The 46,663-nt window shown below is 39.4% G+C and carries 51 protein-coding genes and 2 riboswitches; of the genes, 43 read left to right on the top strand and 8 right to left on the bottom strand.

What is annotated here, in order from left to right; all coding sequences use genetic code 11:
* From glmS to QZR70_RS00650, 9 genes are all read left to right on the top strand, one after another.
* A partial coding sequence (gene glmS / locus QZR70_RS00690) for a glutamine--fructose-6-phosphate transaminase (isomerizing) (RefSeq protein ID WP_295792386.1) occupies positions 1–1,459 on the top strand: 1,459 nt, incomplete at its 5' end.
* Positions 1,460–1,517: 58 nt separating this feature from the next.
* Positions 1,518–2,504 carry a tryptophan--tRNA ligase gene (trpS, locus tag QZR70_RS00685; protein WP_295792383.1) on the top strand — a complete coding sequence of 329 codons (987 nt, stop codon included), beginning with the start codon at positions 1,518–1,520 and terminating at the stop codon, positions 2,502–2,504.
* 36 nt (positions 2,505–2,540) lie between these two features.
* Complete coding sequence (locus QZR70_RS00680) at positions 2,541–3,017, top strand: hypothetical protein (protein WP_119206566.1); 477 nt, start codon at positions 2,541–2,543, stop codon at positions 3,015–3,017.
* A 201-nt stretch (positions 3,018–3,218) separates the two neighbouring features.
* The gene (locus tag QZR70_RS00675) at positions 3,219–4,031 is read left to right on the top strand and encodes an amino acid ABC transporter substrate-binding protein (RefSeq protein ID WP_295792380.1); all 813 of its coding nucleotides are present in this window, start codon (positions 3,219–3,221) and stop codon (positions 4,029–4,031) included.
* 123 nt (positions 4,032–4,154) lie between these two features.
* The gene (locus QZR70_RS00670; protein WP_005387763.1) at positions 4,155–4,811 is read left to right on the top strand and encodes an amino acid ABC transporter permease; all 657 of its coding nucleotides are present in this window, start codon (positions 4,155–4,157) and stop codon (positions 4,809–4,811) included.
* Between the two features lie 106 nt (positions 4,812–4,917).
* Positions 4,918–5,676, top strand: a complete 759-nt coding sequence (locus QZR70_RS00665; RefSeq protein ID WP_005387765.1) for an amino acid ABC transporter ATP-binding protein — start codon at positions 4,918–4,920, stop codon at positions 5,674–5,676.
* Positions 5,677–5,684: 8 nt separating this feature from the next.
* Positions 5,685–6,956, top strand: a complete 1,272-nt coding sequence (locus QZR70_RS00660; protein WP_227721396.1) for a hypothetical protein — start codon at positions 5,685–5,687, stop codon at positions 6,954–6,956.
* A gap of 169 nt (positions 6,957–7,125) precedes the next feature.
* The gene (locus tag QZR70_RS00655) at positions 7,126–7,572 is read left to right on the top strand and encodes a universal stress protein (RefSeq protein ID WP_060923852.1); all 447 of its coding nucleotides are present in this window, start codon (positions 7,126–7,128) and stop codon (positions 7,570–7,572) included.
* Positions 7,573–7,753: 181 nt separating this feature from the next.
* On the top strand, positions 7,754–8,044 hold the full coding sequence (locus QZR70_RS00650; protein ID WP_024063797.1) for a metalloregulator ArsR/SmtB family transcription factor: 291 nt from the start codon (positions 7,754–7,756) through the stop codon (positions 8,042–8,044).
* Between the two features lie 151 nt (positions 8,045–8,195).
* Here the strand turns inward: QZR70_RS00650 and QZR70_RS00645 are convergent, their stop codons facing one another.
* Positions 8,196–9,185 (bottom strand): AEC family transporter, encoded by a 990-nt coding sequence (locus tag QZR70_RS00645; protein WP_363661687.1) that lies wholly within the window; start codon positions 9,183–9,185, stop codon positions 8,196–8,198.
* Between the two features lie 285 nt (positions 9,186–9,470).
* Here QZR70_RS00645 and modA point away from each other — a divergent pair, with 285 nt between their 5' ends.
* The 3 genes from modA to QZR70_RS00630 all read left to right on the top strand — a co-directional run bounded on the left by modA (position 9,471) and on the right by QZR70_RS00630 (position 11,744).
* Positions 9,471–10,259: a molybdate ABC transporter substrate-binding protein gene (modA, locus tag QZR70_RS00640; protein WP_105090145.1), complete on the top strand. Its 789-nt coding sequence runs from the start codon at positions 9,471–9,473 to the stop codon at positions 10,257–10,259.
* A gap of 178 nt (positions 10,260–10,437) precedes the next feature.
* Positions 10,438–11,106 (top strand): molybdate ABC transporter permease subunit, encoded by a 669-nt coding sequence (gene modB / locus QZR70_RS00635; protein ID WP_227721393.1) that lies wholly within the window; start codon positions 10,438–10,440, stop codon positions 11,104–11,106.
* Between the two features lie 8 nt (positions 11,107–11,114).
* Positions 11,115–11,744 (top strand): ATP-binding cassette domain-containing protein, encoded by a 630-nt coding sequence (locus QZR70_RS00630; protein ID WP_295792370.1) that lies wholly within the window; start codon positions 11,115–11,117, stop codon positions 11,742–11,744.
* Positions 11,745–11,892: 148 nt separating this feature from the next.
* Here QZR70_RS00630 and cytX read toward each other — a convergent pair whose 3' ends face one another.
* Complete coding sequence (gene cytX / locus QZR70_RS00625) at positions 11,893–13,086, bottom strand: putative hydroxymethylpyrimidine transporter CytX (protein WP_295792368.1); 1,194 nt, start codon at positions 13,084–13,086, stop codon at positions 11,893–11,895.
* Positions 13,087–13,138: 52 nt separating this feature from the next.
* Positions 13,139–13,244: riboswitch (TPP riboswitch) on the bottom strand.
* Between the two features lie 81 nt (positions 13,245–13,325).
* Positions 13,326–13,420, top strand: a riboswitch (TPP riboswitch).
* A 63-nt stretch (positions 13,421–13,483) separates the two neighbouring features.
* Between cytX and thiW the strand changes: the two genes are divergently transcribed.
* The 3 genes from thiW to thiM are packed head-to-tail and all read left to right on the top strand — an operon-like array spanning position 13,484 to position 16,327.
* A complete protein-coding gene (gene thiW / locus QZR70_RS00620; protein WP_119209090.1) occupies positions 13,484–13,963 on the top strand; it encodes an energy coupling factor transporter S component ThiW in 480 nt (159 codons plus the stop codon).
* A complete protein-coding gene (gene thiD / locus QZR70_RS00615; protein WP_227721390.1) occupies positions 13,963–14,796 on the top strand; it encodes a bifunctional hydroxymethylpyrimidine kinase/phosphomethylpyrimidine kinase in 834 nt (277 codons plus the stop codon). The genes thiW and thiD overlap by 1 nt, the downstream gene beginning before the upstream one ends.
* Before the next feature lie 13 nt (positions 14,797–14,809).
* Positions 14,810–16,327: a hydroxyethylthiazole kinase gene (gene thiM, locus QZR70_RS00610; protein ID WP_295792366.1), complete on the top strand. Its 1,518-nt coding sequence runs from the start codon at positions 14,810–14,812 to the stop codon at positions 16,325–16,327.
* Positions 16,328–16,521: 194 nt separating this feature from the next.
* On the opposite strand, the gene rbr is transcribed toward thiM, so the two are convergent.
* Positions 16,522–17,067: a rubrerythrin gene (gene rbr / locus QZR70_RS00605; protein WP_295792364.1), complete on the bottom strand. Its 546-nt coding sequence runs from the start codon at positions 17,065–17,067 to the stop codon at positions 16,522–16,524.
* Between the two features lie 616 nt (positions 17,068–17,683).
* On the opposite strand from rbr, the gene QZR70_RS00600 reads away from it, so the two are divergent.
* From QZR70_RS00600 to QZR70_RS00570, 7 genes are all read left to right on the top strand, one after another.
* Positions 17,684–17,887: a DUF951 domain-containing protein gene (locus tag QZR70_RS00600; protein ID WP_004693828.1), complete on the top strand. Its 204-nt coding sequence runs from the start codon at positions 17,684–17,686 to the stop codon at positions 17,885–17,887.
* Between the two features lie 9 nt (positions 17,888–17,896).
* A complete protein-coding gene (gene selD, locus QZR70_RS00595; protein WP_295792363.1) occupies positions 17,897–18,928 on the top strand; it encodes a selenide, water dikinase SelD in 1,032 nt (343 codons plus the stop codon).
* Positions 18,929–18,968: 40 nt separating this feature from the next.
* Complete coding sequence (yedF, locus tag QZR70_RS00590; RefSeq protein WP_295792361.1) at positions 18,969–19,568, top strand: sulfurtransferase-like selenium metabolism protein YedF; 600 nt, start codon at positions 18,969–18,971, stop codon at positions 19,566–19,568.
* 41 nt (positions 19,569–19,609) lie between these two features.
* Positions 19,610–19,867, top strand: coding sequence for a DUF3343 domain-containing protein (locus tag QZR70_RS00585; protein WP_295792359.1), 258 nt, complete (start codon positions 19,610–19,612; stop codon positions 19,865–19,867).
* A gap of 135 nt (positions 19,868–20,002) precedes the next feature.
* Complete coding sequence (locus QZR70_RS00580) at positions 20,003–20,713, top strand: NAD(P)H-dependent oxidoreductase (RefSeq protein ID WP_295792357.1); 711 nt, start codon at positions 20,003–20,005, stop codon at positions 20,711–20,713.
* A 119-nt stretch (positions 20,714–20,832) separates the two neighbouring features.
* Positions 20,833–21,069, top strand: coding sequence for a GlsB/YeaQ/YmgE family stress response membrane protein (locus QZR70_RS00575; protein WP_295792355.1), 237 nt, complete (start codon positions 20,833–20,835; stop codon positions 21,067–21,069).
* 66 nt (positions 21,070–21,135) lie between these two features.
* Positions 21,136–21,372: a CsbD family protein gene (locus tag QZR70_RS00570; protein ID WP_257847046.1), complete on the top strand. Its 237-nt coding sequence runs from the start codon at positions 21,136–21,138 to the stop codon at positions 21,370–21,372.
* Between the two features lie 82 nt (positions 21,373–21,454).
* Here QZR70_RS00570 and ychF read toward each other — a convergent pair whose 3' ends face one another.
* The 3 genes from ychF to QZR70_RS00555 all read right to left on the bottom strand — a co-directional run bounded on the left by ychF (position 21,455) and on the right by QZR70_RS00555 (position 25,312).
* Positions 21,455–22,561: a redox-regulated ATPase YchF gene (gene ychF / locus QZR70_RS00565; RefSeq protein WP_295792352.1), complete on the bottom strand. Its 1,107-nt coding sequence runs from the start codon at positions 22,559–22,561 to the stop codon at positions 21,455–21,457.
* A gap of 344 nt (positions 22,562–22,905) precedes the next feature.
* Positions 22,906–23,880, bottom strand: a complete 975-nt coding sequence (locus tag QZR70_RS00560) for a diaminopimelate dehydrogenase (RefSeq protein WP_295792350.1) — start codon at positions 23,878–23,880, stop codon at positions 22,906–22,908.
* A 202-nt stretch (positions 23,881–24,082) separates the two neighbouring features.
* Complete coding sequence (locus QZR70_RS00555; RefSeq protein ID WP_295792349.1) at positions 24,083–25,312, bottom strand: LL-diaminopimelate aminotransferase; 1,230 nt, start codon at positions 25,310–25,312, stop codon at positions 24,083–24,085.
* Between the two features lie 615 nt (positions 25,313–25,927).
* On the opposite strand from QZR70_RS00555, the gene QZR70_RS00550 reads away from it, so the two are divergent.
* The 7 genes from QZR70_RS00550 to QZR70_RS00520 all read left to right on the top strand — a co-directional run bounded on the left by QZR70_RS00550 (position 25,928) and on the right by QZR70_RS00520 (position 31,053).
* Positions 25,928–27,112 carry a multidrug effflux MFS transporter gene (locus tag QZR70_RS00550; protein WP_295792348.1) on the top strand — a complete coding sequence of 395 codons (1,185 nt, stop codon included), beginning with the start codon at positions 25,928–25,930 and terminating at the stop codon, positions 27,110–27,112.
* Positions 27,113–27,254: 142 nt separating this feature from the next.
* Positions 27,255–27,539, top strand: coding sequence for a 30S ribosomal protein S6 (gene rpsF, locus QZR70_RS00545; protein ID WP_004693799.1), 285 nt, complete (start codon positions 27,255–27,257; stop codon positions 27,537–27,539).
* 19 nt (positions 27,540–27,558) lie between these two features.
* Complete coding sequence (gene ssb / locus QZR70_RS00540; protein WP_004693797.1) at positions 27,559–27,957, top strand: single-stranded DNA-binding protein; 399 nt, start codon at positions 27,559–27,561, stop codon at positions 27,955–27,957.
* 39 nt (positions 27,958–27,996) lie between these two features.
* On the top strand, positions 27,997–28,227 hold the full coding sequence (gene rpsR / locus QZR70_RS00535; RefSeq protein WP_004693795.1) for a 30S ribosomal protein S18: 231 nt from the start codon (positions 27,997–27,999) through the stop codon (positions 28,225–28,227).
* Between the two features lie 330 nt (positions 28,228–28,557).
* The gene (locus QZR70_RS00530) at positions 28,558–29,421 is read left to right on the top strand and encodes a substrate-binding domain-containing protein (protein ID WP_105085241.1); all 864 of its coding nucleotides are present in this window, start codon (positions 28,558–28,560) and stop codon (positions 29,419–29,421) included.
* Positions 29,414–30,220 (top strand): 4Fe-4S binding protein, encoded by an 807-nt coding sequence (locus QZR70_RS00525; RefSeq protein ID WP_295792345.1) that lies wholly within the window; start codon positions 29,414–29,416, stop codon positions 30,218–30,220. The genes QZR70_RS00530 and QZR70_RS00525 overlap by 8 nt, the downstream gene beginning before the upstream one ends.
* A 2-nt stretch (positions 30,221–30,222) precedes the next feature.
* Positions 30,223–31,053: a radical SAM protein gene (locus QZR70_RS00520; RefSeq protein ID WP_295792344.1), complete on the top strand. Its 831-nt coding sequence runs from the start codon at positions 30,223–30,225 to the stop codon at positions 31,051–31,053.
* A 50-nt stretch (positions 31,054–31,103) separates the two neighbouring features.
* Here the strand turns inward: QZR70_RS00520 and QZR70_RS00515 are convergent, their stop codons facing one another.
* Positions 31,104–32,261 carry an aminotransferase class V-fold PLP-dependent enzyme gene (locus QZR70_RS00515; RefSeq protein WP_295792342.1) on the bottom strand — a complete coding sequence of 386 codons (1,158 nt, stop codon included), beginning with the start codon at positions 32,259–32,261 and terminating at the stop codon, positions 31,104–31,106.
* Between the two features lie 120 nt (positions 32,262–32,381).
* On the opposite strand from QZR70_RS00515, the gene yedE reads away from it, so the two are divergent.
* Positions 32,382–33,443 (top strand): YedE family putative selenium transporter, encoded by a 1,062-nt coding sequence (gene yedE / locus QZR70_RS00510; protein ID WP_295792340.1) that lies wholly within the window; start codon positions 32,382–32,384, stop codon positions 33,441–33,443.
* A gap of 17 nt (positions 33,444–33,460) precedes the next feature.
* Positions 33,461–33,709, top strand: coding sequence for a DUF3343 domain-containing protein (locus QZR70_RS00505; RefSeq protein WP_295792338.1), 249 nt, complete (start codon positions 33,461–33,463; stop codon positions 33,707–33,709).
* A gap of 93 nt (positions 33,710–33,802) precedes the next feature.
* Here QZR70_RS00505 and QZR70_RS00500 read toward each other — a convergent pair whose 3' ends face one another.
* The gene (locus QZR70_RS00500; RefSeq protein WP_295792337.1) at positions 33,803–34,300 is read right to left on the bottom strand and encodes a MerR family transcriptional regulator; all 498 of its coding nucleotides are present in this window, start codon (positions 34,298–34,300) and stop codon (positions 33,803–33,805) included.
* A 226-nt stretch (positions 34,301–34,526) separates the two neighbouring features.
* Between QZR70_RS00500 and QZR70_RS00495 the strand changes: the two genes are divergently transcribed.
* The 12 genes from QZR70_RS00495 to QZR70_RS00440 form a co-directional block, all read left to right on the top strand.
* Positions 34,527–36,299, top strand: coding sequence for a 1-deoxy-D-xylulose-5-phosphate synthase (locus QZR70_RS00495; protein ID WP_295792335.1), 1,773 nt, complete (start codon positions 34,527–34,529; stop codon positions 36,297–36,299).
* 278 nt (positions 36,300–36,577) lie between these two features.
* Positions 36,578–37,261, top strand: coding sequence for a carboxymuconolactone decarboxylase family protein (locus QZR70_RS00490; RefSeq protein WP_005387811.1), 684 nt, complete (start codon positions 36,578–36,580; stop codon positions 37,259–37,261).
* A 161-nt stretch (positions 37,262–37,422) separates the two neighbouring features.
* Positions 37,423–38,082 carry a tRNA (guanosine(46)-N7)-methyltransferase TrmB gene (gene trmB, locus QZR70_RS00485; protein WP_105090170.1) on the top strand — a complete coding sequence of 220 codons (660 nt, stop codon included), beginning with the start codon at positions 37,423–37,425 and terminating at the stop codon, positions 38,080–38,082.
* A gap of 1 nt (position 38,083) precedes the next feature.
* Positions 38,084–39,427 (top strand): FtsW/RodA/SpoVE family cell cycle protein, encoded by a 1,344-nt coding sequence (locus QZR70_RS00480; protein WP_295792333.1) that lies wholly within the window; start codon positions 38,084–38,086, stop codon positions 39,425–39,427.
* A gap of 110 nt (positions 39,428–39,537) precedes the next feature.
* Positions 39,538–40,821 (top strand): uracil permease, encoded by a 1,284-nt coding sequence (uraA, locus tag QZR70_RS00475; RefSeq protein ID WP_295792331.1) that lies wholly within the window; start codon positions 39,538–39,540, stop codon positions 40,819–40,821.
* Between the two features lie 298 nt (positions 40,822–41,119).
* Positions 41,120–41,584: an NfeD family protein gene (locus QZR70_RS00470; protein ID WP_005387820.1), complete on the top strand. Its 465-nt coding sequence runs from the start codon at positions 41,120–41,122 to the stop codon at positions 41,582–41,584.
* A 36-nt stretch (positions 41,585–41,620) separates the two neighbouring features.
* Positions 41,621–42,577, top strand: a complete 957-nt coding sequence (floA, locus tag QZR70_RS00465) for a flotillin-like protein FloA (RefSeq protein ID WP_059361546.1) — start codon at positions 41,621–41,623, stop codon at positions 42,575–42,577.
* Positions 42,578–42,585: 8 nt separating this feature from the next.
* Positions 42,586–43,326 carry a hypothetical protein gene (locus QZR70_RS00460; protein WP_295792329.1) on the top strand — a complete coding sequence of 247 codons (741 nt, stop codon included), beginning with the start codon at positions 42,586–42,588 and terminating at the stop codon, positions 43,324–43,326.
* 248 nt (positions 43,327–43,574) lie between these two features.
* Positions 43,575–44,306, top strand: coding sequence for a sortase (locus tag QZR70_RS00455; protein ID WP_295792327.1), 732 nt, complete (start codon positions 43,575–43,577; stop codon positions 44,304–44,306).
* Positions 44,307–44,360: 54 nt separating this feature from the next.
* A complete protein-coding gene (locus QZR70_RS00450) occupies positions 44,361–45,299 on the top strand; it encodes a hypothetical protein (protein ID WP_060923819.1) in 939 nt (312 codons plus the stop codon).
* Between the two features lie 146 nt (positions 45,300–45,445).
* Complete coding sequence (locus QZR70_RS00445; protein ID WP_295792325.1) at positions 45,446–46,039, top strand: DNA glycosylase; 594 nt, start codon at positions 45,446–45,448, stop codon at positions 46,037–46,039.
* Positions 46,040–46,321: 282 nt separating this feature from the next.
* The coding region (locus QZR70_RS00440) for an MFS transporter (protein ID WP_295792322.1) at positions 46,322–46,663 on the top strand (342 nt) is incomplete at its 3' end.

Raw genomic sequence — 46,663 nt, 5'->3', positions numbered from 1 at the left:
TGATACAGAAGTAGTAGCTCATTTGTTAGAGGATATGTACGATGGCGATTTCGTAGGCACTGTACGACGCATGCTCGCTCGTGTTGATGGGGCCTATGCACTTGAAATCATCTGCGCTGATGAGCCAGACAAAATCATTTGTACTAAAAAAGAAAACCCATTGGTTATCGGTTTTGGCAAAGGTGAAAACTTTGTAGCATCCGATATTCCAGCTATCATTAACTACACACGTGATACATACATTTTGAGCGATGGTGAATTAGCTATCGTAACTCGTGATAATGTATCCGTATTCGACCGTGAAGGCAACCCTGTTGATAAAGAAGTATTCCATGTTAACTGGAATGCGGAAGCAGCAGAAAAAGGCGGTTATGAACACTTCATGTTGAAAGAAATTCATGACCAACCTAAAGCTGTACGCGATACTTTCGGTACACATATCTCTGAAGATGGTAAAACAGCTATCTTTGATGAATTGAATTGGACTGCTGAAAATGTAGCAGCTTTCAATAAAATCCTCATCGTTGCATGTGGTACAGCATACCATGCTGGTCTTGTAACAAAACAATATATTGAAAACTTGGCGCGCATTCCTGTAAGTGTGGAAATCGCTTCTGAGTACCGTTACAGCAATCCATTGACTGATGACAAAACATTATGTATCGTTATCAGCCAATCTGGTGAAACATCTGATACATTGGCAGCGTTGAAAGAAGCTAAACGCCTTGGTGCTAAATCCTTAGCGATTACAAACGTAGTAGGTTCCAGTATCTCCCGTGAAGCAGATAACACTGTGTACACATGGGCAGGCCCTGAAATCTCTGTAGCGTCCACAAAAGCGTACACTACTCAATTAGTAGCTGGCTTGTTATTTGCTGTATACCTTGGTCAATTAAATGGCAAAATGGATCCAGTGTTAGGCGAAGAAATCCTTAGCGGCGTTAAAAACTTGCCTACATTGATTCATGAAATCTTTGAAGTAGACGAAGATATGAAAGCCTTTGCTAAACATTATGGTTTCAAATCTGATGCGTTCTTCTTGGGTCGTGCTATCGACTATGCAGTAGCGATGGAAGGTGCTTTGAAATTGAAAGAAATTTCTTACATCCATGCTGAAGCATATGCTGGTGGTGAATTGAAACATGGTACATTAGCTCTTATTGAAGAAGGCGTACCTGTTATCGCATTGGCTACACAAGAAGATGTGTATGATAAGATGATCAGCAACATCCGTGAAGTAAAAGCTCGTGAAGCTGTTGTAATTGGTATCGGCATGAAAGGTGACGAAGAATTATCTAAACACGTAGACCATACAATCTATGTTCCTCGTGCAAATAAATTCATCGCTCCAATCCTTGCAGTTGTACCATTGCAATTGTTAGCATACTATGCAGCGATTACACGCGGCGCAGATGTAGATAAACCACGTAACTTGGCTAAATCTGTAACCGTAGAATAATATATATAACCAACAGTGCTTCGGCACTGTTGGTTTATTTCAATATAGGGAGACTATTATGGCAGTTATATTTTCCGGCATCCAACCAAGTGGTGAGTTAACACTTGGTAACTATTTGGGGGCTTTACGTAATTTCTTAGACTATCAAGATACTGACGAATGTTATTATTGTATCGTTAACCAACATGCGATCACTGTACCGCAAGATCCAAAAGAGTTATTCCAAAATACTCGTAATTTGGCTGCGTTGTACCTAGCGGTTGGCCTCGATCCTAAAAAGGTAACATTGTTTGTACAATCCGAAGTACCTGAGCACGTTAAACTCGGTTGGGTTATGCAATCTATCAGCTATGTTGGCGAATTAGAGCGTATGACGCAGTATAAAGACAAGTCTCAAAAGCAAGGTGACTCCATTCCTACAGCATTGCTTACGTACCCACCATTGATGGCGGCAGATATCTTGTTATATGGTACAAACTATGTTCCTGTAGGTGAAGACCAAAAACAACATCTTGAGTTGACTCGTAATTTGGCAGAGCGTTTTAACCGTAGATTCGGTGAAACTTTCGTAGTACCTGATATCAAGGTAGGCGAAGGTGGTGCTCGCGTTATGAGCTTACAAGAGCCAACTAAGAAAATGAGTAAATCTGATGATAACCAAAATGCTACCATTCGCCTTTTGGATGCACCAGATTTGATTGTGAAAAAATTGAAACGCGCTCAAACTGACTCTGATAATGCAGTGCGTTACGATAAAGAAAATAAGCCTGGCATTTCTAACTTGATGGGCATTTACCGTGCTATCACAAAAGACAGCTATGAAGCTATCGAAGACATGTATGCAGGTAAAGGTTATGGCGTATTCAAATCCGATATTGCAGACCTATTAGTGGCAACTCTTGAGCCAATCCAACAACGTTACAATGAATTGATTACAAGCCCTGAACTTGATGTAATTCTTGATGAAGGTGCTGCTAAAGCTCATGCTAAAGCAAGTCAAATGTACCGTAAAGTTGAGCAAGCTATGGGCTTGTGCCGTAAATAAAATCATATAGTAGACTTTCAATTTGTGAGGTAAGCCATGACGAAACAAGAGGCAATGGAACGCTTTTCATCAGGTGCCGTACAACAGAGCTTAGAAATACATCGTGGAATCCAGTGGACTGGACGCATCGTCGGTCTATTGGTGTGCGTGTTAATTGTAAAATATTTGCCGTCTGATTGGGCTGAGCGTATATTGTATTATCTGTTGCTACTTCTTATATTGTGGACCCTTCATAGATTAGGTGAAAGTCAAGCTTTTATCTGTGAAAAGGGCCTCGTGTTAAAACGTAGGCCTTTTTCTTTTATAGAATACTTTCACAGCCTCTTTCATGGCGATGAGTATTTTGTCTTTGTAGATTACGAGCATATTATTGGGTTTACCGAAGGTTGGCGTGAATTGCAGGCTATGAATGGTCATGGTGGTATTTATGTCATACCCTTAGACCTCGCGCAGGTAGGGTATAAAGATAAAATGGCCATGATTGAAGCTATTAATAAGCATTCAAATCTTTAAAATATAGGTTATACAAATGCTTTATCCTTACAACAGATGATATGTAATATTAAGAAATTAAGAAAATTCAAAAATTCATCAAATTAGCTATTTACAACTTTAACGAACTAAAGTATAATACAATCATCGGGTACAGACATGAGTTCTGTACAGCATATAATAGCAAGTAGTTAAAGGTGTAATACACCGTGGAGGATAGTTATGAATTGGAAGAAAATGATGGCCGTTGGCCTTGCAGCAGTATCTATGATGGTATTTGTAACGGGTTGTGGTAGCGATACTAAAACCGCTAATAAAGAATTGCCTAAAAAAATCGTTATCGGCTTAGATGATAGCTTCCCTCCAATGGGCTTTAAAGATGATAAAGGCGAAATCGTAGGTTTAGATATCGATATGGCTAAAGAAGCGGCTAAACGTGCTGGTATGGAGGTAGAGTTCAAAGCTATTGACTGGTCCAGTAAAGAAGCTGAGTTGAAATCTAAAAAAATTGACGCTTTATGGAATGGCTTAACAGTATCTCCTGAACGTGAGAAAAATATTTTGTTCTCCAATCCATACATGAAGGATAAACAATACATCGTTGTTCGTAATGATGATGACTCCATCAAATCCAAAGCTGATTTGGCAGGTAAAGTAGTAGGTGTTCAACAAGCTAGTACTGGTGAATCTGCATTACAAAATGATCCAAGCGGTAAAACTGTGAAAGAAACAAAATCTTATGCTGATTTCGTAAGTGCTTTCATGGATCTTGGTATTGGTCGTGTTGATGCCGTTATCGCTGATGGTGTTATCGCTCGTTACCTCATGACAAAAGAACCTGGTAAATACAAAATCGTAGACGGTACTGATTACGGTGTTGACAACTTCGCTGTTGGTTTCCGTAAAGATGACACTGCATTACGTGATAAAATCAATGGTATCTTAGCGGACATGAAAAAAGATGGTACTGCTGATAAAATCGTTGAAAAATGGTTGGGCTCTAGCGCAGACCTAGATAAGAGCGATGCTAAATAGTACAATTCGTGATATACTAATAGTACTATGGTCAGTATGTACAACAGATAATTAAAGAACGAAATGTACACTAGAGAAGAGGCCAGATGCCTCTTCTCTAGTCGTGTTTTGAAGGAGTATTCCATGTTAGATTATTTATTGCAGATTATCCCAACCATCGCTGATGGTTTAAAGGTAACCGTATCGCTATTCTGTATTGTATGGATTTTATCCATCCCTGGCGGTATCTTACTTGCTTTGGTACGTCTATCAAAATTTACAGTGCTCGACAAAATTGTTGAAGCCTTCGTATATTTGATGCGCGGCACACCATTAATGTTACAAATTTTATTCGTATATTATGCATTGCCTATCATTACAGATGGAGCAGTCCAAATGGATGATGCTACAGCTGCAGTACTTACATTCGTGTTGAACTACGCAGCGTATTTATGTGAAATTTTCCGTGGTGGTATTCAATCCATTTCTCGTGGTCAGTACGAAGGGGCAAAGGTTCTTGGTTTTACTTATGCTCAAACAATGCGTAAAATCATCTTGCCACAAATGTTTAAACGCGTATTGCCTCCGCTTGCGAACGAAACAATTAACTTGTTGAAAGATACGTCTCTTGTATACGTATTGGCTATGAATGATATCTTGCGTATTACAAAATCTATCGTACAACGTGACTTTGATATCTCTGCCTTCTTAGTGGCAGCTTTGTTCTACTTGATCTTTACCTTTATTTTGACAAATATCTTCAACTACTTAGAAAGACGATTTGCTGTATATGAAGATTAATCTATTCTGTAGTAGTGTGTCGTAGATATGGACTTAGTTGTTTTTAAGGGCTATAGCCGATTTGAAATTACAGCTATTTATTTATACGACGATGTAAGAGGTACTTATGACATTTGTAAATATGGAGCGTATTGAAAAACGCTTTAACAATCAAACTGTATTGCGCGATGTATCGCTCAAAATGGATAGAGGGGAAATCGTTTCTATCATCGGCCCATCTGGGTCTGGTAAATCTACATTTTTACGCTGCTTAGGTCAATTGGAAACCATTGATGGTGGTTCTATTACTGTAGATGGTACTGTCCTTGCTAGTACAGATGCTAATGGCACTGTAAACTATGCTAGCCAAGAAACACAACATGACTTATTATTACGCATGGGCATGGTATTCCAATCTTTCAATTTATTCCCTCATATGACGGTGCTTGATAACATTATGATCGCGCCGCGCATGGTAAAAGGTATGAAAGATGATGAAATTTTACCGATTGCAGAGCGATTACTTAATAAAGTTGGCTTATGGGAAAAGCGCGATATGTATCCATCCCGTTTGTCTGGCGGTCAACAACAACGCGTGGCCATCGCTCGCGCATTGGCGATGAATCCTGAAATCATGCTCTTTGATGAGCCTACATCTGCCCTTGACCCAGAATTAACTGGTGAGGTTCTTAAGACTATTAAACAGTTGGCTGATGATCATATGACGATGATTATCGTAACTCATGAAATGAACTTTGCTCGTGAAGTATCTGATCGTGTCATCTTTATGGCGGATGGTGTTATCCAAGAGGAAGGTACACCAGAACAAATTTTCAACAATCCACAGAACGATAGAACGAAAGCGTTCTTGGAGAACATGTTATAGGAGGTCTTATGAAGTTACGTTTTATTGCTGCTACGTTAGCTGTCATGGCTATGAGCACGACCTCTATTATGGCAGAAGGCTTGCAAGGCACACCTGGAACTCCGATGGCAATCGTAGATTCCCAAAAAGACTCTGCCTCTATTTTGCCAGATCAGTATAAATCGTATGCGACTACGATGAACACAGTAGTTAAGGACTATAAAAATGGCTATACCTTTACGATTCCATGGCGTGTAGCCGATGGTGTTAAGCTAGATATGGATGTGCGTAGTGAAAGTGAGCATATTCAAGGCTATTCTTTCAACCTAGCAGGTCCAACACAAGATGATTCCTATACTGTGTCTTTCACAAAACGCAATAATACACCGCAAGACGGGGTATCTCAAAAGGAATGGAATACGACTTGGTATGGTGTGCCAATCAAGGGCATGTCTGATGAAGAGTACTTGAGCATCTGGCGTCAGCATAGTAATGTCTTTGAAAATAACGATATCGTTGGGGGCTTCTTTAACAAGAAAGGGGCTATATCAGCACGTTGGGATAAGACAACACCAAAATCGTATGCTGAAATGACATCTACAGAGCCTGTTCAATCTGTATTTGAAGCGGAATTCATCATGGATAAGGATCCAACGCATCGCTACAATTTGGCGAGCACCTATGCTCCTATTCAAGGGGAATTTATGGAACAAGGCTTGATGGAACATACAATTCCATCCTTTGAATTACTAAATAAGTCTGGTTCTAGTACAATCAAAGGTGTTAAGCAGTTTATCTCTGGCACAAGTGATATCAGCGTAGCTGAAGGTATTAAATTTGCCTATCCAAAAGGTTTTACCCGTCTAAATGAAAAGGGTAAAATTGCTTTCGCTAAGCATAATGTGCGCCTTGATATTGAATCCTTTACAATCCCCGTACAAGCGGTTAGCACAGGCATGCCTACAATGATGGGCAAACAAATGCTAGGTGATTATTACCTTAAACAATTGGTTGAGGTGAATAAGGCAACCATTACTCGTTATGAAACACATATTATCGATGGTAATGTAATGTTCTACTTGGCAGGTCATATGAAGAATCCTAATACGGCTGATACATCTGCAGCTGCACCAGTATCCTTTGCCGCTACTATTATCTTAGGTAATGAAGGCAATGTAGCCGTGGCTCGTATGATTGGCCCAGCAGGAACTAGCCTTAGCACACCGGAGCTCATCGATGTGCTGGATGGATTCAAATTGACTACTACATTGAATACTAACCAATCATCACAAGTTTTATAATATACACATAATATTCTTTTATTTGTATAAATCTGTATAATTTGTGCTATAATAAAAGAAATCCTCTAGAAAAAGAGGAGTTTTCCTTGATGGTCTAGAATATAATACTATAGGCTAAACGATCTTTGATCATATCCCCTTTGAGGGATTAGAAATAGGAGGGGTTATTATGGTTACCTACAAAACTATTGTCGTACCTACTGATGGTTCTGAAAATGCTAAACGTGCGTTGGAACATGCTCTCGCTGTAGCGGACCGCAACCATGCTGAATTGATTATTGTTCACGTTGCAAATATCGTGTCTGCTATTTCCAATTTCGATCAAACACCAATTTCCGGTGGTTACGTATCTGAACAAATTGCAGAAGATATGGAAGAAACTGGTAAAGAAATTCTTAACGATGTAGTAAAAGAAATTCCTACAGGCGTAAAAGTTAAAAGCGTATTCGAAGTTGGTTCCCCTGGTCCTGCATTATTAGCAGTAGCTAAAAAATATAATGCTGACCTTATCGTAATGGGTAGCCGTGGCCTTGGCCCATTGAAAGGCTTATTCATGGGTAGCGTAAGTAGCTATGTAACTAGTCACTCCACTTGCCCTGTATTGATCATTAAATAATTCATATCCTGTACAGATATGATACAAAAAGAGACTTTGTTGTAACAAAGTCTCTTTTTTATAGCGTAAAAATGATATAATATTTGTATGTATGCCATTTAGGTTTACAAATAAGAACGAAATTAAGTTACATGAGAACAATAAATAAACATAGATAATGGTTTATAAAATGGGGGACTATATGAGCGACAAACAAGAATCATTGCTAAAGCTAGCAGAACTGTTTAAAATCCTGGGTGACCCTACACGCCTTAAAATAGTAGAATTATTATTAGAAAACGAAATGTGTGTAAATCACATTGCAGAAACAATGGGGATGGGACAATCCGCTATTTCTCACCAATTGCGTGTACTCCGTCAAGCAAGACTTGTGACCTATCGCAAGGAAGGTAAAACTGCATACTACTCTCTAAACGATGATCACGTAGAAGGTCTCGTAAGAATGGGTATGGAACACGTATCTCATCAATAGTCATATAGCCGTATTGCATACTATTTGTCTAACTTGATTGGGGATATACAAAAGTACTCATGATATATATATATCCTCTAAAGATATATAAAGTTAAAATATAAGAAAAGGAGCCGTTTATACGGCTCCTTTTTGTATAGGTATACTAGTATTAATATAAAGGGAAGAGGTAATAGGCTATCGTAATAAATAGTGGCATAGTTACTGCTGATAGTATGGTTGTACCCATTACAATTTGCGTAGCGTATTCTGGATTGTTTTTCATCTCGATAGCAATAAGGGCCATATTGATGGCTGTTGGTACGCTATAGGTGATGACAATCGTTTGCGCTGCAATCGGGTGCATAGGACCATAGAAAATTATAAATAATATAGTAATAACTGCAGCAATGAGAGGACTTAAGACGAGACGTAAGGATGTAGCGAGCATAACATCCGCCTTAAAGAAGTTTAATGGCGTTCTGTTAATCTGCACCCCTAAAGCGATCATAGCAACGCCTACAAAGGCATTAGCAAAGATTTTAAGAGGGGCAAAGAAGAATAGACCGTGTAAATCAAATGGTAAGAGCTGGCAAAGTAATGCAAGCGGTATAGCATATACCATAGGCATATGGAAGACTACGCTTAACGCATCCTTTGTGCTCAAACGCCCAGCACCAGCTTGGTAGAAACCATAGGTATTACTTGTAATGGTCTGTATAATCATAATGGATACGACGCTGACAAGACCTAAATCAGCATAGGGGGTTGCGCCATCGATGACGTAAGGCACATTGGTAAATACAAAGATGGCAAGGGCGATGCCCATATTGCCGACATTGTTAAACATAACGCAGTTCTTTAATGTGGCGATTTTTGCTACATCATAACCTTGTATTTTGCCGACTACACCTGAAAGGATAGAGTTCAGTATGAGTACAACTAGTGCACAAAATACGATTTCTAACGTACCTGATGTAAATTTAGCTTCATACATAGCCCTAAATACAAAGGTAGGCAATAATATGTAGAAGTTTAGTTTACTCAGCGTATATAAATCTAGTTTAAATTTTCTATCCAATATAAACCCTACGCCTATCAGTATAAAAATAGGAATCATAGAGTTCATAAATATATGTCCTATTAGCTCGAATATATTCATTATCTCACCTAGAGTTTCTTATTAATTTAGTATGGATTTAATGTATAGTATTATCATACCATAGTATGTATTGTTCGGGGCTTAAAAGTTTTATCCATTATGATTTCTTATGGTATTCATCAGAAATATATATGCAAAATGTGAGTTTTTACATACATATTAATTAACAAATATATAGTATAATGTGAATATATTGTATATTTAGTTTGTTCTTTGAACGTGTCTCTACGGTGAGTAACCATAGCTTTCACAGTGTGGAGTCCAAAGGGATGCACAGGAGGAATTATGAAACGAATTCTATTAGTATTAATGAGCGTTTTCATGCTGGCCTTGTTAGTGGGGTGTGGTAGTGACACAAACAAAGCAGCAGATTCTGCTAAACCAAGCACATCTGAAAAGATTACTGTACAAGCGGCAGCGAGCTTGAAAGGTGCTCTTACTGAATTGGCAGAGTCCTACAAAAAGAGTCATAACTTATCAGACGACCAAATTGCTATTAACTTTGCTGGTTCTGGCACATTGCGCCAACAAATTGAACAAGGCGCACCAGCTAGCTTATTCATCTCTGCTGACGAAAAGAATATGAAAATGTTGCAAGACAAAGACCTTGTAACAGATGTTAAACCATTTGTAACTAATGAATTAGTTCTTGTAGTTCCAAAAGGCCAACCTAAAATTGAATTAAATCAAATTGCTTCTGTTAAACGTATCGTTTTAGGTAATCCTGAAACAGTGCCAGCTGGTAATTATGGTAAACAAGTATTAACAAAATTAGGTGTTTGGGAACAAGTTGAACCAAATGTAGTATATGCTAAAGACGTAAAAGCTGTAACAGCATCCATTAGCCAAGGTGCTGGTGATGCTGGCTTTATCTATAAAACAGATGCTATTGCTGCAGGTGATGCGGTTCAAATTTCTGCTGTAACACCGGCTGATTCCCATGATCCAGTCATCTATCCAATCGGTATCATTAAAAAATATGACAACGCATTGGCAAAAGACTTTTACCAATATGTAATGAGCCCAGAAGGCCAAAAAGTATTAGAAAAATACGGTTTCTCTCCTTCTAAATAAGAGTTAAACGCTAGCTTTCAGGGCTAGCGTTTTCTTATGATACAATATAGATATTATTATGAATATGTTAGACATACATTTTCATATGCTATATGATGCAAATAAGTAAATCATTTTAAAACTAGATGTATTTTTATTATTACTGATTTTAGTCTTATTGATAGAAAGGGGGCGTGTCATGAGTCCATTTTGGCTATCCTTATGGGTGGCGAGCATTGCTCTTATCATCGTTATTGTTATAGGCTTAGGTGCTTGTTATTGGATGAATCGTTGTAAGTGGGGCGGTATGGCTATTTTAGATGCCCTAATTACATTGCCCCTTGTGTTGCCACCAGTGGTTGTTGGTTTTGCACTTCTCATGGTGTTTACTCCAGGATATGCTTTTGGTGCGTGGCTCGAAGCTCACGGTATGAGTGTAGTTTTTGCCGCTTCTGGTGCAGTCGTTGCATCTTCAGTCATTGCATTCCCCCTATTTTATCAAACAGTGCGCTCTGCCTTGCAGTCCGTCGATCATAATATGGAGGATGTAGCGCGTACATTGGGCGCTTCAGAATTGCGTATATTCTTTACCATATCTGTGCCTCTTGCGTGGAAAGGTATTTTAACAGGTAGCATCTTGGCGTTCTGCCGTGCCATGGGGGAATTTGGTGCTACCATCTTAATCGCTGGTAATATTCCGAAGGTAACCCGTACTATGCCGTTAGCTATTTACTCCTACGTAGAGGCAGGGCAGTACATGGATGCCTTTGAGCTTGTTGTATATATTTGTGTACTTACATTGGCATTGTTGAGCGGCATTCACCTCATTACGAAGGGGTCCTTGTTCCGCCATACAGAGAATAACTAGGAGGTTCTATGATTACATTTTCCTTTACTGTAGCTAGACCTTCTGTGACTGTGAAAGCTGATGGGGTGCTTCCTTCTGGAATTACTGTTCTGACTGGTCAATCTGGTAGTGGTAAAAGTACCTTTATCAAATGTATTGCAGGGCTCGTAAAACCAACCACTGGTAGTATTCGATATGATGATACGACGTGGGTTGATCGAGGTAAAAAGATATGGGTGCCTGCTCAAAAACGGCAAGTAGGCTATATGCCGCAAGGCAATATTGTATTTCCTCATTTGTCTGTAGAACATAATATTACCTATAGCAAACGAGGCACCCCTGACATGTGTGATACATTGTTACAACGTTTGGGTTTGGAGAAATATCGTAATACCAAGGCTGGTAGCTTATCTGGTGGTGAGCAACAGCGGGTTGCACTAGGCCGTGCGCTCTACTCAAAACCGACTATTCTGCTCCTTGATGAGCCTTTATCTGCACTTGATTGGAACTTACGAAAACAAGTGCGTGAAGACCTCGTTTCCATCATTCGAGAATGGGATGTACCTTGCGTATGGGTGACACATGATGAAAGCGAAGTAGAAGCTGTAGGGGATAGACATTGGACCTGTGAAAACGGGCTCATTACGATATCTGAATAACTGTAAAATTTAAGATAATAAAAAACACCTTCATAATCCTACTAGTGGATTGTGAAGGTGTTTTCTTTTTAGATAGTTGATAGCAGTGTATTTAGCCTTATCTTTAGTATTGAATTAGTACGTTTATAATAGATGTTATTTGCTAATGTTACTTAATTTCTGTTGATGCATGCGCTGTTTTACTTATAAATCCCACAATAGCGGTAACGATAAATGCCATAGCAAAGGATGGTAGTGTAGCACCGATAGTGCTTTCACCATGTAACATATAGTGGTATAAGCCAACGGATACAGTCCAAATGAGACCTCTTACTAGATAAGCCGATAGTGTTTGTACTTGTTGATGATTGATAAAATAATCAGCTAATAGGATGGCAATCATTGGAGCAAATACAGATCCAATGAGGTATAGGAAGTCTGTAATATCATCCATTGGATATAGGATAGCCGCAATGGTGCCGACGATAGTTACGATAACGGCTACGCCTTTACTGGAGGCTCCGCTATAGATCGTCGTACTAGATACGCCTGCAGAGTAAGCGTCCATAAAGGTTGTAGTAACGGTAGAGAAGATAATAACGATAAGTCCTGCAAGGCCGAGGCCTGCGTTCATCATGATGGTAATGATGGAGTCGCCACCGCCAAAGATAGCGGCGCTAAGACCTAAGGTATACATAACAATACTTGTTACTGTGTAAACTGCAGCACTTGTTAGTGATGCGGAGAAAGGATTTTTACTTTCACGAGTATAATCGCTGATGAGAGGCAACCAAGATAATGGCATAGCAATAGATAGTTCAAGAGCTGCTATAAAACTCATATTTCCACTAGCTATAAGGCTACTTTCACTAGGCCATTGAGCTATCATGTGAGCGCCCATGTAGAGGGTGAGACCTAGTAATAGAACAGATACGATGGCTTGAATATAGCCTGTATTGTGGAGGCCGATGAAAAGCCATAGAATAACGAGAGCTCCGATGGCTGTGGTCCAAATCATAGGCGATAGGGGTGCTAGCTCTTGTAAGGCGAGCATCGCATCGTAGATCATGATGCTAGTCCATCCAATGAGTTGTAGCATATTTAAAAAGGCAAAGCCTTTAGCCCCTAGTCGGCCAAAGCTGAAAGCGGTAGTATTCATACTGCCTTGTCGCAAGCGTCCACCAATGAGGCCAGCTCCAAAGAGCAATATACCGCCGATGATATGCCCCAGTATGATGGCATATAAACCTTGGGTGAGCCCTAAGGGGGCCAGATAGGTTCCCGTCATAATCTCCGCTATGGATAGCGCGGCACCAAACCATATCATGGCGAACTGTGGTTGTGTAATGTGTGTGTCTTTCATACGTCCTCCTAGCCAGGAAGTCATAGAAAAAGCCGAGTTCACAGGAACTCGGCTATTAATCCTCTATGTTCCCTACGTTGGCATTATCCAAATCAGGTTATGGGTTAAAGCATTAGCTTACTCTCAGCCCACTCGTGTGAGCACCCCGTTATGGCTTTATTATAGGCGTCTATAAGTGAACCGTCAATTCTTTTGTTGCATGGATTGTATAATAATGTTATAACTAGAGTATAAAAATATATTGCCACTAGGGGTGCTTTTGCTGAGATTGACCATTCAAAACCCTAGACCTGATCCGGATAATACTGGCGTAGGGAAGTGGAGTGAAACATAATACTAAACTATTACGAGACCATTCCATTTGGAGTGGTCTCGTTTTTATATATTTGGAGGTATTATGAAAAAACTGATTATTGCTAGCATATGTGTAGCCTTAGGTGTCGTGTTATCCACAACATCTATTCCCGTTGGGCCGGCTCGTATTTTTCCGTTTCAACATATGATTAATGTGATCTTAGCCGTTATAGTTGGGCCGAGATTTTCCGTAGGCGCTGCTTTTAGTACATCTTGTTTACGTAATGTATTAGCACTAGGCTCTCCATTGGCCTTTCCTGGTAGCATGATTGGCGCTTGGCTATCTGCGTATTTATATAAGAAATACAATGCCATCTGGGCAGCAGCTCTAGGTGAGATCATCGGTACAGGTCTCATTGGTGCTCTTGTGAGCTATCCCATTGCTAACTTCCTATTAGGGAAACCGTTGGCGTTATTGACCTTGATTACATCCTTCTCCATGAGCTCTGTGGCAGGTGCTTGCATAGGCTTCGTAGTATTACAAATCTTATCTCGTCGTCATCTATTACACAAGGAGGCATAATGAAACTACATACTGCACTAACAATTGCTGGTACTGACCCGAGCGGTGGTGCTGGCATTATGGCTGATTTGAAATCCTTCCAAAGCCGAAATGTATACGGTATGGCTATTGTTACCTCTGTAGTAGCCCAAAATACAACGGGCGTTCACCACGTAGAACATCTATCCTTAGAAAGCATAGAGAAACAGTTACACGATGTGTATTCTGACATTCCTCCTCAAGCTGTTAAGACGGGCATGATTGCTTTACCGGAAATGATGGACCTCATTTATCCTTATGTGAGCAAGGATATTCCGTACGTAATGGATCCTGTTATGATTGCCACCAGCGGTGACCGACTTGTAGCAGATGAGGCTGTGAATTTCTTAAAATCTAAACTCATTCCTACCGCTACGGTTATCACCCCTAATCGCAGTGAGGCTGAGGTTTTAGCTGACATGGCTATTAATTGTGAAAGCGATATAACAACAGCGGCTAATCGTATCTTACAGGACTTAGGCCCTAAAGTGGTAATCATTAAGGGTGGTCACATCGGCGAAGATGCAACAGATTATGCTTTCACCAAAGATGGTAGTGTACGCACGTGGACGAGCCCTAAATACGATACGGTGCACACGCATGGTACGGGCTGTACCTTCTCTGCCGTTATTACGGCGGAGCTCGCTAAAGGGCGTGACGTAATGGATGCCATTGGTATTGCGAAGAATTATATCGCTCTTGCTATTAAGCACAATCCAGCGCTAGGACACGGCTGTGGCCCTGTTAATCATATGGCCTATGGTTTATTGGCGAATGGACCTGAAACGATGGATGAGCTATTAAAAGATAACTAGAGGAGATATTTGTATGACCTATGAAAACCCTTATATGAAAGGCCGAACTTGGCCTGAACTAAATATATTAGAGACCTTGCGTCAGAGAAATCCTCTTGTTATTTGCATTACTAATGATGTGGTACGTACCTTTACGGCCAATGGTTTACTAGCCATTGGTGCATCGCCTGTGATGAGCGAATGCAGTGAAGATTTAAAAGACCTCATCGTTCATGCATCGGCTTTACTCATCAATATTGGAACGCTTACGCCAGATAAGGTTAGTTACTATAAAGATGCCATAGTGCTGGCGAAGAAACATGAGGTTCCTATCGTTTTAGATCCTGTAGGTTGTCATGCGGGGGCTTATCGTTTATCTGTGGTGTTAGACTTGATTAAGACTGGTGACATCTCATTATTGAGAGGTAATCAAAGCGAAATTAAAGCTATCTACGATGCTTTAAGTCCTAATAATCAGGCAGATACTTCCACTAACGGTAAAGGTGTAGATGGAGGACAGGTCGAGGATAGTGCTGTTGTCGTATATAGTCTGGCGCGCCTTATTAACTGCCCTGTTGTAGCTACTGGTGAAGAGGATTATGTGTCCGATGGAACTCGAGTATTTGCAGTGCCACACGGACACTCTATTATGACGGCTGTAACGGGTACGGGTTGTCTATTAGGGGCTGTATTGGCGGCTTTCTTCAGCGCTTATTATCCATGTAAAAACAGACTATCTATCGGTGAGTTTCTCGCCTATGCATTGGCTTACTATGGTTTAGCTGGTGAAAGTGCAGTGCAGGTAAGTGGCGTACAACCTGGTAGCTTTAGTATAGCCTTTATGGATAGTTTATATACACTGGATGATGCGGTGCTTATGTCTGAAAATCGTATACGCCCTGTAGTTGTGCCAGATCAATTACAAGTTTATTTCATCAGTGGTACACAAGATGTGGAACTGAATGAACATCGTTTGCTCTCTATCGTAGAGGACGCTTGTCGCGGCGGTGTGACTTGTTTCCAATTTAGAGAAAAGGGCGTAGGTACCTTAGTGGGGCAACAGAAACTAGAGTTAGCCCAACAGTTAAAACAAATCTGTGCCAAATACAACGTACTCTATATTATCAACGATGATGTAGACTTAGCAGTAGCTGTTAATGCTGATGGCGTTCACGTAGGGCAAGAGGATATGAGCCTAGAAGCAGTTCGTGATCTTGTAGGCCATAAGGTGGTTGGCATCTCTATTCATTCCGTAGAGGAACTTCATAAGACTGATATATTCTATGCTGACTGTGTAGGTGTAGGTCCTATGTATGCTACAAGTAGTAAACCTGATGCACAAGAGCCATGTGGACCGGAGCGTGTCGCTGAACTACAGGCAGAAGGCTTGACCTTACCATGTGTTGGTATTGGGGGAATTACTTTAGACAATGCGAAGCCTATACTGGAAGCAGGAGCTTGTGGTGTTGCCATCATATCTGCTATTGCTCATGCAGATAACCCTTATGAGGCGGTACAACAGTTTAAGCATTTAGTAGATAGTACTAAATAGTTGCTCTTACAAAACACAACCAAAACACAACCTTAATAGCGAATAGAACACAAAAAAAGACGATGACCTAAGTCATCGTCTTTTTGTTAAGGAAGTTGTTAGTACTTACTGTAAGATTATATTGTACTTACAGGTATGTTTAATTTAAATCTGTACTTACAGGTTGTTAGTTTAGTTAGTGTAGTACTTACAGATTAGATGGATTCAACGAAACGGTGGAAGAAAGCTTGTGGGTGAGCACATACTGGGCAAAGTTTAGGAGCTTCTTCACCAACGTGTACATAACCGCAGTTAGCGCAGATCCAAGCAACTGGTTCGTCGTTGTGGAATACTTTGTTACCGGATACTTGAGCTGCTAATGCAAGGTAACGAGCTTCATGACGAGCTTCGATTTTACCAACTTCGCGCATTTGGAAAGCGATTTTTGCAAAGCCTTCTTTTTCAGCTTCGTCAGCGAAATCTTTGTACATTGTAGTGTGTTCATAGTTTTCACCAGCTGCTGCATCGCGAAGGTTAGCTTCGATGTCAGCGGAGATGTCGCCACCATGAAGAGCTTTGAACCACAATTTAGCATGTGCGGATTCGTTGTGAGCTGTTTCTTCGAAATAATCAGCGATTTCGTTCATGCCAGCTTTACGAGCTGCTGCTGCGTAGAAAGTATATTTTTGGAATGCTTGGGATTCGCCAGCGAATGCTGCTTGAAGATTTTTTTCAGTGTTAGAACCTTTTAATTCTGCCATTTTAATACTCCTTTGTACTTACGATAATTTTCAAATTTGTTACTTAACTTATATATTCATAACCACTTGGTTGTGAATTCAAATAATAGAATACTTATTCTACAATTTTCGTGGGCGACTTCGCCTTGGTAAGAAAACTTATTCTTAAATCAAATAGACACTTGTCTAACTTTTAAAATAGTACTTACTCGTTTGTGTTTTTCGGCACTTGCCGTCTTAACAGTTTTATATACAATGTGCTATCCGTATACTTAACGAATAATCATTGTTGACTATATTGTAACATACTAAATGAGAAATGCAAGTGTTTTTGTAAAATTTATTTCGAAAATTTTCTAAATGATAAATATTATCAATGTAGTTATAATGCGGTTTCTTAAAGTTTGAATAGTATAGGGTTTATAAAATGATCTAATTTTGATATTGAGAATGATAACTAAATGAAAAATCATTATTGATTAGTAATTAATAATCTTTTCGTTAAATGTACTAATAATTACCCTTAAAATAACTATATAAACTACTATATAAACTATAGAATTATGATATGTTTATAGAACTTTGTATTTTTTGTATAATAAGTATATAAATACTGAACATTGAAAAAGGAGGCGCTATGGCATTTGTTAGATATTATGTAGGCGATGTGGTGAAGATGAAAAAATCACATCCTTGCGGTAGTGACGAGTGGGAAGTGAAACGTATTGGCACGGATTTTCTCATCGTATGCAACGGTTGTGGTCATCAACTGCTGATGCCGCGCCCTAAATTTGAAAAGGCTGTTAAGAAAATCGTTTCTCGATTGCCAGAGAATGAGTAAGGAGGTCCTATGATACGACTTACTGACTATGTGACTAATGGGGGCTGTGCGTGTAAGATTGGTCCTCATATATTAAATCGTGTTTTGAAAGCAGTGACACCTGTTACAAATGACCAAGTCTTAGCCGATATGACCGGTTCTGATGATGCGGGCGTATATAAAATTTCTGATACATTGGCATTGGTTCAAACATTAGACTTTTTTACACCTATGGTTAATGATCCTGTTTTGTTTGGTAAGATTGCTGCTGCTAATGCATTAAGTGATGTGTATGCTATGGGTGGAACTCCCTTGACTGCCATGAACATCGTAGGTTTCCCAGTACCTCTTGTTGAGCAAGGAATCTTAACAGACGTGTTAAACGGCGCAGGCTCAATGGTAGCCGAATCTGGTGCGGCTATCGTAGGAGGCCATAGCATAGAAAATAAAGAACCTATCTTTGGCATGTCTGTGACAGGGCAAGTGAATCCCAATTGTATTTGGAAAAACAAAGGGGCCCAAGTAGGGGATGTATTGGTGCTCACAAAACGTATTGGAACAGGTATCATGAATAATGCGTTGAAAGCTGATTTATTCCCTGTAGGTACAGAGCAAGCTGTCACTAGTATGAGTACTTTAAATCGAGTCGGTGCAGAGGTAGCTCACAACTTTACTGTGCATGCTTGTACTGATGTGACTGGTTTTAGCCTTATGGGGCACTCTGTAGAAATGGCTAGTGCCTCTGATGTGACAATACATATTAAGGCTTACGACATTCCTCTCTTTGATAATGTCATCGAAGCGGCTCAAATGGGATTAGTACCAGCTGCGTCTTATGGTAACCGTAAGGCTATAACGGATGTACAAGTAGATGCATCTTTAGATCCTGTATGGACGGACATTCTCTTTGATCCACAAACCTCGGGTGGTTTGCTATTCTCTGTTCCTGCTAATGAAGGTGAGCAACTGGTAGAGGCGTTACATAAGGCTGGTATAGACTGTGCGACTATAGTAGGTACTGTTGAAAGCTTCTCTGGATTGGCTGTACGCGTAACGGCATGACATTAGGAAGAATATAATATATATAATATAGAGGTGTATGATGAGCAATACAAATGAATTAACTGTAGATGTACGTGGTAGTTTGTGTCCAAAACCTGTTATTGAAACTAAGAAGGTAAGTGATGCGAATCCGAGTGCGGTTATTATTACAATCGTAGATAATGAGGTTAGTCGCGATAATGTAGAAAAATTCGGCAAGTCTCGCGGTTATGGGGTGGACATCCGACAAGATGGTAAGGATTTCTACCTCACTATGACCCCTAATGCAAATCCAGTAGCAGATGGTAGTTGTGAACCAATGAGCTATGGCAACCGTGTCATCTTGATGACAAAGGACTATCTTGGTGAAGGTAGTGAAGAGTTAGGCCGTAACCTAATGAAAACCTTCTGGGTGTGCATGGTTGAAGCAGATGTGAAGCCATCTAAGATCTATTTCATCAATAGCAGTGTGAAGATGGTAACGAATGATTCGGTTCATTTAGAAAATATTAAAAAATTAGCTGATGCAGGTGTTGAAATTGCAGCATGTGGTATTTGTCTTGATTTCTATGGGGTAAAAGAAAATGTTGGCGTAGGTAGTATTACGAATATGTATGCTATTACTGATGCTATCCTTGGAGACAATATTGTTAAGCTATAATGTTAGCGCTTTATTTTGAGGTATAAGTAGGAGGTAAGACCTTGGAAAATAAAAAATTACTAGTCGTCTTTACGTCCTATTATTTTGGTGATAAAGCAGACAAGATATTAACAGAATTAAAGGTGCCTCATCAATTGATGGCTACACCGCCAGAGCTTTATGATATGTGTGGTTTATCTGTGCAAATAGATCCAAGTATTGTAGAGCAGGTTCAGACTATTTTAAAAGAACATAAGATTAGTACATCGGGCCTCTTTTGGTATGAAAAAGGTGAGCTAGCTGTACCATATAAAGCCTAGACAGCGTCTAGGCTTTTACTGATTTCTGTTTGATTAACATTTTGATTCTAATATGATTTAAAAGCTGGCTATGAATTTAGAGGCTGACTATGATACTATAGATATATGATATTTTTTATCATTATGGAGGTATATATGAGCAAGTATGAAATAGAAAATGTAAAATTAACGGCTACTAAATTGGATCGTAAAGATTTAGAATATGCTATGACATATCGTTATGCATGTAAAAAGTTTGATAGTACGAAGAAGATTTCTGATGAAGATTGGAATGCTATTTTAACAGCAGCACGTTTGGCACCTACATCCCTTGGATTTGAGCCTTTTGAATTGCTAGTTATCCAAAATACAGAAATTCGAGAAAAAATGAAAGCTCATGGCTGGGGCATTCTTGCAGGCCTTGAAGCAAGTCATTTGGTGGTATTCTTAACACGTAAAAAAGTGGATTTAGAGTTTGACTCTCCTTACGTACGTTACATCCAAGAAACAGTTAAGCAATTACCAGCAGAAATAGATGCAGCATATCGCGAAAAATATGCTCAATTTACTACAAGTGACTATAAAACTTTTGAGTCTGACCGTGCTGCTTTTGACTGGGCTTCTAAACAAACGTATATCGTTATGGCGAACATGATGACAATGGCTGCTTATGAAGGCTTAGATTCCTGTCCACTAGAAGGCTTCAATCAAGATGACATGACAGCCCTCTTAGGTGATGAACTTGGCCTTTTTGATACTAAACACTTTGGTATTGCTGTAATGGCTGCCTTCGGTTACCGAGACGAAGAACCACATCGCAATAAAACACGTCGTACCTTAGATGAAATTGTAACAGTAGTTGAATAGACCTTTGCTCCTTTAATCGAAAAAAATTCATTTAATTTTCAAGAATGAATGGTATATTATAAATTACACTTTAATATATTTTTTGAAATACAATTTACAAGAGATAAAGGAGTGATTATATGCTTTGGTCGATTATTGTTGGTGGTTTTATCGGCTTCCTAGCAGGTGCTATCACTAATAAAGGTGGTGCAATGGGTATCATTGCCAATGTTGTTGCTGGCTTAATTGGTTCGTCTGTAGGTCAAGCAATATTTGGCACATGGGGTCCCAGCTTAGCAGGGATGTCCTTAATTCCATCTGTATTAGGTGCAGTAATTGTTGTTGCTGTTGTTTCGTTTTTCTTCGGAAAGAAATGATAGCAATATCTTTGTAAAAATGTAGTTAAATAATTAAAAGTATTTTATATGAAAGGAACTATAATAATGGCATTAGAAGATAAATTGAACCAAGCTAAAGGTGCATTGAAAGAGAATGCTGGTAAATTAACTGGTGATAAACAATTAGAAGCAGAAGGGACTATTGAAAATACAGTGGCAAAAGTAAAAGATGTTGCTAACACTGTAGCTGAAGATATCAAAAAAACTGCAGATGATGCTAAAGATGCTGTAGAAGGTGCGATTAGTGGCCTTAAAAATGCATTAGGCGATGATGACAAATAAAAGTAAATAAAAGCTATTATGTAGCATAAAAAAACCAGTAAATCGACCGATTTACTGGTTTTTCTATTGTTATTAATTTGTATTATACGTTGAAGCGGAAGTGTGTTACGTCGCCGTCTTTCATAACGTAGTCTTTACCTTCAAGGCGTACAAGTCCTTTTTCTTTAGCCGCATTTTGGCTACCGCAAGCTTGTAAGTCATTGAAGGATACGATTTCAGCACGGATAAAGCCTTTTTCGATATCGGAGTGGATTTTACCCGCTGCTTGTGGAGCTTTGGTACCATTTATAATTGTCCATGCACGAGCTTCCATTTCGCCTGCTGTAAAGTAGTTGATAAGACCTAAAAGTGCATAACTTGCTTTAATAAGCTTCGTTAAGCCGGATTCGTCAAGACCAAGGTCTTCAAGGAATGCAGCGGATTCTTCATCGGATAACTCAGCAATTTCAGACTCGATACGAGCAGAAACTACAACGATGCCAGCACCTTCATTTTTGGCATATTCTTCAACGCGTTTTACATATTCGTTGGAAGAGTAATCAGCTACTTCATCTTCAGAAATATTAGCTACATAAAGAGATGGTTTTGCTGTCAACAATGTCAACTCTTTAATCATTTCTAATTCTTCTTCTTCGAGACCTTGTGCGCGCACCGGTTTTGCTTCACCTAAACCTTCGATGATGCGTTCTAATAATGGTAATTCAGCACGAGCGTCTTTATCACCAGATTTAGCGATTTTTTCGATACGTTGTTTCCGTTTTTCTACGGACTCAAGGTCAGCCAGGCAAAGTTCTGTGTTGATAATCTCAATATCGCGGATTGGGTCGATAGAACCAGCAACATGAGTGATGTTAGGATCGTCGAAGCAACGGATAACTTGTGCAATGGCATCTACTTGACGGATGTGGCTAAGGAATTTATTACCTAAACCTTCACCTTTAGATGCACCTTCTACAAGGCCCGCAATATCTACGAAGCGCATAGCAGCAGGAAGAATGCGTTTAGAACCAAACATTTCAGCTAATACAGCTAAACGGTTATCTGGAACGTCAACGACACCTACGTTTGGCTCGATTGTACAGAATGGATAGTTGGCAGCTTCAGCGCCTGCTTTTGTAATGGCGTTGAATAATGTACTTTTACCAACATTTGGAAGGCCTACGATGCCTACTTCTAAATTTGTGCTCATGGTACCACCTTTTATTAACTAATTAATTGATTTCGTTCTTTGTGAAAGTTTCCATAGAAACTCTATCAAATAAATATTATATCATATAGATGCTATAAATTTGTACTAAAAAAGTGACACTATTAGTCACATAGGTGACTAATAGTGCCACTAAATCCCTTTACATAGAAATCGACAAATTATCTATTGATGTCGAGGCTTCTAGATGTGTCAGGTCACATTTTCAAATTAGTAAGAGATGTGAGAGCTGACGCCGGAAAACATCTACGCCTCACTTCTTCTAAGTAGTATACCATAGAAGTAGATAAAATCCCACACTGATGTGTGGGATTTTATTTTGTGTCTTATAGAGAGTGAGCTCGTAATTCTTCAGCAGAATGAGTGGAAATCCAAGCTGGTGGAATATCGAATACAGTGTAGCAACCAGTGCCACCGTGTTTAGCAAGACGGTAGATACCACGAGCGTAAGCAACTAATGCAGAGCCTGTGAATTCAGGGTTAGAATCAAGTTTCAAGGAATATTCGATAACGTGACGAGTGCCTTCTGTGCTTTCACCAGAACGAAGAACGAAGCCACCATGTGGAATGCCTTTATGGTCGCGATCAAGTTCTTCTTGGGAAATAAAGTTTACTACAGTTTCATAACCTACGAAGTAGTTTTCCATAGTTTTGATTTCATTTTCAATTTTAGCTTTGTCCGCATCAGGAGCAGCCACTACATAGCACTCACGAAGGTGACCTTTGTAGCCATCAACGTCTGGAGTTTCACCATTGCGGATAGCTTCAAGGTATTGTTCTTTAGGAACAGTGTATTGACGAGCATCAAGAACACCATCAATACGACGAATAGCATCGGAGTGACCTTGGGAAACGCCACGGCCCCAGAATGTATAAGATTTACCTTGAGGCAAGATGCTTTCAGCATATACACGTTGTAAAGAGAACATGCCTGGGTCCCAACCGCAAGAAATCAATGTAGCAGTTTTAGCTTCTTTAGCTACTTTGTCTACATTAGCAAAATGCTCAGGAATACGTGCATGTGTATCGAAGGAATCGATACAGTTGAAGTATTTAGTTACCATTGGAGTTTGTTCGATAAGGTCTGTTGCAGAACCACCGCAAAGAACCATAACATCGATTTTACCTTTGAAGTTTGGTAGATCTTCCATAGTATATGTAGGAACACCAGAAACTGTTTCTAAGCCTTTACGGCGAGAGAATACACCAACAAGCTCCATATCAGGTTGTAATTTTACGGATGCTTCAACGCCACGACCTAAGTTGCCGTAGCCAACGATACCAATACGAATTTTGCTCATATTAGCCTCCTATATAAATCGAGAAATTTAATTATTAACATTTTTATTATAGCACAAAAGTAGGGTATTTGATATTTTTCTATAGAATTAATTGATGAGAGATATAAAAGACCGATTGACCTCCGTTTATAGAGGGCAATCGGTTTTTTGGTCTCTATAGGAATTGGTGCTATATCGGGTAAACCGTATGGCAATTATCCTATTAGAATTTTAATGTTTTAATTCTTTCAACGGCACGAATTGTATTTTCACGGCTACCAAAAGCTGTTAAACGAAGGTAACCTTCGCCATGTGGGCCAAAGCCAGAGCCTGGTGTAGATACGATTTGAACTTGTTCGAGCAAGATGTCGAATAATTCCCAGCTAGTCATGTTGCCAGGAGTTTTTAGCCAAATGTATGGAGCGTCAACGCCACCGTATACAGTAAGGCCGATAGATTCAAGACCTTCTTTGATGATGCGAGCGTTTTCTTTGTAGTATGCAATGTTAGCGCGAGTTTGTTCTCGTCCTTCTTTTGTGTACACTGCTTCGGCACCGCGTTGAATGATGTAAGGAACACCGTTGAATTTAGTGCATTGGCGACGGTTCCACATAGGGTTTAGTGGTTGGCGTTCACCGGATTTAGTTTTGCCAGTTACTTCTTTAGGCACTACAGCATAAGCACAACGTGTGCCTGTGAAACCAGCAGTTTTGGAGAAGGAACGGAATTCGATAGCTACTTCGCGAGCACCCTCGATTTCGTAGATGGATTTTACAGTGTCTTCTGTGCTGATGAAAGCTTCGTAAGCGGAGTCGAACATCAAAATCGCATCATTATCTTTACACCATTTAATCCATTCTGCTAAACGAGCACGGCTTAAAACAGTACCAGTTGGGTTGTTAGGGGAGCAAAGATATACGATATCTACACGTTCAGAAGGAAATTCTGGAGAAAAATTGTTTTCAGCGTAAGTAGGAAGGTATACAACCTTTTGGAAAATACCGTCTACAGCTTCGCCAGTACGACCGCCCATAACGTTGGAATCTAGGTATACTGGGTACACTGGATCAGTAATAGCGATGATGTTATCTTCGCTGAATAACTCTTGGATGTTACCAACATCAGATTTTGCACCGTCGGAAACGAATACTTCGTCAATAGCGATGTCTACGCCTAATGGTTTGTAGTCGCCATCAACAATAGCTTGACGCAAGAAGTCATAGCCTTGCTCAGGACCATAACCGCGGAACGTTTCAGCTTTACCCATTTCTTGAACTGCTTTGCTCATAGCATCGATAATTGCTGGAACAAGTGGTAATGTAACATCGCCGATACCAAGACGAATGATATCTGCATCTGGATGTGCTGCTTGATAATCTGCAACCTTTTTAGCGATATTAGCAAATAAATAAGAACCTTGTAGGTTTAAATAGTTTTCATTAATATTAGCCATGATGACTCCTTTTTATAATCAGATTTCTCTATATATAGTAAATTATATAGAATAATGACGCAAGGATTTTCTATAGAATTTCTCCTTAATCTAAATAGTGTAAGTATTTTTTATATAAAAGATTATAATACGAAGAATGTGTTTTATAAGCTCTTTTAGAAATTTCGCATTTGATGTATAATAAATAAAAAGAGAGCCATCAACGTGTGGTAGCGTTAGGCTCATCTTATAAATGTTTTCTTATGATTGCCTAGCGTGCGAGTATTTTGAATACTCTGTTGCGTTAGGCTTTTGTCTTTACACTACTTGAATAGTGCAAAGAGTGATATTGCTATGGAAATTACAAAAAGAATTAAGTAGTACTTTTCGAATTTACTCATAGTATCACCACCTTTCGGTGATGAGCCTAACTCACGTGATGACTCTTAATATTAGTATAGCAAGGTAATTTAAGGAAAAATAGAATTGACATTTGCCTATAGATCAATTTTTGCGTAGTATTTTACTACGCTTTTTTATTGAAAAATATCAAAACTATATAGGATTAACTTTGTTTTTGATATAATCTAAATAAATACATATTATAGTGCGATTTTATATGAAAGTGGTGTCTTTATGCTGACGATTAGCAATAAAGGATGGCTTTTTACTTCTATATTAAGTGCTTTGATGGCGTTTACATCGTTGTCGACGGATATTTATTTGCCTGCCATGCCAGAGATGGGGCGTGATCTCCATGGTGATGCGGAGTTAACGTTGACTGGTTTCTTAATAGGTTTTGCGCTGGCTCAGCTTTTTTGGGGAGCTGTTAGCGATAAAATTGGTCGTAAGAAGCCTTTGATTATGGGGATAGTCTTATTTATTATAGGGTCTGTGGGCTGTGCCTTAAGTTCGTCTATGTTAGAATTACTAGCTTGGCGCGTATTCCAGGCCTTTGGTGCTTGCGTAGGACCTATGTTATCACGGGCTATGATTCGTGACTTATATGGTCGGACTGAGGCCGCAAAAATACTATCTACCTTGGCTATTGTTATGGCTATAGCGCCTATTGCAGGGCCGATGTTAGCAGGGCATTTACTAGTGTGGTATACATGGCATTCCATATTTTGGTTGCTTGTTGCCATCGGTATTTTAATGCTTGTTGCCGTATTAGTCATTCCTGAAACACATCCTGTAGAGAAACGTAGTAAAAAGTCTATAGCTCATACCTATAATAATTATTGGATTTTATTGCGCAACAAAGGTTTTATGAAATATACGCTATGTGTTAGCTCCTTTTATATTGCTATCTATGCATTTTTAACAGGATCGCCTTATGTATATATTGATGTCTATGAAGTGCCAAAAGAGTATTTTGGTTATCTCTTTTCTGTTAATATTATTGGTGTTATGTTATTAAGTGCCATCAATCGACGCATTGTAAGTGCTATACGGCTTGATAGATTATTGCGATATGCCACATTATTTGCAGCTATTTGTGTATCCGTTGTAATGGGCTTGATGGTTTTAGGTTACCATTCACTGTGGTTAATTGTTATTGGTTGTTTCCTATTCTTCTCTATGAATGGTATCATTGCTGCTGTAACTAATGCATTGGCATTGGATAGAGCAGGTAGAATGGCTGGATCTGGGGCGGCATTACTAGGTGCTATGCAATATGGTAGCGGTATCGTGTCATCGTTGATGCTTACCTTCTTACCAAATGATACGGCAGATCCTATGATGGGTGTAATCACAATATTTGTAATTATTTGTGCTATTATCGCCTTTCCTGAAGATGAAAAATATAATCGTATATAATAGTGGTGAAAGCAAGGGCATGAAATTGAACCCTTGCTTTCATCATTTTTTTAGGTTATAATAGTAAGGCTTATTGATGGTAAGCACTTCCTACCCCTATGTGTCGATAGGGGCATTAGTCCGAAAGAGGAGGTGATTTTGTATGAACAAATACGAAGTCATGTTTATTGTGAAACCAGCTGAAGAGGAAGCAACTAACGCTGTTATTGAAAAAGTAGAAGCTTTAATTGCTCGTGTAGGCGGCACAGTAGAAAAGGTAGATCGTTGGGGCAAGCGTCGTCTTGCTTACGCTGTGAAGAAATTCACTGACGGTTTCTATGTATTGATCAACTTTGAAGCAGCACCTGCTGAAATCAAAGAAATCGATCGTGTATTGAAAATCAACGATGAAGTCCTAAGACATCTAATTGTTAAACACGAAGCATAATTAAAGCCTGGAGGAAAACATGAACTCTGTACAAATTCTAGGTAATTTAGCTCGTGATCCTGAAGTACGCTATACCAAAACTGGTCGTGCAGTAGCAACTTTCACAGTAGCTGCTACAAACACCTATATTGATTCCACAACAAATGAGACGAAAGAACAAACTGCTTTCATCAACTGCGTTGCTTGGGGTAAACTTGGTGAAGCGGCAGGCAATCTTCGTAAAGGCAGTCGTTGCTTTGTAGAAGGTCGTTTGCAAACTCGTTCTTACGAGACTCAGGACGGTCAAAAACGGTACGTTACTGAAGTAGTAGCGAACTTTGTGGGCCAATCCCTTGATATGAATACTAATTCTTTCGAAGGTGGGTCCAATTTTGATAGTTTCAGTACAGGCGGCGATGACGAAAACATCCCGTTCTAGTGTCAGGGACTCCTACTAATTCGAAAAGGAGGATTCGCAATGAGAAGAGATAGAGGCAGAAAGCCAAGAAGAAAAGTATGCGTTTTCTGTGCAGACCATATCGATCAAATCGACTATAAAGACGTTGCTAAACTTCGTCGTTTTACGACTGAACGCGGCAAAATCTTACCTCGTCGTATTTCCGGTACTTGCGCAAAACATCAACGCAAATTGACTACATCTATCAAACGTGCACGTGCAATTGCTTTATTGCCATTCACTGCTGAATAATTGATGAATCAAGGCGGTACAACCATTTGGTTGTGCCGCCTTTTTGCTTTTATGGATAGGGATTATGCGTTTGGCGCATAATCCTTTTTTATATTCCTTTGATTCTCAGGGATTATTATATTTACTGAATTTAATAAATATTCAATATAATAGATATAGAAATATATGATTAAAATTTATAATAATACCTTTAAAAATAGAGCCTATATGATTAATCTATATAATCGAATTAATCAAACTTATGCATATAATCAGAAAAGCTTATGGTTTTTATACTATAATGTGAGTATATGCTTAGTACTGTAAAGTTCAGTGAAAGGTGGTAAGTACATGGGATTTTTGAAAAAGGATATATCCCGTCGCCAGTTTATTGGTGGAGCTTTAGCATTAGCGGCCGCATCAGCGGTACCATCATTTATACGCGGAGCCTATAAGCCAACACAATCTGATTCGTTACAAGTGTGGACTTGTGGTGGCTTATCAGAAGCATTTCTCGACTTAAACCAAGTCTACACGATGCACACAGGTCACAATATTCAGTATACCGGCGCCTTTGCAGGTGCTATTGGTAAATCGTTGCTTGCAGAAAAGAGTCGTACCGAAGTTTTTGGGGCTCGCGGCTTAGAGCTGGCAAAGAACATGCGCAAAAAGGGCGTAAGTATTGCATTTGAACCATTATGTTTTACGGATTATGTCATCGTTACACCTAAGGGAAATCCAGCAGGAATTAGGGATTTGAAGGATATGGCAGAGCCCGGTGTACGCGTTATGTTGCCATTAGGTGCCTCACCTCCTGGTAGTGCCTCTGTAAAGGGGATTATGAAATTATCCGGTTTAACCGATGGCATTATGAAAAATATGATCGCCGAAAATGCTTGTGTAATCTCCATGATGTGTGACCTTGTAGAAGGTAAAGCAGATGTATCTATCATTGAAAAGCGACTTACTACACATGATCGATTCAAGGATCGTATTGAGTACTTCTCCATTCCTGCACAATTTGTGCCGCCTGCACCACTTACTTTCACCATTAATACAATGAAATATGTACAAGATCGTGCATTGGCTGCGGACTATATTGAATTTACACGCTCCCAAGAAGGGCAACAAATCTTAGAAAATCACGGATTTACATCCGTTCATAGTGCGAGAGGTCTCGATTTGATAGAAAGGTTTGGTGTGAAAGATGTGTAGTCATTGTCCGTCATCTACATCCTGTAGGTCCCAAGGCAGTTCTGGTATATCTGGTAAACAAGCCCCTAAGAATTTAACGCTTTGGCGTCGTATCGTACAGTTTATTTTCCTCTTTATTATGGGGAAATGGGTATATTATGGCATATTCCGATGCCCTTATATTGTGCCATTTGTAAACTGTGAAAGCTGTTCCATGATTACCTGCTGGGGCCGTATTACGACATATTTCTATGCTTGGTGGATTATTCTGCCCATTATGGTCGTATTCTTTGGTCGAGCATTTTGTAGTTGGTTCTGCCCAAGTGGGTGGGTTAACCAAATGCTAGGAAAAATATCTATGGGACCATTAAGAAATCGTAAACATTACATGCGATTCCTTCAACTGGGCATGGTAGTCACTATAATTTTAGGGCTCGTAGTATACTTCAAATTTGGTAATCCCCGCATTATGATTCCAATTCGGACGAGCGATGAATATTTTAATGCTGTCATTTTATCTATGCAGTTCTCCGAATGGTATTGGGCGGCTCGCACTATAACGGTCGTCTCCATTATTGCTGGTTCCCTTATCATCGCCAATGCTTGGTGTCGCTTTGTATGTCCATTTGGTGGGGTAATGGAATTATTACGGAAAATTTCTATTTTTAAAGTATATAAAACTAGTGATTGTGACGATTGTGATGCGTGTCTACGTGTTTGTGAAATGGGTACACGACCAAATGAAATGAATTGCACCAACTGTGGTGACTGTTTGCATGTATGCCATAAAGATGCTATTAGATTTGGTCGGAAAGGTTAATTATGAAAGAAGTTCAAGGACAAAGTTTCCTACAAAATCATCCATGTTACAACAAGGATGCTGCCGCTAATTGGGGACGTTTACATTTGCCAGTTGCACCGAATTGTAATATTCAATGTAATTATTGTAATCGCAAGTACGATTGCGCTAACGAAAATAGACCGGGCGTGACGCAACATGTCTATACGCCACAAGAGGCAGCAGCCTTTATGCATAAGGTATTTGATGCACGTAAGGATATTTCTGTTGTGGGCATTGCAGGACCTGGAGATCCTATGTGTGATGCGGATAAGACACTTGAAACATTCCGCCTTGTAAAAAAAGATTTCCCTCACGTCATGCTCTGTTTATCTAGTAATGGCTTGGCAGTGCCTGATTATGTCGATGAAATCGCTGATTTAGGGATTACTCATGTAACGATTACGGCTAATGCTATTGATCCAGAGATTGCTAAACATGTGTATTCCATGGTTCGCTATGATGGGAACATCTATAAGGGGATTGATGGGGCCCGTATCTTATTAGAACGTCAGGCTGAAAGTATTCGTAAATTAAAGGAAAAGAACATCATCGTTAAGATTAATACTGTAGTAGTACCTGATGTAAATATGGACCATGTACCAGCTATCGCTAAACAAGCAGAAGCATGGGGCGTAGATTTGATGAACTGTATTGCTATGATTCCAGTTCATGATACAGCCTTTGAAAACCATCGAGGACCGACTGCAGAAGAAATCGACAATATGCGTCAATTTATTGGTCACTATGTGCCACAGATGACGCACTGTAAGCGCTGTAGAGCTGATGCTATCGGTCGTTTGTGTGAAGCGTAGAAGCATAAAAGGCTATATACCAGAGTATATAGCCTTAACGGTGATAATTATTATTTAGTATTCTTTACGATTGTATGTAGTGCAGATAATGCCATATCTACATCTTCAAGTGTATTGGCATAGCCAAAGGAGAAGCGCACGGTTCCTTCTGGATAGGTACCTAGCGTTTGGTGTGCTCGTGGGGCACAGTGTAGTCCGACGCGTGTCATGATGTGATACTTTGACTCTAGTTCATATGCAATACTGGCAGCATCCATATCATCAATTGTGATAGATACGACGGCTGTTCTATCTTGGATATCTTGTTTGCCGATGATGTTAACTCCAGTTATTGAATGTAAACCTTCGAGGAAGGCTTTTGTCAAAGCTAGCTCGTGGTTGTGAATGTTCTCCATGCCTTGTGACTCAATATAGGAGAGCCCTTCATTGAGTCCGATGATGCCAGGTAGATTTAACGTACCTGCTTCAAAGGCGTCGGGCATGTTAGTAGGCATCGTTTCTAGATGCGAGAAGCTACCTGTACCACCAGCGATAAGAGGTGTTAAGGTTTGAGCCATTTCTTTGGTCAATATAATACCACCAATACCTTGGGGGCCTAATAATCCTTTATGACCTGTAAAGCAGAGTGCATCTATATGACATGCTTTTACATCAATAGGAATAACACCTGCTGTTTGGGCTGCGTCTACAATGAAATGTAGATTATGAGCCTTGCAGATGGTACCTATTGATTCAATAGGCTGTATGGTGCCACATACATTGGATGCGTGATTAATAATTATAGCCACTGTATTGGGGCGAATGAGAGCTTCTATACTTTCAAGTTGGATGGAGCCAGTTTTGTCACAAGGAATAATATCAAAGGTAATGCCCTTATCCAGTAGTTGGGTAAGAGGTCTCATAACTGCGTTGTGCTCCATAGAGCTAACGAGTACATGATCACCGTCTTTCAACAGGCCCTTGATGACCATGTTTAAGCTCATTGTCACATTTTGCGTAAAAGTGACGTGAGATGGATCATGACCGTTGAATAAGGTATTTAGTTGTTGTCTTGTTGTATAGATAATATCCTCTACATCGTAGGCGAGGGCGTAGGAGCCACGGTTAATATTGATACCGTAGTTCGTTATATAGTTTGCCATGGCATTAGCCACATTAGGTGCTTTAGGGAACGTGGTACTTGCATTATCTAAATAGATATAGTTCATAGGTAATCTCCATGAATAACAAGGTGTATTTATGGTTATTATATCATGAGTCATATGCTTGATAGGGTGGGAGTATATACTCATATATTTGTAGTGTAGTTTGTTTGAAAGGAGTTTATTATGAGTGGGTCTCATGAAAAAAGGAATTTAATTATTGCAGGCCTTATTATTGGCGCTATTGCAGGCTTCCTCGTATTGGCTGGAAATCCGGGTAATATGGGATTCTGTATTGCTTGCTTTATTCGTGACACTGTCGGTGGCCTAGGTTTACATCGTGCCGCACCAGTACAGTATATTCGCCCAGAAATTATTGGTCTTATTTTAGGGGCTTATTTATTATCCATGATTCGTGGTGAACACCAAAGCAAAGGTGGTTCTTCTCCAATTATTCGATTTATTCTCGGCTTCTTTGTTATGATTGGTGCTTTGATGTTCCTCGGTTGTCCAATCCGTATGATTTTAAGACTTGGCGGCGGGGACTTAAATGCGTTGTTCGGTATTGCTGGTTTTGCTGGTGGTATCGGCTTTGGTACTATATTCTTGAAAAAAGGTTATTCTTTACAGCGTACCTATGCATTGAGTAAATTAGAGTCTGCTATGATGCCTGCCATCCAAGTTGCTTTACTAGTTTTAGTAGTAGCGGCCCCAGCATTTATCTTCTTTAGTCAAAAAGGTCCTGGTGCTATGCATGCACCTTGGTTGATTTCATTGGCGGCAGGCCTCGTGGTAGGTGGCTTATCTCAAGTTAGCCGTCTTTGCACTGTTGGTGGTTTCCGCGATTTATTCTTGTTCAAAAAATCTATCCTTATCTTTGGCTATTTAGCTGTTCTCATTGGTGTATTTGTTGTAAATATTAGCTTTGGTAATTTCCATCTTGGCTTTGAAAATCAACCAATTGCACATACAGATGGCTTGTGGAACTTCCTAGGTATGGCACTTGCAGGTTTCTGTAGTGTATTGCTCGGTGGTTGCCCGTTGCGTCAATTAATTATGACTGGCGAAGGTAACTCTGACTCTGCTGTAACGGTGCTCGGTCTTGCAGCAGGTGCAGCATTTGCTCATAATTTTGGCTTAGCCGCTTCTGGTACAGGTCCTACATTAAATGGTGAAATTGCTGTAGGTATTGGTTTTGTGGTAGCACTTATTATTGCTGTAGTTAATACAAAACGTGCCAATGCCTGAGTTAGAAATGAGTGACTATGAAATATATTGCTACGTTTTACTCTCACTTTGGAGCCATTCGTTTTAAACGAGAGGCTCCTGATGGGGTAACCAATATAGAACTTCGTCCAGTGCCTCGCGACTTGAGTTCTTCTTGTGGAACGAGTGCATCTTTTGATGCTGGTGAAAACTTTACGTTTACAGATGATCCTACAGAGGAGATTGAGCAAATCGTTGCTGTCACTGATGATGGGTATAGAACTATATTTGAAAGTCCCAATAAATAAACATTAAAGCCTTTCAGCGTCGCTAATCTAAGCGGTTCTATAATCATTATGTAACGCAAAAAGAGGAGCTATCCATTGGATAGCTCCTCTTTGTTATACAGCTCTATATTTTTTAGGTGCTTCACCTTTTTCAGCGGCTTCTTTATCAGCGCGCCATTTGCGTTCGAAATACTTATGATACTCTACAGGAACGTCATCAGGTGTTAAGCTTTCATAAAAACTAGTAGTTCCATTTGCTTGAGCTTGTTCATAAAACCATGTTTTAAATTCTAGCATGGACAAGCGTGCTTGTAGGTGTTCGATTTCTACTAATACGCGATCTCGTTGATTTTTGATAATAGATAATCTTTCATTAATGCGACTATCACCTTCGACGCAGTAGTCGATAAAATGTTTGATTTCCTTAATAGGCATACCGGTATGCTTCATGCATTCAATCAATTCTAACCAATCCATATCTGTGTCATGGAATACACGGATACCACCAGCAGAACGTTCTACGAAGGGTAATAGACCTTCTTTATCATAGTAACGCAATGTAGAAGGTGCCACATTTAGTTTTTTTGCGATTTCGCCAACAGTATATGTCATAGGACCTCCTTATGGGTTCATATTAAATTCGTAAAAGATTTAGTGTCAGGAGTAATGTATTAAGCGTATAATATACGTATATTTTTAAGGTTAGAGTTAAGTTTTACGTTCTCGCTTGACTTAAACCTAACTATAAGTTCTATACTTATTACATGCTGGGAATACAGTATAGCACGGTTAGTAATACAATACAAATTCTAGAGGTTGTATTGTTATATGACACCTAATGAAAGGAACACATATGAACTTAATTGATATAAAATCTCCAGTCGATTTAAAAGGCTTATCTATTTCTGAATTAACAGACTTAACAGCACAAGCTCGTCAAGCTCTTATGACAAAGGTTTCTGAGCATGGTGGTCATTTTGGCCCTCCTATGGGCGTAGCGGAAATGATTATGGCCTTGCACTATGTATTTAATTCTCCTGTAGATAAGATTGTTTATGACGTGTCTCATCAGTCTTATGTACATAAAATGGTCACAGGTCGTGCATTGGCGTTCTTAGATCACGATCATTATGATGACGTAACGGGTTATACAGATCCTACTGAAAGTGAGCACGATTTCTTCAATATTGGTCATACCTCCACATCTATTTCTTTAGCATCTGGTTTAGCAACAGCTCGTAATTTAAAAGGGGACTCTGAAAATATTATCGCTATCATTGGCGATGGTTCTTTGTCTGGCGGTGAAGCATTTGAAGGTTTTGATTATGCGGCCACATTAGACAGCAATATGATTATTATTGTCAATGATAATGACCAATCCATTGCAGAAAATCATGGTGGCTTGTATCGTAGTCTTCGTGAATTACGCGAGTCTAATGGTGAAAGCTCTAACAATATCTTTAAGGCTCTTGGTTTGGATTATCGTTTTGTAGCCGATGGCAATAATTTGGAAACATTAATCAATGTGTTTAAAGATGTAAAAGATATTAATCATCCTATCGTTTTACATATTGTTACCCAAAAAGGTAAGGGCTATGCCATTGCTGAACAAAACAAAGAAGCTTTCCACTGGATAATGCCATTTGATTTAGAAACAGGTAAACTCAAAAAGGAACATCATGGTCCGACCTATGCTGGTACAATTGCGGACTATTTGATGGAACAAATTAAAGTAGATCCAACAGTGGTAGCTATTAATGCAGGGACACCAGGTGGCTTTGGCTTTAACTCTGAATGGCGTAATGAAGCTGGTAAACAATATATCGATGTAGGCATTGCGGAAGAACATGCCATTGCGATGAGTTCTGGTATTGCAAAAAATGGCGGTAAGCCAGTGTTCAGTGTAGATAGTACCTTCTTACAACGCGCTTATGACCAATTGGTACAAGATCTTTGCGTCAATAATAATAGTGCAGTCATCATCAATCATATGGCATCTGTATATGGCATGAACGATGTCACGCATTTAGGATTCTTTGATATTCCTATGCTTACAAGCATTCCTAACTTAGTATACTTAGCACCTACTAATAATGAAGAGTTGTTGGCTATGACGGAATATGCAGTGCATCAACACGAGCATCCTGTGGCTATTCGTGTTCCTGTAGGTGAATTTACATCCACTGGTGTAGCTGATACGACTGATTACAGTGTTTTAAATAAATCTGAAGTGACTCGTCGTGGTGAACGCATTGCCTTATTAGGCCTTGGTAATTTCTATCATCTAGCTAATCAAGTGGCTGATGAATTGGCTAAAGTCGGCATTAACGCAACCGTGGTAAATCCTAAATTTGCTTCTGGCCTTGATGAAGCATTATTGGAAGAGTTGAAAGCAAGTCATTCTGTAGTATTTACATTGGAAGATGGTGTAGTTGAAGGTGGCTGGGGCCAACGTATTGCTGGTTTCTATGGTCCATCTGATGTGCGCGTTAAAAACTATGGTATTGCTAAAGAATTCCACGATCGTTATGATGCAACGGAATTGTTACGAGAAAATGGCGTTTCTTTAGATCAGATTGTGGCTGATGCAAAACAAATTTTATCCGTTTAGTTTGATAAAATATTAAATAAATAATTTTATCTACAAATGCAGTAGAAATATGGCTTTGCCCTGTTTCTACTGCATTACTTTTTGTTTTATATTTTATAAAAATATAAAATTTGTTAAAAGATTATAGATTTTTTTCGAATAGGACTATAAAAATTAGATGAAGTATTATATAATATTATCTACAGTATGTATTACAGTAGAACAAGTTTGTTGTTAATGTACAAAAATATCACAGTATTATATAAGTAAGTATTAATGAAAAGGGAGATTGTAAGACGTTGAAAAAAGTATTAACCTTAACATTAGCCGTGGCCATCGTCGCCGGTGGCTATATGTCTGAGGCTAATGGGGCGGGAGAACAGCCTTCTAAGCAGGCACCGTCTATATCTGAGATAAACATATATACGCCTAAAGAACTCAATGCACGTCAAAAAGACTTGGTTGATATTGGTCGCTATACAGCATCCGGTGATCAAGGTGCATTGAAAAGTACAATCGCCTCTGCTATTGAGCGAGGTACGTTGACACCGCAAGAGGTGAGTATTGCGATTCGTCAACTTTACTCTGCTGCTGGTTTAAAGCAAATGAATGCAGCATTAGCTACATTTGATCAATTACGTGAGGAGCGTCCTGAGTTTGGCGCTGATTACGAAAAAATGGTTCCAAAGCAAACTGGACTTAGTGCTTTATTGGGGAATGGCACTAATGGGGCTGCTTTGGCTAAGGCTAAAAATGAGGATACAAAAGAAGCCGTTCAATACAATACGTTCCGTATGAAGAAACCAAAACCGCAAAATCGTAATCGCTCTCGCCTTGGTAAGTTGGACCGTGAATTGGTTGCTGCCGCAGCTTTAGGTACGCGTGTAGGTAAAAATAATCTATTCGCTGCATCTGAAAAGAGTTTATCTGAGCTTGGCCTCAGCAAATATCAAATTGAAAATCTTGAATCTTTGATTTTCTAAGAATATAAAGACCTACTTCTTTGGAAGTAGGTCTTTTTTATATGGTTGATAAGGGAAATGTAATTGACGTTTAACTCCCCCTTTTCTATAATTAATAAGATAGGTATATGACCTGTAATAATAGATATAATTAATAGTTAATATAGATGTAAGGAGAAAGTATGCGCCTTCGTAGAAAACCGTGGATTGATGAAGCTATCCACGAATATGACTCTCATATCATTTTGTCTGGTCAAGAACAGTATAAGGGCAAATGGCGTGAGTTATTTGCCCATCCTGAACGTCCATTATATATGGAGCTTGGAACAGGTAAGGGACGTTTTATTGCAGGCATGTCTGAAGCGTATCCAGATGCTAACTTTGTAGGTTTTGAAGTGCAAATTGGCGTAATTTATTATGCGGCTCAAAAGATTTTTGAAGCAGAGCGTGATAATGCTAAGGTATCTCTCTTTGATATCGCTGGCATTGAAGAGGTTGTGGCGCCTGGTGAAGTAGATCGTTTCTACATTAACTTCTGTGATCCATGGCCTAAGGCAAAACATGCTAAGCGTCGCCTCACATACCATACATTCCTGGATCGTTATGCCCGTCTTTTAAAAGATGGTGGCGAGGTTCACTTTAAAACTGATAACGAAGGTTTATTTATGTTCTCTCTTGAAGAATTCAAAGAATGTGGATGGGAACTTAAGAATGTAACCTATGACTTACATAGCACAGATCTTCCAAATGTAAAAACTGAGTATGAAGAGAAGTTCAGTGCTAAAGGGCAACCTATTTTCCGCTTAGAAGCAATTAAGCCAAAAGTACAAAAGGAGGCTTAATATGGAAACACCGAATAAGGGGGATAGTCGGTGGGGCTCACTCTTTAAAAATGATTTACAAGGTATGCTTTTACCTATATTGCTCATCACGATTATAGGTAGTGTAAATATCTTCAGTGCCACCTATATAAGCTCTATTTATGAAAATACAGGGCTCTTAGGCTACTTTACAAAACATATGGGGTTCCTATTGTTTTCAATGGCAATAGGTGTAGTGTTATATCGGTATGATTATAGGCAACTACAAAAGCCACATATGTTGCAACGCATCATGATTGTAACACTCATAGGTATGGTGTTAGTCCTAGTGGCTGGCTCTGTCATTAATGGTGCTCGCCGGTGGATTGTTATCGGTCCCGTATCAATACAGCCATCGGAATTTGCCAAGTTAGCCGCCATAATATGGACATCGGCTAAGTTGAGTACTATGAGAAAATGGGGAAAAGCGAGATATAATAATCCACTAACGAATTTACAAGGTTATGTGGGAGAACGGGTAGGTTATATGTTGCCAATGTTAGTTTGGCCTATAATCTTTGCGATTCTAACCATCTTGCAACCAGATATGGGGACTACTGTACTAATCTTTGGGTTCTCATTCATACTAATTTACTTAGCAGGTTTTGATGGGCGATTCTTTGGTGGTGCCTTTGCCGTAGCTGGTGTGATAGGCTTCATTGCAGCTCGTATGTCGCCATATCGTTGGGAACGGATTCAGTCCTGGTTCGATCCTTGGCCTCATGCTCAAGATATGGGCTATCAAACTGTACAAGGTCTATTGGCCGTAGGTTCTGGTGGTATTCTTGGGGAAGGCTTTATGCAAGGTACATCTAAGTACTTTTACTTGCCAGAGGCTCATACAGATTTTGCATTTGCCGTGTGGGCTCAAGAAATGGGCTTTGTCGGTGCTGTCTTTGTCGTTCTCTTGGTAGCGGCCTTTACATACTTTGGTTTCCGTATTGCTAATAAATCTCGTGATGAATTTGGCAGATGGTTAGCTATGGGCATAACCTTGCTCATCAGTGGGCAAGCATTGTTTAATATTGCCATGGTTTGCGGTATTATGCCGGTAACAGGTGTGCCTTTGCCATTTATTAGTTATGGTGGTTCTTCATTGTTAATGAACTTTATGGCCATAGGCTTGTTAGCTAGTGTTGGTCGTCGTAATGTAGAAGGTGTAAAACAAGTTGGTACGGCTGAGGATTTACCATCCTTGCGTGAAGAGACACAAAGCCGCTTCAAACCTAAGGCTACTCAAGAAACAGACAAGACTGAAATGCCTGGTCCGTTTAGACCTAGAGAGCCTAGAAGGCCAACGCGTAGACGTCCGAGACCTAAAAATTGATGTGTAATTCTTATGTTTCATAAGAGTAACATATATGTGTAAAATCCAATGCTATATCATACCGGGTATAGCGTTGGAACCTAGTGTTGTTATTGTGGTGAGAGGAAAAAATGAAGGATTATATTGATATTCAAGAGCGCCCGTCTTGGGGGCGTATGTTGCCACTTAGTTTCCAACATTTATTTGCTATGTTTGGCTCTACTGTATTAGTACCATATTTATTAAAAGTAGATCCTGCAACAGCTTTATTTATGAATGGTATTGGCACATTGTTATACCTATTCGTATGTAAAGGTAAAATCCCTGCATACCTCGGTTCTAGCTTTGCTTTCATTGCTCCTGTAGCTGGTGTATTATCTGCCGGTCTCGGTTATGAGGCAGCTAAAGGTGCCTTCGTTGTATTTGGCTTATCCTTTGTGATTTTATCTGTTCTAGTTCGCTATATTGGTACTCGTTGGATCGATAAGTTATTCCCACCGGCTGCCATGGGTGCTATCGTGGCTATTATTGGTTTAGAATTGGCGCCAGTAGCGATGAGTATGTCTGGCCTTATTGGTAATCAAGACTTGGGCATGAGCCACAGTCAAGCTGTATTTATTTCTATGTTTTCCTTAGTTGTTACCTTGCTTGGCACTGTTGTGTTCCGTGGTTTCTTAGCCGTTATCCCTGTTTTGATTGGCGTTGTTTCCGGCTATATATTATCCGCCTTTATGGGCGTTGTTGATTTCTCCGGCGTAGAGGCTGCACCTTGGTTCTCCTTACCGCAGTTCTATGGCATGCCTGTATTTGATATCAATGCAATCATTATGATTATGCCAGCACTCTTTGTAGTATTTGCAGAACATGTAGGTCACTTGGTTGTAACTAGTAACATCGTATCCAAAGACTTGATGAAAGAACCAGGCTTACAACGTTCTTTGCTCGGTGATGGTCTTGCGAACATCCTTTCTGGTTTCTTTGGTGCTACACCAAATACGACATACGGTGAAAACATCGGTGTACTCGCTATCACTCGTTGCTTCAGTGTGTGGGTTATCGGCGGTGCTGCGGTTCTTGCTATGATTATCTCCTTTGTAGGTAAAGTAGCTGCTCTTATTCATGCTATCCCAGTACCAGTTATGGGCGGTGTATCCATTCTCTTGTTCGGTATCATTGCTGCATCCGGTTTGCGTATGCTTGTAGAACGCAAGGTAGATTATACAAATCCTGTGAACATGATCTTAACATCTGTTATCCTTGTTGTAGGCCTTAGTGGTGCTGAACTTGCTGTAGGTCCTGTTGTATTGAAAGGCATGGGCCTTGCGACTGTAGTAGGCATGGCAATGAGTATCATCTTATTGCTCCTTCAAAAAACAGGCGTTGGTAATGACCAATTGAAAAAAACAGAAGTATAATTACTGTCAAATCTATTGATGAAATAGCATCTTACGATGATAACTGACAATAGTAAAGCTTTAAAATAATATACTTTATACATAACGACTACTGAATCAGGTATGATCCTGTGAAAGTAGTCGTTTTTATTATCTTATACATATCATCGTTTAATACTTGTGAACCGAATAGGTTTAGGATGTAAGAATATTTTATATGAAATAGATTTATATGATAAGGGTTATCTTTATAATTTATTATTTATATTGTATAATGGATATATAAGTTGTATAAAATTAATTAAAGAGAGGAGGGCCTATGGAGTTTTTAGTATGGATGGCTATAGGGATTGCCCTAATGGCTGTAGAACTCGTTGTTCCAGGTGGTATTTTGGGACTCATCGGTTATTGTACATTCCTTTGGGGCGTGTATGTAGCCCTTGGAGAAGGTACGGTGGCGCTATATGCCGTACTAGGATTAACAGCCTTGTTGATTGTCCTTATCATCGTGTTCTTTAATCACTTTGAAAAGACTTGGATAGGCAAGTTGTTTACCTTAGGGCAACGATCTACGACAAAAGCTGGTTATGTATCTAATGATGTATTAGATGACTTAGTCGGTAAAGAAGGCGTAGCTCATACTACACTACGCCCTGCAGGTATTGCTAAAATTGATGGTAATTTGGTGGATGTTGTGACCGAAGGGGACTTCATCGATGCCGGTTCACCTATTGTGGTACTGCGTGTTGTGGGCGGCCGCAATATTGTTAGAAAGCGCGATTAAGCTTTCACCACATCGTCGTATATAATGGAGGTTATTATGGATGTAGGTATTTTAATCTTGATTCCCATTCTACTGATTGGGATTATGGTGTTCTTGTATGTTGTGCCATTAGGCCTTTGGGTATCTGCTCTTGCAGCAGGCGTTAATGTTGGTATCTTTACACTCGTAGGCATGCGCTTACGTCGTGTAAATCCATCTCAAATCGTAATGCCTTTGATTAAAGCAAATAAAGCAGGTCTTGATGTTAATGTAAATCAGCTTGAAGCGCATTACCTTGCAGGTGGTGACGTTGACCGCGTTGTAGATGCGTTGATCGCCGCTGAGCGCGCATCTATTCCTTTGACATTCGAACGTTCTGCAGCTATCGACCTTGCAGGTCGCGATGTATTGGAAGCGGTTCAAATGTCCGTTAATCCTAAAGTGATTGAAACACCAATCATCTCTGCAGTGGCAAAAAACGGTATCGAACTCAAGGTTCGTGCTCGTGTAACTGTACGTGCTAATATTGATCGTCTCGTTGGTGGTGCTGGTGAAGCTACTATTATCGCCCGTGTTGGTGAAGGTATCGTAACAACTGTAGGTTCCTCTGAAGAGCATACAGATGTACTAGAAAATCCAGATCACATCTCTCGTACTGTATTGGGTAAAGGTCTTGATGCGGGTACTGCATTCGAAATCTTGTCCATCGATATTGCTGACGTAGACGTAGGACGTAACATCGGTGCTCAATTGCAAACAGATCAAGCGGAAGCGGACAAGAAAATTGCTCAAGCTCGTGCCGAAGAACGCCGTGCAATGGCCGTTGCTACAGAACAAGAAATGCGTGCGAAAACACAAGACATGCAAGCTAAGGTTGTGGAAGCACAAGCTGAAGTTCCTAAAGCATTGGCAGAAGCTTTCAGAAACGGTAATCTTGGCGTTATGGATTACTACAATATGAACAATATTATTGCAGACACTAAAATGCGTGAAAATTTAGCAGATAGTGAATAGGAGTAGCTATGGACTCTATTTTGTCTTCTGTGCTATCTATCTTTTCGCATAATCCTATTATTGTTCTAGGTATCATCGCGTATATTGCTTTTTCGATTATAAAAAGTAAGAATACAGAAGAGTCTGATGATTATGATAACTATGAAAGTTCGAGTTCTGGCCAGACTTGGGAGGATATGGAGCGTGAATATGGTATCTCCATAGAGAAAAAGCCTGTAGAACCTTCACCTGAGGATTTGTTGTATGATGATGATTTCTATCGAGATATTTTTAAAAATAGACCGATTGAGAATCAGCATCCTGAGGCCCCTTTACGAAAAAAGGGCGGAAGACTGTTTCAATATGATGATACGGAAATATCTGAAAAACATGTTGAAGTGCATCCAAGTAATGATAAAACTCAAACAGTTTTATCTTCCGAGAATCATTACGATGAAGCGTCTACAACGCAACAAAGTACTCATGGTTCATCCAAGAAAACCTCAATTAAATCAACTAGCTTTAGCAATAATACGACTCGCTCGGCTCGAGAATCTGTTACAGGTCCTTCTTTAAATGAGCGATTAGCTGAGTTTAAACGAGATAAAGCATCTAAAGAGGGTCGTGTTCTTCTTGAGAATGTAGGTGTTACGACTGCCCCAGCTGCAACCCCAACAGGTAAACGAAAAGTTAATCATGCCTTAAAAGAGGGAATGAAGTGGTCTATCATTTTAGGCAAGCCTAAAGCTCTAGAACGGAGATATCGCTAATCAGGATACTAATAACAATAAGCTCCACTAGGAGGTTATTAGGCTATAGAATATGGATGGTTTATGCATAGATATTGTGATAGTAACTAGAATTACACCTATCGTATGCGGTGCATATAATTACATATGGAAAGAGGTTCCTATTGGTCACCTATGTGACTATTAGGAACCTTTTTTATATTGTTTTTTCTTGATGAAACTTTCACAATAATAGAGAAGGGAGTTCGTCTATAAGGAAAGGTGATATTATGTATCGTAATGTACGCGTTATACCTAAACAGTTATTGGAACAATTATACGTAGAAAAACAGTGGAGTGTTAGAGAGGTAGCAGCGTATTTTCAGTGTAGTGTAGACACTATTATGCGACGCATGAAGCAGTATGACATTGAGCGAAGACCTTTAAAAAAGGATATCAATATGGTTCATGTACAAGCTCTATACGAAACTGGTAAGTGGTCTCTACACTCGTTAGCAAAGCGTTATGATGTGTCTATTACGACAATGGCAAGCCGTATGAAGGAATATGGACTGGCTTGTCAGCGGTCCACGAAGAATATATCTATCGATCCAGTACGTATTTGTAGGGCTTATAAAAGTGGAAATACTTCGGATTCTATTGCTCGCATGTACGGCATATCGCAATGGAAAGTACATCATGTATTGAGGCATATGGGAATGTGTACAACACCGAAGGTACAAAATCATCGAAAGGTAGAGGAGATGGCTTACTTATATATTCATCATCATATGAGTACAGATGACATAGGTTTAGCCTATGGTATACGAGGATCTACGGTGGCTATTTATCTACGAGAACAAGGCATAGAAATTCGTACCAATACTTTACAGTTAGATGAAAATAACATAAAAAAACTACGGGCAAAAGGGTATGGTGTTGCTAAAATAGCGCAGATGATGGGCTGCTCTGCTTCTGCGGTGAGAAAGCGACTAGCTATGAAAAAATATATCTCTCCTTGATGTAGTGTAGTAGATACTATATACTTAAATTTATACAATGATGGGAGGAATATTATGTTCGAAATTATCTCTGCTTTAATACCGTTTTTCTTACTTGGCATAGTTGCTGCTGGTTTATCCCGTGTATCTGGGGTGGCCTTGTCAATGATTATAGTACCAACTCTATTGATTTGGGGTGCTAATGCCATTGATGTCATCGCTTTCATGTTGCTCTTTGTAGTGTATAACAACTTTACAATGGAGACACAAGACGTTCGTTTAGATTATAAAGATCTTGTATTATTCCCTAAGTGGCGCTTGTGCATTCCCTTTATTTTGACTATTATTACAGCCTACTTTGCACCGGCTGCGGGCATTGCAGTCTTTATGGCTTGCTTTGTATTAGAACTATTGGCTACCGTGTATAAACGGATTCCTGAAAATAAACGTCCTCGTTTACACCGCGTTATCGTTACGTCCGTTTTGAGTGCTGTTGTAACGGCTGTAGGTGCTTATGCAGGTCCCAAAATTCCTAGCGAATACTATTTCATCTGTGCTGGTTTAGCAATCTTAGTTATTACAGGCTTTGCATGGTATGTAGGTAACCATCGAGATGCATTTAGAGGTGCATGGGAAACAATTTGGGCTGACTTTAATCTATTCTTGGGTATGTTTGGTGTAGAAGCATCTTACTATCCAGCAGCACTAACTCGTTCTATTCCAAATCCAATGGATCGTATGTTACCAATGATTACCGTAGTAGGTGGTTATGCAGGTCTCATGGTGGTGTTTGGACTGTATAATATCTTCTCCATACCATCCTTGATTACTGCTATTGGTGCGGCTATCGGTATTCGTCTCTTTGGTTTGTACGAGTTTCCACGCCATGGCAGCTTCTCCTACTTGGCTATTGGATTTGCTGTAGCTGCTGTTGTGTGCTTGTACCTCGTATCTCCAACACCAGTAGGTTTTGATTATATCAATACATTGGTATCTCAACCTATCGTTCAATAATGGTTGATCTTATAGTCATCGCTATATGTTTTAGTAATATTTTTAATATCTCACGTAGTATGTTATTGAACTTGAATGTGTGACATAGTTCATATATTGTGCTGAAAGTTGAGTCCATACTAGATTGTGAAAGGAGTTGATGCTCTGTGGTAGAAACAATTGAAACGAGACCATTTCCGCCGTTCTTACCAAAGAATACGACGGTAATGATGATGGGGACATTCCCACCAACTTCCGAAAAGCGTTCTATGGAATTTCATTATCCTAACTTTCAAAATGATATGTGGCGCGTGTATGGCTTAGTATTCTTTGACGACAAAGAACATTTTAGAAAAGGCGAGGAAAAAGCCTTTGATGCGGATAAGATTAAAGCGTTCTTATCTGAAGCGGGGATTGCTTCTTGTCCTACTGTTTTAAAAGCTATACGCGAAAAGGGCAATGCATCGGATGCATTTCTTAAGGTCGTTGAACCTGTACCGCTTGCAGAGGTATTGGACCGAATTCCACAGTGTAAACATATTGGGACCACTGGTGGTAAGGCCACAGAAATTTTGTTAAGCCTTTTGCCAGAAAAGGTTAAACTACCTAAAACAGGGGAGACAATTCCCTTTGTGTTTAACGGTCGTGAATTGACGTTAACACGATTGCCATCTACATCTCGTGCATATCCATTAAGCCTTGCCAAAAAGGCTGAAGCCTATAAAAATTTCTTTAAGGCTTGTGGATTACAAACAAAATAATCTTGATAAGTAAACTAATTTAATATGTATAAATAACACCTTTGTTGTTATATTGTGTTTTTAATGATGCTATATAAATTGTCAAAGGTGTTTTTATTATCAAAAATTAATGTGAATTAGAAAAATGGATATAACTATATTATGATTGGTTGCATATATCTTATTATAAATAAAATTAATAAGATATATAACATTTTAATTCTTGATTTTTAGAGTGAGAGGTTTATAATTAACCTTTGTTGCAAATGGTTGACAATAGTTTAAGAAAATGGAGTTGATATTATGGATAAGGCTAAAGAGGCCTTATGGACAAGATCCTTTGTCCTCGATACTTTGATTAATTTCTTAGTATTTTTGATTTATTATTTATTAATCGTTATTATTGCGGTAGTAGCAAAGGATAATCTTCATGCCACAGCAAGTCAAGCTGGCTTGGCCGTTGGTATTTATATTATTGGTACTGTTGTTGCTCGTTTGTTAGCAGGGCGGTTTATTAGTATCTTAGGCTGTCGTAAGATGTTGTACTTAGGTTTGTTGATTTACTTGATTTCAACAGCTATGTACTTCTACACACCTAATTTATTGATGCTCGATAGTGTTCGTTTCTTAAATGGTTTTGCTTAT

It is taken from the genome of uncultured Veillonella sp. (genome assembly GCF_900545205.1).
Lineage (GTDB): Bacteria > Bacillota > Negativicutes > Veillonellales > Veillonellaceae > Veillonella.
This window is presented reverse-complemented; position numbering and strand designations above follow the sequence as displayed.

Coding starts and splice junctions, on each gene's coding strand:
- trpS (WP_295792383.1), top strand. CDS start 1,518: ATGGCAGTTATATTTTCCGGCATCCAACCAAGTGGTGAGTTAACACTT.
- QZR70_RS00680 (WP_119206566.1), top strand. CDS start 2,541: ATGACGAAACAAGAGGCAATGGAACGCTTTTCATCAGGTGCCGTACAA.
- QZR70_RS00675 (WP_295792380.1), top strand. CDS start 3,219: ATGAATTGGAAGAAAATGATGGCCGTTGGCCTTGCAGCAGTATCTATG.
- QZR70_RS00670 (WP_005387763.1), top strand. CDS start 4,155: ATGTTAGATTATTTATTGCAGATTATCCCAACCATCGCTGATGGTTTA.
- QZR70_RS00665 (WP_005387765.1), top strand. CDS start 4,918: ATGACATTTGTAAATATGGAGCGTATTGAAAAACGCTTTAACAATCAA.
- QZR70_RS00660 (WP_227721396.1), top strand. CDS start 5,685: ATGAAGTTACGTTTTATTGCTGCTACGTTAGCTGTCATGGCTATGAGC.
- QZR70_RS00655 (WP_060923852.1), top strand. CDS start 7,126: ATGGTTACCTACAAAACTATTGTCGTACCTACTGATGGTTCTGAAAAT.
- QZR70_RS00650 (WP_024063797.1), top strand. CDS start 7,754: ATGAGCGACAAACAAGAATCATTGCTAAAGCTAGCAGAACTGTTTAAA.
- QZR70_RS00645 (WP_363661687.1), bottom strand. CDS start 9,185: ATGAATATATTCGAGCTAATAGGACATATATTTATGAACTCTATGATT.
- modA (WP_105090145.1), top strand. CDS start 9,471: ATGAAACGAATTCTATTAGTATTAATGAGCGTTTTCATGCTGGCCTTG.
- modB (WP_227721393.1), top strand. CDS start 10,438: ATGAGTCCATTTTGGCTATCCTTATGGGTGGCGAGCATTGCTCTTATC.
- QZR70_RS00630 (WP_295792370.1), top strand. CDS start 11,115: ATGATTACATTTTCCTTTACTGTAGCTAGACCTTCTGTGACTGTGAAA.
- cytX (WP_295792368.1), bottom strand. CDS start 13,086: ATGAAAGACACACACATTACACAACCACAGTTCGCCATGATATGGTTT.
- thiW (WP_119209090.1), top strand. CDS start 13,484: ATGAAAAAACTGATTATTGCTAGCATATGTGTAGCCTTAGGTGTCGTG.
- thiD (WP_227721390.1), top strand. CDS start 13,963: ATGAAACTACATACTGCACTAACAATTGCTGGTACTGACCCGAGCGGT.
- thiM (WP_295792366.1), top strand. CDS start 14,810: ATGACCTATGAAAACCCTTATATGAAAGGCCGAACTTGGCCTGAACTA.
- rbr (WP_295792364.1), bottom strand. CDS start 17,067: ATGGCAGAATTAAAAGGTTCTAACACTGAAAAAAATCTTCAAGCAGCA.
- QZR70_RS00600 (WP_004693828.1), top strand. CDS start 17,684: ATGGCATTTGTTAGATATTATGTAGGCGATGTGGTGAAGATGAAAAAA.
- selD (WP_295792363.1), top strand. CDS start 17,897: ATGATACGACTTACTGACTATGTGACTAATGGGGGCTGTGCGTGTAAG.
- yedF (WP_295792361.1), top strand. CDS start 18,969: ATGAGCAATACAAATGAATTAACTGTAGATGTACGTGGTAGTTTGTGT.
- QZR70_RS00580 (WP_295792357.1), top strand. CDS start 20,003: ATGAGCAAGTATGAAATAGAAAATGTAAAATTAACGGCTACTAAATTG.
- QZR70_RS00575 (WP_295792355.1), top strand. CDS start 20,833: ATGCTTTGGTCGATTATTGTTGGTGGTTTTATCGGCTTCCTAGCAGGT.
- QZR70_RS00570 (WP_257847046.1), top strand. CDS start 21,136: ATGGCATTAGAAGATAAATTGAACCAAGCTAAAGGTGCATTGAAAGAG.
- ychF (WP_295792352.1), bottom strand. CDS start 22,561: ATGAGCACAAATTTAGAAGTAGGCATCGTAGGCCTTCCAAATGTTGGT.
- QZR70_RS00560 (WP_295792350.1), bottom strand. CDS start 23,880: ATGAGCAAAATTCGTATTGGTATCGTTGGCTACGGCAACTTAGGTCGT.
- QZR70_RS00555 (WP_295792349.1), bottom strand. CDS start 25,312: ATGGCTAATATTAATGAAAACTATTTAAACCTACAAGGTTCTTATTTA.
- QZR70_RS00550 (WP_295792348.1), top strand. CDS start 25,928: ATGCTGACGATTAGCAATAAAGGATGGCTTTTTACTTCTATATTAAGT.
- rpsF (WP_004693799.1), top strand. CDS start 27,255: ATGAACAAATACGAAGTCATGTTTATTGTGAAACCAGCTGAAGAGGAA.
- ssb (WP_004693797.1), top strand. CDS start 27,559: ATGAACTCTGTACAAATTCTAGGTAATTTAGCTCGTGATCCTGAAGTA.
- rpsR (WP_004693795.1), top strand. CDS start 27,997: ATGAGAAGAGATAGAGGCAGAAAGCCAAGAAGAAAAGTATGCGTTTTC.
- QZR70_RS00530 (WP_105085241.1), top strand. CDS start 28,558: ATGGGATTTTTGAAAAAGGATATATCCCGTCGCCAGTTTATTGGTGGA.
- QZR70_RS00525 (WP_295792345.1), top strand. CDS start 29,414: ATGTGTAGTCATTGTCCGTCATCTACATCCTGTAGGTCCCAAGGCAGT.
- QZR70_RS00520 (WP_295792344.1), top strand. CDS start 30,223: ATGAAAGAAGTTCAAGGACAAAGTTTCCTACAAAATCATCCATGTTAC.
- QZR70_RS00515 (WP_295792342.1), bottom strand. CDS start 32,261: ATGAACTATATCTATTTAGATAATGCAAGTACCACGTTCCCTAAAGCA.
- yedE (WP_295792340.1), top strand. CDS start 32,382: ATGAGTGGGTCTCATGAAAAAAGGAATTTAATTATTGCAGGCCTTATT.
- QZR70_RS00505 (WP_295792338.1), top strand. CDS start 33,461: ATGAAATATATTGCTACGTTTTACTCTCACTTTGGAGCCATTCGTTTT.
- QZR70_RS00500 (WP_295792337.1), bottom strand. CDS start 34,300: ATGACATATACTGTTGGCGAAATCGCAAAAAAACTAAATGTGGCACCT.
- QZR70_RS00495 (WP_295792335.1), top strand. CDS start 34,527: ATGAAAGGAACACATATGAACTTAATTGATATAAAATCTCCAGTCGAT.
- trmB (WP_105090170.1), top strand. CDS start 37,423: ATGCGCCTTCGTAGAAAACCGTGGATTGATGAAGCTATCCACGAATAT.
- QZR70_RS00480 (WP_295792333.1), top strand. CDS start 38,084: ATGGAAACACCGAATAAGGGGGATAGTCGGTGGGGCTCACTCTTTAAA.
- uraA (WP_295792331.1), top strand. CDS start 39,538: ATGAAGGATTATATTGATATTCAAGAGCGCCCGTCTTGGGGGCGTATG.
- QZR70_RS00470 (WP_005387820.1), top strand. CDS start 41,120: ATGGAGTTTTTAGTATGGATGGCTATAGGGATTGCCCTAATGGCTGTA.
- floA (WP_059361546.1), top strand. CDS start 41,621: ATGGATGTAGGTATTTTAATCTTGATTCCCATTCTACTGATTGGGATT.
- QZR70_RS00460 (WP_295792329.1), top strand. CDS start 42,586: ATGGACTCTATTTTGTCTTCTGTGCTATCTATCTTTTCGCATAATCCT.
- QZR70_RS00455 (WP_295792327.1), top strand. CDS start 43,575: ATGTATCGTAATGTACGCGTTATACCTAAACAGTTATTGGAACAATTA.
- QZR70_RS00450 (WP_060923819.1), top strand. CDS start 44,361: ATGTTCGAAATTATCTCTGCTTTAATACCGTTTTTCTTACTTGGCATA.